The sequence below is a fragment of the Thermogemmatispora sp. genome (assembly GCF_042408735.1).
Taxonomy (GTDB): domain Bacteria; phylum Chloroflexota; class Ktedonobacteria; order Ktedonobacterales; family Ktedonobacteraceae; genus Thermogemmatispora.
The window spans coordinates 1-47,649 of record NZ_JBHOQV010000028.1 but is presented as its reverse complement, the minus strand read 5'-3'; the positions used below and the strand labels follow the sequence as shown (position 1 = coordinate 47,649).

The 47,649-nt window shown below is 61.7% G+C and carries 30 protein-coding genes and 2 tRNA genes; 18 read left to right on the top strand and 14 right to left on the bottom strand.

Annotated elements, in window-relative coordinates; translation table 11 throughout:
- Nucleotides 1-541: 541 nt before the first annotated feature.
- The 5 genes from ACFMO7_RS02140 to ACFMO7_RS02120 all read right to left on the bottom strand — a co-directional run bounded on the left by ACFMO7_RS02140 (nucleotide 542) and on the right by ACFMO7_RS02120 (nucleotide 5,131).
- A tRNA-Ala gene (locus ACFMO7_RS02140) sits at nucleotides 542-614 on the bottom strand.
- A gap of 358 nt (nucleotides 615-972) precedes the next feature.
- Nucleotides 973-1,045 (bottom strand) — tRNA-Ala (locus ACFMO7_RS02135).
- A 93-nt stretch (nucleotides 1,046-1,138) separates the two neighbouring features.
- Nucleotides 1,139-2,629, bottom strand: a complete 1,491-nt coding sequence (locus ACFMO7_RS02130) for a polysaccharide deacetylase family protein (protein ID WP_376793888.1) — start codon at nucleotides 2,627-2,629, stop codon at nucleotides 1,139-1,141.
- A gap of 401 nt (nucleotides 2,630-3,030) precedes the next feature.
- The gene (gene gnd / locus ACFMO7_RS02125; protein WP_069804312.1) at nucleotides 3,031-4,050 is read right to left on the bottom strand and encodes a phosphogluconate dehydrogenase (NAD(+)-dependent, decarboxylating); all 1,020 of its coding nucleotides are present in this window, start codon (nucleotides 4,048-4,050) and stop codon (nucleotides 3,031-3,033) included.
- Between the two features lie 586 nt (nucleotides 4,051-4,636).
- Entirely contained in the window at nucleotides 4,637-5,131 is a 495-nt protein-coding gene (locus ACFMO7_RS02120) for a hypothetical protein (protein WP_069804313.1), read from the bottom strand.
- Nucleotides 5,132-6,068: 937 nt separating this feature from the next.
- On the opposite strand from ACFMO7_RS02120, the gene ACFMO7_RS02115 reads away from it, so the two are divergent.
- Complete coding sequence (locus ACFMO7_RS02115) at nucleotides 6,069-7,751, top strand: NAD(P)/FAD-dependent oxidoreductase (RefSeq protein WP_376793887.1); 1,683 nt, start codon at nucleotides 6,069-6,071, stop codon at nucleotides 7,749-7,751.
- Nucleotides 7,752-8,015: 264 nt separating this feature from the next.
- The gene (locus ACFMO7_RS02110) at nucleotides 8,016-9,611 is read left to right on the top strand and encodes a protein kinase (RefSeq protein WP_084658622.1); all 1,596 of its coding nucleotides are present in this window, start codon (nucleotides 8,016-8,018) and stop codon (nucleotides 9,609-9,611) included.
- A 202-nt stretch (nucleotides 9,612-9,813) separates the two neighbouring features.
- Here ACFMO7_RS02110 and ACFMO7_RS02105 read toward each other — a convergent pair whose 3' ends face one another.
- On the bottom strand, nucleotides 9,814-13,968 hold the full coding sequence (locus ACFMO7_RS02105) for a DUF6788 family protein (protein ID WP_376793886.1): 4,155 nt from the start codon (nucleotides 13,966-13,968) through the stop codon (nucleotides 9,814-9,816).
- 248 nt (nucleotides 13,969-14,216) lie between these two features.
- Here ACFMO7_RS02105 and ACFMO7_RS02100 point away from each other — a divergent pair, with 248 nt between their 5' ends.
- Nucleotides 14,217-14,510 carry a hypothetical protein gene (locus ACFMO7_RS02100; RefSeq protein ID WP_069804317.1) on the top strand — a complete coding sequence of 98 codons (294 nt, stop codon included), beginning with the start codon at nucleotides 14,217-14,219 and terminating at the stop codon, nucleotides 14,508-14,510.
- A 1,098-nt stretch (nucleotides 14,511-15,608) separates the two neighbouring features.
- Here the strand turns inward: ACFMO7_RS02100 and ACFMO7_RS02095 are convergent.
- Both ACFMO7_RS02095 and ACFMO7_RS02090 read right to left on the bottom strand, forming a co-directional pair.
- Entirely contained in the window at nucleotides 15,609-15,767 is a 159-nt protein-coding gene (locus tag ACFMO7_RS02095) for a hypothetical protein (protein WP_376793885.1), read from the bottom strand.
- Between the two features lie 408 nt (nucleotides 15,768-16,175).
- Complete coding sequence (locus ACFMO7_RS02090) at nucleotides 16,176-20,318, bottom strand: DUF6788 family protein (protein WP_376793884.1); 4,143 nt, start codon at nucleotides 20,316-20,318, stop codon at nucleotides 16,176-16,178.
- An 862-nt stretch (nucleotides 20,319-21,180) separates the two neighbouring features.
- Between ACFMO7_RS02090 and ACFMO7_RS02085 the strand changes: the two genes are divergently transcribed.
- From ACFMO7_RS02085 to ACFMO7_RS02070, 4 genes are all read left to right on the top strand, one after another.
- Nucleotides 21,181-21,345 (top strand): hypothetical protein, encoded by a 165-nt coding sequence (locus tag ACFMO7_RS02085; RefSeq protein ID WP_376793883.1) that lies wholly within the window; start codon nucleotides 21,181-21,183, stop codon nucleotides 21,343-21,345.
- A gap of 39 nt (nucleotides 21,346-21,384) precedes the next feature.
- A complete protein-coding gene (locus ACFMO7_RS02080; protein ID WP_376793882.1) occupies nucleotides 21,385-22,308 on the top strand; it encodes a PP2C family protein-serine/threonine phosphatase in 924 nt (307 codons plus the stop codon).
- 81 nt (nucleotides 22,309-22,389) lie between these two features.
- A complete protein-coding gene (locus ACFMO7_RS02075; protein ID WP_376793881.1) occupies nucleotides 22,390-23,430 on the top strand; it encodes an RNA polymerase sigma factor RpoD/SigA in 1,041 nt (346 codons plus the stop codon).
- Nucleotides 23,431-23,878: 448 nt separating this feature from the next.
- The gene (locus ACFMO7_RS02070) at nucleotides 23,879-24,286 is read left to right on the top strand and encodes a response regulator (RefSeq protein ID WP_376793880.1); all 408 of its coding nucleotides are present in this window, start codon (nucleotides 23,879-23,881) and stop codon (nucleotides 24,284-24,286) included.
- 155 nt (nucleotides 24,287-24,441) lie between these two features.
- Here ACFMO7_RS02070 and ACFMO7_RS02065 read toward each other — a convergent pair whose 3' ends face one another.
- From ACFMO7_RS02065 to ACFMO7_RS02045, 5 genes are all read right to left on the bottom strand, one after another.
- Entirely contained in the window at nucleotides 24,442-25,701 is a 1,260-nt protein-coding gene (locus tag ACFMO7_RS02065) for a DegT/DnrJ/EryC1/StrS family aminotransferase (RefSeq protein ID WP_376793879.1), read from the bottom strand.
- A gap of 224 nt (nucleotides 25,702-25,925) precedes the next feature.
- Entirely contained in the window at nucleotides 25,926-28,016 is a 2,091-nt protein-coding gene (locus ACFMO7_RS02060) for a DUF2961 domain-containing protein (RefSeq protein WP_376793878.1), read from the bottom strand.
- Between the two features lie 461 nt (nucleotides 28,017-28,477).
- Entirely contained in the window at nucleotides 28,478-29,152 is a 675-nt protein-coding gene (locus tag ACFMO7_RS02055) for an SRPBCC family protein (RefSeq protein WP_376793877.1), read from the bottom strand.
- A 219-nt stretch (nucleotides 29,153-29,371) separates the two neighbouring features.
- Nucleotides 29,372-31,309, bottom strand: a complete 1,938-nt coding sequence (locus ACFMO7_RS02050; protein ID WP_376793876.1) for a baseplate J/gp47 family protein — start codon at nucleotides 31,307-31,309, stop codon at nucleotides 29,372-29,374.
- Nucleotides 31,310-31,395: 86 nt separating this feature from the next.
- Nucleotides 31,396-32,187 carry a 4'-phosphopantetheinyl transferase family protein gene (locus tag ACFMO7_RS02045; protein WP_376793875.1) on the bottom strand — a complete coding sequence of 264 codons (792 nt, stop codon included), beginning with the start codon at nucleotides 32,185-32,187 and terminating at the stop codon, nucleotides 31,396-31,398.
- 1,238 nt (nucleotides 32,188-33,425) lie between these two features.
- On the opposite strand from ACFMO7_RS02045, the gene lysW reads away from it, so the two are divergent.
- From lysW to ACFMO7_RS02000, 9 genes are all read left to right on the top strand, one after another.
- A complete protein-coding gene (lysW, locus tag ACFMO7_RS02040; RefSeq protein WP_376793874.1) occupies nucleotides 33,426-33,599 on the top strand; it encodes a lysine biosynthesis protein LysW in 174 nt (57 codons plus the stop codon).
- 3 nt (nucleotides 33,600-33,602) lie between these two features.
- A complete protein-coding gene (gene lysX, locus ACFMO7_RS02035) occupies nucleotides 33,603-34,466 on the top strand; it encodes a lysine biosynthesis protein LysX (protein ID WP_376793873.1) in 864 nt (287 codons plus the stop codon).
- Complete coding sequence (gene argC, locus ACFMO7_RS02030; RefSeq protein WP_376793872.1) at nucleotides 34,463-35,524, top strand: N-acetyl-gamma-glutamyl-phosphate reductase; 1,062 nt, start codon at nucleotides 34,463-34,465, stop codon at nucleotides 35,522-35,524. The genes lysX and argC overlap by 4 nt, the downstream gene beginning before the upstream one ends.
- Nucleotides 35,525-35,570: 46 nt before the next feature.
- On the top strand, nucleotides 35,571-36,443 hold the full coding sequence (locus ACFMO7_RS02025) for a [LysW]-aminoadipate kinase (protein WP_376793871.1): 873 nt from the start codon (nucleotides 35,571-35,573) through the stop codon (nucleotides 36,441-36,443).
- A complete protein-coding gene (locus tag ACFMO7_RS02020; protein WP_376793870.1) occupies nucleotides 36,440-38,815 on the top strand; it encodes a [LysW]-lysine hydrolase in 2,376 nt (791 codons plus the stop codon). Before ACFMO7_RS02025 ends, ACFMO7_RS02020 begins: the two co-directional genes overlap by 4 nt.
- The gene (locus tag ACFMO7_RS02015) at nucleotides 38,812-39,963 is read left to right on the top strand and encodes a LeuA family protein (RefSeq protein WP_376793869.1); all 1,152 of its coding nucleotides are present in this window, start codon (nucleotides 38,812-38,814) and stop codon (nucleotides 39,961-39,963) included. Before ACFMO7_RS02020 ends, ACFMO7_RS02015 begins: the two co-directional genes overlap by 4 nt.
- Nucleotides 39,951-41,204 carry a 3-isopropylmalate dehydratase large subunit gene (locus tag ACFMO7_RS02010; protein ID WP_376793868.1) on the top strand — a complete coding sequence of 418 codons (1,254 nt, stop codon included), beginning with the start codon at nucleotides 39,951-39,953 and terminating at the stop codon, nucleotides 41,202-41,204. Before ACFMO7_RS02015 ends, ACFMO7_RS02010 begins: the two co-directional genes overlap by 13 nt.
- A gap of 69 nt (nucleotides 41,205-41,273) precedes the next feature.
- Entirely contained in the window at nucleotides 41,274-41,762 is a 489-nt protein-coding gene (locus tag ACFMO7_RS02005) for a 3-isopropylmalate dehydratase small subunit (protein ID WP_376793867.1), read from the top strand.
- On the top strand, nucleotides 41,759-42,859 hold the full coding sequence (locus tag ACFMO7_RS02000; RefSeq protein WP_376793866.1) for an isocitrate/isopropylmalate family dehydrogenase: 1,101 nt from the start codon (nucleotides 41,759-41,761) through the stop codon (nucleotides 42,857-42,859). The genes ACFMO7_RS02005 and ACFMO7_RS02000 overlap by 4 nt, the downstream gene beginning before the upstream one ends.
- A 180-nt stretch (nucleotides 42,860-43,039) precedes the next feature.
- Here the strand turns inward: ACFMO7_RS02000 and ACFMO7_RS01995 are convergent, their stop codons facing one another.
- A complete protein-coding gene (locus tag ACFMO7_RS01995) occupies nucleotides 43,040-44,335 on the bottom strand; it encodes a phosphatidylserine/phosphatidylglycerophosphate/cardiolipin synthase family protein (RefSeq protein ID WP_376793865.1) in 1,296 nt (431 codons plus the stop codon).
- 585 nt (nucleotides 44,336-44,920) lie between these two features.
- Between ACFMO7_RS01995 and ACFMO7_RS01990 the strand changes: the two genes are divergently transcribed.
- Both ACFMO7_RS01990 and ACFMO7_RS01985 read left to right on the top strand, forming a co-directional pair.
- Nucleotides 44,921-46,720 carry a hypothetical protein gene (locus ACFMO7_RS01990; RefSeq protein ID WP_376793864.1) on the top strand — a complete coding sequence of 600 codons (1,800 nt, stop codon included), beginning with the start codon at nucleotides 44,921-44,923 and terminating at the stop codon, nucleotides 46,718-46,720.
- Complete coding sequence (locus ACFMO7_RS01985) at nucleotides 46,704-47,492, top strand: RAMP superfamily CRISPR-associated protein (protein WP_376793863.1); 789 nt, start codon at nucleotides 46,704-46,706, stop codon at nucleotides 47,490-47,492. Before ACFMO7_RS01990 ends, ACFMO7_RS01985 begins: the two co-directional genes overlap by 17 nt.
- Nucleotides 47,493-47,649 lie beyond the last annotated feature (157 nt).

Below are 47,649 nucleotides of genomic sequence, written 5' to 3'. Positions count from 1 at the left end.
AATCGTCCGGCGCGTGATAGATCTGCTCCTCCTCCCAGCGAGTCTGCCATTTTGGTTCAATTACCTTTGGATCATATTTTGTGCGCGTGATCATTGCAGGTGTCCCTCCCCTGATAATCGGTCGGACCTGATCAGGCACTGCGGCCAACAGCAGGAAAGCAGAGGCAAAGCGAACTGGCATCGTACATAGGCTTGCGAAGCCAGCCCGCGGCGCTCGCGCGAGAGCGGTGGCGCTTATTCTGCTGCTTCTCCTGGTCTGGCTGGCTGGCTGGCTCGTAGTGGTGGCCCTGCTTTGATAGCGGCGGTAGTCCAGGTGGAGCGGTAGCCGCCGAAAGACAAAGCAGGCTGCGGCGCAGACCAGGCGCAGGGCGAACGGCGCCGAGCCAGGAAGGCGACAGCGACAGGCCAGGAAATAAGCGACGGAGTAGGGAGCGAGCGTAGCAATAAAAAAACCTTTCATCCGCTCGGGACGAAAGGTTTTTCCGTGGTACCACCCTGTTTCCAATCACCATCGGCAGCTTACTGCGGAGTTGAAGAGAAGTGGACCTGAGGGGACTCGAACCCCTGACCTCCTCCATGCCATAGAGGCGCGCTACCAGCTGTGCTACAGGCCCAAGCAAGAATAGAGGCGACGCTTCAGAGCGCCGAACAAGCGAGCTATTCTTCACTCCGCAGGGCCGGGTGACTGGCACTCATTCACTGCTATAACGGGCATACCGACAGGTGCTACTGACTCCCGAGGCGTTCGCACCTGTTGCTCACAGGCGAGTTCGGTCGCTTTCCCGTGTAGCCTTGCACCAGCCGGCTACTCTCTGGACGGGCCTGGCGACCTACTACTCCTGCTCATCGCCAGAGCTGTTCTCTTTCCGCTGCCCTTTTACTATAGCACAAAGCTTTGCGGTTTGCAAGGGGGAAGGCCCTTTAGTCCTTGCTGCCCGTTGAGCTGTGCTCTACTGCTGAGCAGGCAGCGGGTGGAGATGAGGGGACTCGAACCCCTGACCTCGACAGTGCGATTGTCGCGCTCTACCGGCTGAGCTACATCCCCAAGCCTTTGTGTTGGCAGCTAGAATGATAGCACATTGAAGGGTGAATTGTAAAGACCCTTTTCGAGGAGATCTTGCAATTCACCCATTCCGTTTTATGGAGATGGCGGCAGGCTGGCGATAAATTCCGCCAGGTTTTCACGTCCGTCGACGCGGATGCGCAAGAGAGCGAAAGGCTGGGTGCTTTGCTGGAGCCAGCCGGTGGGGCCGGGGTCGGTTGTAGCGCCGACATAGCCGTCGGCGGCCAGCATGGTGGAGATGCGTGTCTGTTCGAGGGGGGTACCGTGGCGGAATGGCTCGCCGCTGGGGTAGCAGAACTGCTGGATAGGGATGCCGAGGTGCTGCTGCAGGGCAGCCTGTGAGGCCTGCAGCTCCTGCTGAGTGAGCTGGGGGTCGCCGATGATGATCCAGCCCAGGCTTGTATGGTGCACGGTATGTGAGCCGACCTGCATGCCCTGGGCGAGCAGACTACGGATCTCGTTCCAGCTCATATAGCCCGCGGCGCCCACGGCCCCGGTGATGATATAGAACATGCCGCTGAAGCCGTGGGCCTGTAGGAGGGGCACAGCGTAGCGATAGACGTCCTCGTACCCATCGTCAAAGGTAAGGATGATGGGATGCGGGGGCAGCGGTGCGTCGAAATAGAGGGCGTTGAAGAGCTGGTTGAAGGTGATGGTGTGGTAGCCGTGGCTTTTGAGATAGTCGAGCTGGGCGGCAAGGTTGCGCGGCGTGACCGTCAGGCTGAAATCGAGCAGGTTGTGGGTGGGGGCTGGTGAGACATGATGGTACATCAGGATGGGGACGGAGACGCTGCGGGCGGCTGGCTGCGGTGGGGGCAGGATGGGGGCTTCGGAGTCTGCCGGTCCGCCAGAAAGCACATACCAGTGTGGCTGTTCATTGCCCTGACCGGGGCTGCCCTGGACGATGAAGGGCAGGTTGTGGTAGACGCTCGCCGGGTGCTGGTCCTCGGGCGGTAAATTAGCTTCCTTGCTCAAGATGGCGTCGGGGGCCAGTTGCAGCGAGGCCGGGACGGTCAGGGTATCGCTGTAGCTCGTCATGGTCTCGGGGTCGACCCAGCGGCTGAGCCGGCTGGGCAGTCCCAGGCTGAAGCCCTGGAGGGTGTAATGGGCAAAGCGTGCCTGCCAGAAGTGCGCGAAGGCTTGCTCGTCGGGCCAGAGGGCGCGCCGGGCAGGTGCCAGGAGCGACCACATGGTGCTGTAGTCATGGTGCAGCAAAGCTGTCAGATAGCGCTGAGCGAGAACAAGCACTTGCTGCTCGTTGGCCGGCTCCTGCGGGTGCTCGGCGATGAAGGTAGCAGAAGAGTGACGCTGGGCCTGGTTGCCGCCCGTGCTACTGCCGCTCAGAAGCGCATAGAGGCCCCAGGCGAGAACGGCGGTGGCGATCAGAAGCAGGCTGAGGAGGCCAGTCAGCAGCAGTTGGATGGTCCGGGATGGGGTCGAGCGATGGCGGTTCCTGCTGGGAGAGAACAGGCTTGCCGGTCGGCTCGCTGCTCCCCCTGAGCGGGCTGATCCTGGCTCGCTCCGGGAGACCGACCCGTGCGGCTCGTGATTGGTGGTGTATCTCATGGCTGAGCACCTGTGCATGTTGTGTGTTCTTGCCTATAGCTGTACATGACCGCCCCCTCATTATACCAGAATTTAGGTAAAAATACCTATTCAAGAGCAGCAACTGGCGATCAGCTGTGATGAAACACGCTGATAAGTGATGAGGTGGAGAGAGTGGCTTGTGTCTCCTTAGAGGATAGGAGTGCTGGGAGAAGTTCTTCACCCAGGTTTGAGGAGAGGAGGGAGAGGAAAGGGCAGGAAGGCTGGCTCCGCGCAGTAGCGGGCCAGCCCATTCCGGAGCCGCGGGCAAACGTTATGTGGCGGTGGCTGCCCGGCGGTCGGCGGCCCCGGCGCGCATCTCGCGAGCGAGGCGGGTCGGCTGTACGAGGGGTTAGCCTTGACAGAGGTGGTAGTAGCCGGGGCTAGCCTTGCTTCTCATGGTGACCACCGAACTCGAAGCGCATAGCCGAGAGCAGCTTATCGGCAAAATCTGCCTCGCCGCGGGAAGCGAAGCGCTCGTAGAGGGCGGTGCTGAGCACGCCGGCGGGTACGGCCTCGTCAATAGCGGCTTTGATTGTCCAGCGCCCTTCACCGGAGTCGGAGACGCGCCCCGCAAACTGGCTCAGATCGGGATCTTGGAGCAGGGCGTGAGCGGTCAGATCGAGCAGCCAGGAGGCGATGACGCTGCCGCGGCGCCAGAGTTCGGCGATGTCGGCCAGGTTGAAGTCGTACTGATAGTACTCGGGGTTGCGCAGCGGCGTCGTCTCGGCGTCGATCTCTTCGGGATGCTTGCCGATGTTGGCGTGGCGCAAGATGTTGAAGCCCTCGGCGTAGGCGGCCATGATGCCGTACTCGATGCCGTTGTGTATCATTTTGACGAAGTGGCCGGCGCCGTGTGGGCCGCAATGCAGATAGCCGTGCTCGGCGGTACCACCGACCTGCTCGCGTCCGGGAGTACGTGAGACGGCCTGGAGGCCGGGGGCGAGGGCTTCGAAGAGCGGTTCGAGCCGCTGCACGATTTCTGCCTCTCCGCCGATCATCAGGCAGTAGCCGCGCTCAAGGCCCCAGACGCCGCCGCTGGTGCCGACGTCCAGGTAGTGGATGCCATGCTCTTTGAGTGTGGCGGCGCGGCGAATGTCGTCCTGATAGAAGGAGTTGCCACCATCGACAACGACGTCGTCGGGGGAGAGCAGCGGAATGAGCTGCTCCAGAGTGGCATCGACCGAGGCGGCGGGAATCATCAGCCAAACGGTGCGGGGCGGCTTCAGCTGCCCAACGAGTTCGGACAGGGAAGTAGCTCCTGCAGAGATGGCCCCCTCTTTCAAGCGTTTCTCCACGGTCTCGGCGTGGCGTGCATAGCCAATGCATCTGTGGCCGGCCCGTTGGAGCCGCAGCGCCATATTGGCTCCCATGCGTCCAAGCCCGATAAGACCAAGTTCCATATAGCGATCCTTTCTTTTTTCTTTCTTCTCTAGCTAGCGAAGTTGGTGTTCTCCGGGGTACGGATGGAGAGGCGGGCGCGGCATGCTCTGGTCTGCCTGATGGGAGGGAGTCCCTTCTGACGGCAGACGGCTGGATGCTGGGCGAAAGGAAGAGCAACGCAGCGCTGCCTGTCCATCGCTAAGTGTACCATACTGGTGCAGGGAAGTGAAAAGAGAAGGGCTGACTGGTCGGAGTGGGGGCGCTGGGGGAAGGTCTGCCAGGCTCTCACCAGAGGGGAGGGCCGACGCCAGCGAGGGGGATCTAGAACCTGGAAAGGGCTGCTCCCTGGCAATCTATCTGCCAGGGAGCAAAGCAAGGGCAAGGGAGGTTGCTGCTGTTGAGCTGTAGCGTAGCCTGAGAGGCGATAGACGTACCTCATCGGCACTACAGCGAGGCGGCGCTTTCCAGGCTTTCCAGGCGATCTCAGCTCATCAGATCGTGTGAGCAACTGGCTGAGCGGTTTGACTTCCTCTGCCAGGTCTGGCGAGAGCAGGCGCTGGCTATCAGGATCAGAGAGGGACAGCCCCGGGGCTGTCCCTTACGCGCTTAGCTGCTGGTGCGCTGGCGTGTTCGACGCATCAGTACATAGCCCGTTTCCAGGATGGAGAAGATATCGATGCCGAAGGCGTACAACTTCATGCGCGTGCGCGAGAGAACGTTGCGCACCGGGCGCATCTCCTGATCCCAGACGCCTTCGGCCTGGGCCAGGCTCAGGCGCCGCCGACAACGCTCTACTTCGGCCTCGGTGATCTGGCCATTGGTGAAGCTGGCAAGAAGGACTTCGTAGGGGCAGTAGTGGGGATAGGCTTCGAGCAGGGGGAGCAGCACACAGATTTCACTGTTGGTAAATTGCTGCTCGGCGATGAGACGGGGCAGACCTTCCTCACAGGCGAGCTGGGCCAGGGTGCCCAGGGTCAGGTTGAGGGCCAGGAGATGGTGGGAAGGGAGCAAATCGCGCAAGGCAAAATGGCGAATCTCTGCAGGTTCTTCTTGCACGGGACGTGGGGACGCTTTGGTCATACGCAGAGAGGTCTTCTGCATGGCACGCTCCTTCTGGCTGGCTAAGATAGCTGCTGACGGACGGACCAACTTGCCGAACGAAGCCCGCGCCGAGCCGGGGGCCGGTGGTGGCTTTGTGCCGCCTGTTTGCTGCTGGAGCGCCCGGGACGTCCCCCCTCTTTCCGCGTCAAGGCCAGCGCAGTTCGTCGCCGGGCCGCGGACCCCTCTTCCGCTGGCGCTCGCTTGTTGCTGGCTGGCGAAACGGCTGCTACTCAGGAGAGGAGCAGCAGGCCCTGCACTGCGAGAGCACTATAATAGCTGCACGAAAATAACGCTCCTTTCCTCATACTGCTTCTCCACAAGCGCATCTTGCTCCTTGAATGCTGCTCTCTACAGAGGACGAACGAGCGGCGCGTTGATCAAATTACGTCTGGGGATCGCGCTCGCTGTCGCTGAGCCGGCGCTTCGGCGCGCTGGCCGTTGCCGTGGGAAGCATGGACTGCTTCAATAGGTGCTGTACAAAGAAACGCAATGATATTCAATGTCTGGTATATTTTGTTCCTTCCATATTTTACAGTACCAGATAATCGCCCAAAAATCAATACCTGAATTGGCTTTTTTGCTTCTCTTGCCAGAAAGGGCAGTGCCATCCCTCTGGTGGGGGGGGGCGAGCGCTGCGTATGGGACATTCTGGCTATTTTCCCGCGCTGTGCCCGCAAATTGGGCGATTCTGTTCCATACTGCCTTTCGGTATCAGCTTTTCGGTATCGGAATGCAGCTGATCGTTCAAGGGTTAGCCCTCTCTCTCAGTACCTCTCTATCTCATTCCTGTTCTTCCATCTTGGCTACTTCGGATCATCTCGATTCCACAGGTGCATGCTGGAAGAGCTGCCTTGCTTCTGAGATATGGGGTAAGAGAGACGGTTGTCCTTGAAAGGATAATACAGATGTAATTCAACAGGAAAGGTGCGCTTCAACCATGCAGAAGACCGCCCTGCCGGCCTGGTTCGGCGATTCGCGAATAGAGGCCAGCGCGGATGTCGTGATTGTGGGGAATGGGATCGCCGGCCTGACTGCTGCGATCGAGGCTCGCCGTTTTGCGCCTGATGCCACGATTCTAGTCCTGACGGAGCAGTGCTATCCGACGATTCACACGCCGGCGCTGCGTCAAGTCCTCTCTGGTAAGGTGAGCCGGAGCCAATTGCTGGCCTATCCCGAGGGGACGGAGCAGGCGCGTGGGATCAAGGTGGGGGTAGCGCGGGTTGAGATGATCGATGCGGTCGAGCGGAGGCTGCTGGTAGCGGGTGGGGGGGTAGTCCACTATGGAGTACTCCTCTTGGCGACAGGTAGTGTTGCCCGTGGGTTGCCGAAGGATCTGCCTGGTGCTGCGCTGGATGGCGTTCTGACGTTGCATCGTCTGCCTGACTATCTTGATGTCAGGCGCCGGCTGCGGGAGGTGCGAGAGGTGGCGGTGATTGGTGGTGGGGTGCATGGAGCTGAGACCGTCATGAGCCTTTTGCACGTAGGTAAGCGTGTTCACTGGTTCATTCGCGGTTCCTACTGCCTGCCGCGCTTGCTCAATCGAGTGGCGGCTGAGCTTGTTTTGCGGCACGTGGAGCAGGCGGGGGCGCTGGTTCATCTGGAAAGCGAGGTGATAGGCTTTGTGGGCAGGGTAGGGGAGTTAGCGGGTGTTGCCACGGCTGACGGGCGTCTTGTTCCTGCGCAGCTGGCGCTGATTTGCACAGGGACCCGTCCCGCGCTCGACCTGGCGACTCGTTCCACCCTGCCTCTTGTCTACGAGGAGCAGCAGGGCATTCTTGTCGATGAGCGGCTCTGCACCAGTGTCCCGGGAATTCTGGCCGCGGGCGATGTGGCGGCCTGGCGGCATCCTCTGAGCGCATCCTATCGCTCGCGGCCATCCTGGCATGCTGCTGTCCTTCAGGGACGAGTGGCTGCAGCGACCATGATGGGGCGGGTGGTGACCCAGGTCAGCGAGGTGATTGGTGCTTCCTGGCAGGCCACACGGCTGGGTTCGCTCTCCATCCTGGCGGTCGGCGATCCCTTGGCGGAAGCAGCGGAGGTGAAGGTCCTGACGCGGCATGGGAAGCAGAGCTACCATCGCCTGGCGCTGGTGGATGATCGTCTGGTTGGCTATCTCGCTCTGGGAAGGGCGCAGCCTGATGCCCTGGCGATCAAGCGCCTCATCGATGAGGCGTTGCCTGTGGCGGCCATTCAGGATGCTCTGCTCCGAGGCGATTTTGATGCACGTGCCTACTTTGCGCGGCTTCGCTCGTCTAAGCTCTATACCTTAACGGCGCCCGGGCGGCTGGCGGAGCGTACATTGGCGACCTCCCGGTGTGCGCCTCCTCTGTCTCCTCCGCTGGGCACGACGGCTGCAGTGGCGGGATGGCAGGCGCCGCCCCAGGGCGGTGAACCCTTCCTGCAGGGAAGCGTGTCAAGAAGGAGGCCCCAAACTGAGCCACTACGGAGATTGATCCCTGCGCAGCATGGTGCCGATGTAGCCAATGCCGCGGGTTCTGGAGCACTTGCTGATCCCGATTCTTGGACTGGGGGGCTGGAGCCTGAGCCGCTGCCGCGACGGCTCTCGCTACCGGCCTCTCTCTCCCAGTCGAACCCGCGTCCGCTGCGGTATTGTCGCTAGCCAGGCAGCGAGGCCTGGCATGAACTTGCTCCTTTCTCAAGCGATGCAATCCTTCTTACTGACTGGGAGGCGCCAGGGTGGTTGGTTGCGGGCGTCAGATGGCTGACTCTCTGGCATCTGGCTGCTCTCTACTGGTGTTGCTTGGTGGTTTTGGGCTGACCATCCATCCTGGTGGTGTCCTGGTGATAATGGTCCACCGCGTGCTGGCCGGTAAGCAGGGAGGCCGGTCACTCAAGCATCCATACATCAGGGGAGGATGATTTTATGCTGTGTCCACGTTGTCACGCTCAGTGGGATGGGGAGAGGCGAGCCTGTCTGCGCTGTGGCTTCGTGTTACCTGTGGCCAGCGGAGACGCGGTGGCTCGCCCGGGAGATCGGGAGCGGCCCCATTGGTCAACCGGCGCTGGTGGAAGGCAGCCGCACTTGCATGTTCCGCGGGTGACTCCTGTTGCCGGGCGGCATGCTGGTGGGCAACAGCCGCCCGTTCCACCGGTGCTGGTGAGCGAGGCGCCGCGTTACCAGTCGCCAGCGGAGCAGCTGCGTCAGCATCGGCCCTGGCAGACTGCTGGTGCTGGTGCTGGTGGGCGTCAGGAGCCGACGACTCTGGATGATCAACGCCGCACAGAGGAGCAGGTGCGCGAGCGGGAGCGCCGGGGAGTAGGGCGCTCTTCTGGGGCGCAGCCTTCGACTGCGGCTGAGGGGCTGCGGTCCCTGCAGGCGGGCGAGCTGCTCCAGGGGGGGCGCTATCGTCTGGCTGAGCGTCAGGGGCGTCATGAGTGGTTGGCGGAAGCTTACGAGACCTTCTGGCTGGCGCATGATGCTCGCCGTGGGGGGGCGCCAGTTCGCATTTGTGAGTTTGTGCTGCCGCGTGAAGATGGTCGCCTGCGGGGGGCGCTTGTTCGCTCTGCTGCTTCTTCCCTCCATGCGGCGGGACGTCACACGCAGATCCCTACCTTGCTCGATGTTTTTTCGGAGGCGGAGCGCGATTTCTTCGTCTTCGAGCATGTTGAGGGGGAGTCGTTGTTGCTCCGTTTGCGTCGGCGCGGGCGTCCTCTTGGTGAGCAGGAGGTGGTCGAGTGCTGTCTGCAAATGGTGGATGTCCTGGAGTTTCTGGCCAGTCAGACCCCTCCTATTGTTCACGGTTTGATCCGGCCAGACTATATTATTGCCGGTCGCACGCGCTCTCACTATGTGCTGACGGGCTTTTCGGTGATGCTGGCCTCGGGGGCAACGCAGTTTGTGACCGGTATGGCTCGCGCGCAGCTCTCGCCTTATACGGCCCCCGAGCTGACTCATGGGGTGATCGATAGCCGTGTTGATCTCTATGCTTTGTTGGCCACGGCCTACCATCTGGCGACCGGTTGTCCGCCGGCCAGAAGCCAGGGCCGTATCCCTCCGGCTCGTCAGTTGAATCCGGCGCTCAGTCCTGGTTTCGAGGCTATTTTAGCGAAGGGTCTCTATTCAGGACAGGGGCTACGGCCCGATCTCTCGCAGCGCTATCAGCATCCTGCCCAGTTGCGTCAGGCGCTCACCGAACGGACGACGCAGCGGGAGGCGCCGCTCCAGGTTGTTGAGCCTCCTGCTGGACTTTCCCAATCTGTGTCTGTGGTCTCTGAGCCGCGTCCGCCTGCGACCGAGCCACTGCCTGATGCGTCTGAGGACCCGCTGCAGGGTCATCCGCTCTTGCAATCGTTGGCTCCTCCCTCGGATCTTTCGCAGCACGAGGAGTCACTGCTGCCCGCTCCCGAGGAGCTGCCCCCCTTGCCAGATGGCAATGATTATCAGCGGGTGCTGCTGTGGGGGATCACGCTCTTTCTCTCGCTCGTCTTGACCATCGCTCTCGCGCGTGGCTGGTTCTGATCAGGCTCGACGAGTGGGTGATGGCCGAGGTGACCAACGGGCGGGGAGAGGCGCTGCGTTGAGTGCAGCCGCCGGGCTGAGCATGCCAGTCGCTCCAGCTAGCCGGCGAGGGAATAAGTAGGGGGAGACTGCCCGGCTCGCAACCTGGAGCCGGGCTTTTGTTCTGCTGTGCGAGCTGCCTCGTCTGGCGGCTGGTGTCTGCTCAGGAGGAGGGTTCTGCTGCTTGAAGTTGCAGCAGGTCGAGCATGGCTCCACACTCGCGGAGGATGCCCGTGGCCTCGCGTTGATAGTTGAGGGCCTCGCTCTGGCGTCTGGGGCTGTCTTGTAAGAGCAGCTGGGCATAGCTGATCAGGGTGCGGGCGTAGTGCAGTCGCATGCCGCGTTCCTGGAAGATGCGCAGGGCCTCCTCAAGGTGGTGCTCTGCCTGGAGATGGGTCTCACGGGTTCCTGCCTGGGCAGAGATACGGCCTAGCAACGCCAGGGCCTCCCCCTGGATGATCGTCATGTTGGTGCGGCGCGCCTGTTCGAGAATGGCCTCGGCCTGGGACTGCGCGTGGCCTGGTTCTCCAAGTAGGAGGTTGACCTCGGCCAGGGTCAGTTTTCCCTGGGCTTCGACGTCTGCGGTGATCCCTGATTGGGCTGAGGCCAGCCGCAGCGCGGCCCGGGCTCGTTGAAGCAGTCGCTGTTGAAGTTGCTGGCCCTGCGCGCGTTGCTCGGTCTCGGCGGTGATTTCTCGGGAGAGGCTGGCCTGTAGCAGGCGCGCCTGGCCAAGGCGTAGACGGGCCAGGGCGACCAGGGCCGAGCTGATGCAGGGGCTGCTTTTAATGGTGCGTCCGATGGTCAGCGCTTGATAGAGGGCCTGGCCGGCCTCGCTCAGCTGACCGCGGGCTTGCAGGACACCAGCCAGATAGCCGTTCCAGTAGCTGAGGTAGACCTGGTCTTTCCCTTGCTCGCCCTGGGCGATAGCTTGCCTGAGATAGCGCTCGGCATCGTTAAGGTCACCTGTGCGTTCGGCGAGGATGCCCAGGTTGCTGAAGACGACGGCCATCAATGGCAGATCGCCTACCTCGTCCGCCAGCTCTAGCGAGCGACGACAGTAGGCCAGGGCTTCGGCATGGTTCGCGCGGTAAAGAAGAACATGTCCAATATTACAACAAATGTGGGCAATTTCTCGCTTATGGCCGAGTTCTTCGGCAAGCTGGAGGGCGACTTGCAGGTGATGCAGGGCCTGCTCGTGGCGACCGGTGTTGATCTCCAGGGTACTTAAAAAGCGGTGGGTGCGGGCGAGACCGATGGGGTCGCCGCTGATCAGGGGGGTAGCGGGCCGTGTTTCTTGGTGAGCCAGCCTCTCCTCGGCGTTGGCTGGGGTTGAGATGGGGGCGCCGCCGGCGCGTGTCTGGAAGCTGTGCGTGTAGAGGGCTTCAAAGAGGCGCAGAGCCTCCTGCCCCTCCTGGCGCGCTTCGGCGTAGCGGCCTTCGTCATTGTAGATGTAGCCTCGCAGGTAGCGCAGGGTGGCCCAGGCCATCCCTCCTTCGATGCCTGCTGCGCGCAATCTGGTGGCGGCCCGGTCGCAGTAGTCGTGGGCGCGGGCGAAGTCGCTCATATAGAACCAGGTGCGGCCAATCTCGGTGAGCAGGCGCGCTTCAAGTTGCGTTTGATAGGGCGGATCGCTCGGGCCGTATGTCCGGCCTTCCTGTGCAACATCAAAGGCACGCTGATAGAGCTGGCAAGCCTCGGCGTAATGTCCCTGGATGCGGATGCACTCGGCCAGTCTCCCCAGGAGATAGGCGCGGCGGTCATAAGGGAGAACCTGGGGGCTCCTGGTGGGCGTAGTGGGGTCGCTGATCTGTGGGAAATGTTCGACGGCGATCCGATAGAGGCGGGCCGCCTCGGTATAAGCCGAAAGGGCGTAGGCGGCCTCTGCTGCCAGCGAGGCGTAGCGGATAATCTGCTCGGGAGGGCCGCCGCCGGCGACCAGGTGGTAGGTGATCATGGCGGCGCCCTTCTCTTCGTGGCCACTATAGAGCTGGCGCAGGGTTTCGGCGGCGCGCCGATGCAGCAGGACGCGCTTCATTCCAGACATGCTCTCGTAGAGGTGGCTCGCCAGTAAAGGATGCCAGAAGTGGTAGCTGATATGGCTGCCGCTGCTGGTCTCGCTCAGGACGCCGGCCTGCAGGGCCTCGTCTAACAGATCGAGGACGCGCTCCTCGTCGAAAGGCTGGGGATCGGCGGCTTCCAGGGCGCAGAGGGCCTCGAACTCGAAGGAGCCGCCGAGAATGGAGGCGTCGCTGAGCAGGCGGCGGCAGTGGCGACTGAGCCGGGTGAGGCGCATATCGAGCACGGCGGTGATGGTCTCGGGCAGGTGCTGCAGGCTTGCCTGAAAGCTGCTCTCGGTAGGGGAAAGCAGTTGCATTTCAATGCTGCGGGCCAGTTCCTCAGCAAAGAAGGGATTGCCAGCGGCGTGCGACTGGATGAAGCGCAGGGCTGCCGGGGGCATATGGCTGACGATCTGGGCAATCTGTTCATCGGTGAGCGGCGGCAAGTCCAGGGTGATGACGCCGTGTTCGCGCTGCAGGTGGGCGATGAGCGTCTGGAGGACGGTATTGGCGGCCAGATCGCTGTCGCGGCAGGTGCCGATGAAGAGCACCGGGTGGCCGGCGAGACGGCGCACCAGGTAGCCGAGTAGCTCACAGCTGCTGGCGTCGGCCCAGTGCAGGTCGTCCAGCACGAGCAGGAGGGGAACCTGTTTGCTGATGCGCGTCAGCAGTTCTTGCAAAGCCTCTTTGAGGCGCTGCTGTTCCTGCTCTGGGGGTAGTGGTGGTGGGGGTGGCAGGATCTCGTAGAGTTCGGGCAGGATAGCCCCGAGGGGGGCATAAAGTTCGGGATGTTGTCGAATCTCCTGGGTAAACCAGAAGTCTTGCTCGGTAATGCTCCGCAGTGGTTCAATCCAGAGGCGGTACGGGATGGCGCTTTCTTGCTCGTAGACGCGGCTCCAGATGACCGTCCACTGGCGTTGCAGGGCCTCGCGGCTGAGTTCTTCGGCCAGACGAGTTTTGCCAAGGCCGGGGGCTGCGACCAGGACGGCGTACTGAGGTTGGCGTTGGGTTGCCAGGGGCAAGGTGGCAGTGGCCCCGTTGCGGGCCGAGCCGGTCCCGCTGGCTGCGGGAGTCAGCCGCTCCAGGGTAGTTGTAGCGAGCTGCTCAGTGGTGATGAGGAGTTGCCGTAAGCGTGTCAGCTCCTGATCACGCCCGACCAGAGGGCTGCGGTGGGTGCGCCCGATCTGAGGGGAAGAAGAGGCGGAGACACTCTCTCGGGAGGTGGCTGGCTGGCTCGGTTGAGGAGCGGGCGCAGGCCGGGGGCGAGAGAGAGGATGGTTGGCGCAGATAGCCTGGTAGAGGGTCTGAAGCGCCTCTGAGGGGGTCCCTTCATGTGAAGAAAGGAACTGCTGGTAAAGGCGGATGGCCTCGCTGCGGCGACGTAGGGCTGCCAGGCAGTACATCGTCAAGGAGAGAGCTTCGTCATCGCTGGGGTTGTAGGCTAAGAGGCGTTCGAGCAGCGGCAATGCGCCAGTGAGGTTATCTCGGGCGAGGCGTAGATCGACCAGGGTTAGCAGGGCCTGGCGCCAGCTCCTGCGTAGGGTTTCGCGTCTTCTGGCGAGCTGGGCGGGATAAGGCGGGACAGTCCAGCCAGCGAGCAGGTCCCCTTTGTAGAGGCGCAGAGCCTCATCGAGCAGGCTCTCGCGGAGCGGCTCGTCGCTGCAGCGCGAGGCCTGGTTGAGCAGCTCTTCGAAGGCGTCGGCGTCGATCCACAGGGTTTGCTGGCCGGCAAGGCTGAGCGCCTCCTCGCTTTCTTGAAGCAGTATGGAAGCTGAGGCTAAGGCGCTGGCACTGGTGAGCCAATAGCGCAGGTTGGAGACGGCGCGTTCGAGGCGGCGGATGGCCTCGGACGGCTCCAGGCCAGGCCAGAGGGTGATCATGGCTTGCTGACGCGAGAGCTGACGCTCTGGACTGGAGGTCAGCAGAGCCAGGAGGGCGCGCCCGGCGAGTTGGAGAGTGGGGCGTCCGCCACGTCGGGTGGTTCGCTGTTCTTCGATGGAACGTTCCAGACGTAGGCTGCCAAGCAGGTAGAGGCGTCGCTGCGAGGGCTGCGCTGGCTGACCGGCCACGATCTCTTGTTGTTCGATCTGGGTCAGCGCCTCTGGTGGCAGGGTGCGGCCAATATAGGTGCGTGTGGTCTGGCCGCCCTCGCTGCGATAAGCGTACCAGTAAGGTCCGTGCCCGCGCCCTGCGCGACATTTTTTACACTGTGGTTTGCCACAAAAGCTGTACTGACGATAGTAGGTGACCTTACTGTTCATCGCGCGCACTCCTTGCCGCTACGCAGGCTTGCTGCTGGGGAGCTGATCGCAGAGGCTACCAGGAAGGGTCTGGCCTGCGTGCGTCGCACTGGTCTTGCTGGTGCGTCTAGGGGCCACTGGGCGGCCCACAGGCTCTTTCTCCTGGCGAGGGCAAGACGGTGGCTGCGTGGCTGCGCTGGTCCCAACTGGGTCTGGGGGGCCGCTCCTGCCCCGGAAAGCCCTGACACTTCTGGCAGAGGGAGACGGTGATGGTTGACGACGTGGGGCGACTGCTGGAGCTGGCTGCTTACTGGCAAAGCAGGACCATCCCCGGCCTGCGCTGCTCTGGCATGGGAGCGCGCTCTCTTTCCGTGCTCCAGTGCGGGTCTGGTGAACTGGGCAGGAGAGCACCGGAGTGCTGCAGGCATCGCAAAGCTGTGGCGCTGGTTCTTGAACGGGTCTTCTGGCGCCATCGTTACTACACGCATGCGCTCTGCTGCTCCCTCGTGAACTGGCCTGGCTTACGTGGCATCGGGCACCCTGTGAGGCCATCGCAGGTGTGAAGCGGAGCCTCTGTCTGATCCCTGGCCAGGACGGCCTGATCTCATTCGTCTTAGCTCGCTGAGTCTGCTCGCTAATCTTTAGCAGGACTGCTGCATTCTCTTGGCTGCCATAGGACGAAGGCTTAGAAAGAGGCCTGCGCCTACCGGGCCTCTTTCTCTCCTCCGAATCCCAAGAAGGCCGCACTGTGAAATGTCGGTAGGAAGTAAGTAGTCACAGCTAAGATTACCCGATAAATATCGGTGCTTCAACCTGACCGCCAAATGCGACCGCTGGCGAGCGGCGCGGGAGGTCGAACTGTTCATGCGAGCGACCGGCGTTTCTTATTATAGCTTATGAGATGTGATCTGTCAGGTAATGCTCGCTCTATGGTGGCAAGAAGCGCCTGCCAGGGATTGCGGCCCGGTTCTGGTTGAGGTTCAGGGCCGTGGAGAGGTGCAGTAATCGAGAGAAGGGGAATGGGAGACAAAAAGGTGGGTCGGTCAGCGCTGCGGCTTCGAGGGGTTCAGACCGGGGGAGGCTGACCGACCCGTTGTATCGACAGGCGGGCCAGGCAGGTGCGGCTGGTGTGTCAGTGGGCCGGGATGGTGCTACGGGAGGTGGCCGTAGCCCGTGGCTCACTGGCTGTGGCACCCTGCCGGGGGCCTGAGCTAGCTCGCCATGTCTGCAATCACGACGAAGGGTGCGCTGATTAGTCGAAGTGAGACATCAGGCGCTTCCTTTCTCAGGGACGTTACTCTGAGAGGGACGAGGGCGATCCGATCGGTTGAGTGATCTTGACCTGGTCGCATCCTCGCCCGCTCAGGCAAGGGTTATGTCGTTTGCCCATGTGGGCTATGGGTAGCTCTGGCCGATGCGGCCCGTGGAAGGCGACTCTGCCAGGACGGCTGGAGCGACGGGCGCTGTTGCAGCCTCTGAGTGGCTGGGTGGTACCACGTGGCGCTCTGCGTCGCTCGCCGTCACTGCCACATCCCCCAGGACCACTGCCAGCAGCAGGACCAGCAAGCCTCAAGCACGGCAGCCTTTCAACGATGGTGACATTGTACGATCGCTGGCGGCTTGGTCAGGTGGCTCTCCTGGGTCAGAGAGCCGTCAGGCGATTAGGGGCTGCCGTACCACTGGTAGTGAGGTGTGACACTCAAGATATGGGCGAGGGCCTGGTGCTCGATCAGCGCTACGGCGCTCAGGGCAGCGGCCACAAGGAGCGCCAGCAGGACGATCAGGGTTACCAGTTGCTTCTTGCTGAGAGCGATATGCATTGCATTCCTCCTCGGCGGCGTGCAGGTTGACCGAAAAACAGGATGACTGATCTTAGTGTCTGAATAAGAAAGGCTGAAGCTGACTCTGTACTCTAAGGTTTTGGTCTGGGCTGGCTCACCTCCGACTTCGAGCAGCGGAGCGGGCGCTTTGGATAGACCTTGCCGCTGGCTACCACTATCTTGTCTCTTACAGAGCACTCTCACTTTTGTTATCTGTATCGTACCCTATCTTGGGGAGATGATGCCTGGAGTTTTTACCTGCGTGGAGAGGCAAATAACATAGCGGATGGAAGAGGGACATATCAGAACTACTGGATGTACAAGAGACGCTCTGCTGCTCTATAGCCGGATGCAGGCAGACAGCCAGGCGCATGACGCTCACAGGTGAATTGACCCAGGGTTGCAGGGTTAACTGCGGCGCTCTCCGCCACGGAACGATTCCAGCAGGTGATGGGTGGCTTCGTAAGCAAGCTTATCCTGGCAATCTCTGAAGAGGGCCAGGGCATCTCTAAGCTGGGGAAGGAATTTGGCCTTTGATAACCTGACATTTTTAGATGAAACAAGTAGAGATAGAAAGTATATCGAATGGCTGTACTCTATTTTTAGGCCCTTATTGTGCAGAGTACTTAGAGCCTGGTTGATCTGACGTTCTGCCTGCGCTCCTGCCCCTTGCGCTAGAAGGAGAGTCCCTTGTAAAAACTGAGCCTTTGTAAACTCCAGGACTCGCTCATGGGCGTTCAGCGTCGCCAGCAACTCGCTCGTGAGCTTATGGGCCTGTTCTAACTCGTTGAGCAGAAGGAGGACCTGAGCCAGAGCCAGCTTCCCCTCTATGAGGGTTTCGGATTCCAATTGTTCCAAAGCCAGAGCGCGCTCGAGAATCTGGCGAGCGCGCTTCAGACAATGCCTCGCCCTCCCAGCCGGGCTTTCACGACCAGGGGGCTGAAGGGCCTCTACTGGCCTGCGCGCCAGCTCGTACATGGCCTGGGTCAGACGCATAGTGCCCAGGGCGACGAGCGCGAAGCCAAGGCAAGGCTGCAGATTAAGGAAGATGGCTGCAGAGAGAGCCTTTCTCATGCTCTGGGCTGCCTCCTGGCTCTTCATTTGCCGCTGCAAGGTCGCGGCTAGAAAGGCGTTCCAGAAGCAGAGGTATATCCTGTCACTGGCCTTCTCGGCCATTCGCAAGCTTCTCTTAAACTCTCTCTCGGCCAGGTCGAGGCCCCCCAGCCTGGCGGCTAAAATGCCCAGGTTGCTGATAATCACAGCCTGCAGCAAGGTATCCCCCAGTCTTTCCGCCAGCATCAAAGCCCGGCGGAAAGCCGCCTGGGCCGCTGGCAGTTGGGCTATGCTCAGATGGGCGTGGCCGATGTTGCAACAGGCCGCAGCTATATCCCTATAGCGATTATATTGCTCAAATATCGTGAGAGCCATTTTTAGATGATAGAGGGCCTCTCTCGTCTGCCCAACGCTATTTAAGATTGAACCAAGCAGGCGATGGGTAAGAGCGACGTCGACTTGGTCTCCCATCAGGCTCGTGTTAATATTGGTCTGCCTGAGTGGTTTGTCTAAAGGAAGCCTGATAGATGCCCGCTCCAGGTTCTGCTCGAACAGCTGCAGGGCGCGATTGGCCTCCCGCAGAGCTAGCTGGTAATCACCAACTTGCCACGCGATATAACCGCGTTCGCGGTAAATGCTGGCCCAGGCGGGGCTTTTCTCGATCTGGAACTGTTGAAGGATCTGCGCGCTGCGCTCGCAGCAGTCGAGTGCCCGAGCGTTGTCGTTGGCATCGTACCAGGTCCAGCCGATCTCGACCCAGATCATCGCCTGATACTGAGCCTCGTAGAGGGCCTCCTCTGGAGACGCCGGCTGGCGCTGATAATTGCGCACCTCCAGCAGGCGCTCATAGAAATGGCGGGCCTCCTCTGGTCGGCTTTGCACCCGCAAAGAATAGGCCAGCAACTCATAGAGATCTGCCAGATGCAGGCGCTCCTCCTGGCTCCAGAGAGCCAGAGGACGCCCCTGCGAAGCCTGCAGATACTGAATCGCCAGGCGATAATAGTACTCCGCCTCGCCATAGGACGATAGGGCGTAGGCGTGGTCGCCCGCCAGCTCCGCATAGCGGCTAATCGCTGCCGCCTCGCCGCCGCCCTTCACCAGATGCTGCGTGATCGTCGCTGCCCCCTCCGCCTCGCGTCCCGCGTACTTGCGCTCCAAGACCAGGGCCGCTCGCCGATGCAGGCTGGCCCGACGCGCCCCCGACAACCGCTGGTAGAGATGCAGACCGAGCAATGGATGCCAGAAATGGTAGCTGATGCGCGTACCAGCCCCCTCCTCGACAAGCACACCCTCGTGCAGCGCCTCTTCCAGAAGATCGAGCAAGGTCGGCTCATCGATGTTGCTGCCCCCCAATTGCTCCAGTTGCAGTATCTCCCCAAACTCGAAAGCCCCCTCCAGTACTGAAGCATTGCTCAGCAAGCGCTGACAGGCCGAACTCAGGCGGCGCAAGCGTAGATCAAGCACCGCTGCAATCGTCTCCGGCAGCGGCAGCGTCCGCCCAAGCTCCTGCTGGGGCCTGCCGCCTCCCATTTCGGCCAGCAACTGTTCAACCAGCTCGGGGCTGGCGCCAGCCAGCGTGCGCGCCAGCTCCTCCGCAAAGAACGGGTTCCCGCCCGCCTGCTTCTGGATGTAATGCACCAGCGGCTCCGGCAGATGGGCCACCAGCGAGGCGATCTGCTCCTCGCTCAGCGGCTCAATCTCTAACCGCAGAGCCACCTGCTCCCGCTGCAAGTGAGGCAGCAACGTCCGCAGCGGATGCTCCTCCGGCAGCTCAGTATCGCGATAGGTAGCGATTACCATAATAGCCCGCTGCTGAAGATGGCGCACCAGATAAGCCAATAGCTCACAGCTGCTCGGATCGGCCCAATGCATATCGTCCAACACGACCAGCAGAGGCGTACGCTCACTAATCATCGTCAGCAGATCCAGGGTGGCCTCCCACAGGCGGCGCTGCTCATCCTCGGGCGAAAGGGGACTGGCAAACTCAACATGGGGCAAGGCATTCAACTCGGGAAGAAGAACACTCAGGGGTTGATAAAGCAAGGGGCGACGACTGATCTCCTGAACCTGCCAGAAGCCGCGGCTCTCGGCGTTGCGCAGCACCTCCGTCCAGGGCCGATAAGGAACATTACTTTCCTGGGCATAGACACGGCTCCAGGCGATCGCCCACCCCCGCTGCTGAGCTTCCCGTCCCACCTCCTCGGCCAGGCGCGTCTTGCCAATGCCCGCCTCGCCGGCCAGCAAAACACACTGAGCCTGACGCGGCTGATCGAAGGGAGAAATCAAAGCCCGCCGGCGGTTGCCCAGACGAACGCGGCGCTGCTGCTCGCACAGATGCATCACCGTGCGCAGCCTCTCCAACTCCTCTTCACGACCCACCAGCGGACTCTGATGCTGGCGGCCAACTTGCACCTGCGAACGCCCATCGCGTCCCTCCTGGCTGCGTCCCTCCACACCCAACAAGGCTGTCAGCGGCACCGGCGGCAGCCCCTTCACGCCGATCGAGCCGCGGCGCACCTCCTCATAGAGCCGACGGGTCTCCGCCAGCGGCTCTATATCATGCGCGCGCCGCAGAGCCTCGACCAGGCGGTGATAGACGCGCATCGCCTCGGCTCGCCGGCCCAGGGCTGTCAACGCGATAATCAGACGCTGGACCGCGGCCTCGTTCGTATCATCAGCCGCCAGCAAGCGGTCCATCGGCTCAATCACCGCGGCGTAGGCCTCGCGAGCCAGGCGCAGATCGGCCAGCTCCAGCAAAGCCCCCATCCAGTGGCGACGCAGCATATCGCGGCGCGTCACCACCCAGGCCACATCCGGCATCTCAGGCAACAGATCATTAGCGTAGAGGGCCACCGCCTCCTCAAGCAAATGCTCCCGCTCCGAAAGCGAGCGTTGCTCCTCGTGGGCCTGCGTCAACAACAGCTCGAAGGCATCGCTATCCGTCCAGATCTCATGCTGATCGGCCAGCGCCAGCCCCTCGTGTTCAGTGCGCAGCAGATGCGAGATCGAGGCCCGTGGAAGCGAAGGCTCCAAAATGCGGCGCAGCGAATAAACCGTCCGATCCAGGCGGGCTGCCGCCGTCTCAGGATCAAGTCCCGGCCAGAGCGCTTCCATAATCTGCTCGCGGCCGAGCTTGCGTCCCGGGCTCAGAAGCAGCAGAGCAAAGAGAGAGCGCTGACGGTGATGGTTCCAGCGCGCATCTTCGACAACCTGCCAGTTACGTCCCACGCGGCGCTCAAGCTCAAAGCGACCGAGCATCGAGACTCGGAGCACGGCGGGATCATCGTCCTGGGCGGGCCGCCCGGCGATCCACGTCTGGATCTGCTCAGGCTGAACATCGGGCGGCAGCGTCTTTCCAACGTAGCTGCGAGTGGTACGGCCATTCACCGTCTTGTAAGCGTACCAATAGGGACCGTGCCCGATGCCCGTATTACATTTACGGCAGCGTGGCTTGCCGCAGAAACTGATTTGTTGATGGTAGGTCACTTTTGTGCTCATGTGATGATCCCCTAGCGGCGGTTCCTACCGCCCTCTGAACTGCACCTTGCGGGAAAAAGGGATAGGCTGAGCTGCGAAAGGGAGCCTACCGGGACGCTTCAATCAACTCCCTCATTATACCTTATACCCCATTCTGCGCAAGCTGGCAGCAGGAGCGGGTCAAAAGGATAGCGCAGCTTCCTCGCCCACTTCGCCTGGCAACGCTGGCGCCCACCATGCCTGCACAGCAGAAGCCAGACCTCCAGGGCGCGTACGAGGCTCCATCAGACCAGGCCCATCCCAGACCACAAAACCCGGCGTCCTGGCGATGGAGCCACTGACCCGAGCCTGGCCCCTGGCCAGGCTGATCTCAACCGCCGATAACTCCGACCAGCCGGAGTCTCCCGCTCGCTTTACATAAGACTGGTATAAGACAGGACAGCTCTTTGTCTTCGGCTGAAGCCTGTTCCAGAGTCATCTGGAGTCCAGAGAGGCAGTCATCCGGGAACAGAAGCCTGGGACCTTGATCAAGCCCTTCAGGGGTCTCTATCATCCAAATGCGAGGCAAACATCTTGCGATTCTGAGACGCCAGTCAGAGCAAATCGTGCCCTATATTACGCCGTCCGGGGACCTGGGACACTCCTCAGCGGGCTTCTCCTTCCTCAAAGGCACCGGGCAGCAGCAGGCGCCTTATCTTACCAGGAAGCGATTGGGGAGGTTAGAAAAACCTCCAATCGGTATACTGCCCAGTGTCAGTGAGATCCTCGTCTGTCCATCTGTTCTTCTGCGCCCTGGGCGCAGTCAACAAAGGGGGGAAGACGACCCATGTGCGAGAGCGAGGTTGCACGGCTGCGATCGCAGATCGAGAAAGAACTGGAGGCTATGCAGAACGGTCTTTACGGGCTGGCTCTGGGCAGCGCCCGACATGAATTCATCCGGCGGCGCATGGACTGCCTTGGGGGCTATCAACAGCGCCTGGCGGGCCAGCTTGGCGAAGAGCAGGCCATGCAACTCATGTATGCCCTTTACGTCCAGGTAGTGGGCTAGCAGGAGTGATCGCTCGCGCGAGGAGGCGTGGACGCTGACATGAAAGAGCAGCTGCAGTCGAAAAACGAGGCGTCTCTACTTGCACACCTGCAGGCGTTCCCCGCGCTGGTAAGACAACTCACCGGGCCGGAGCGCCGATCTCCCCCGCGCCGCTGGCAGCGCGACCTGCCGCTGCGCCTGGAAGTAGGTACGGCCTGGCACCTGGGCGAAGGACGTCGTCCCGGCCCCAATGGGGATAGGCTGGTGGCCCTCCAGGGAACCTGTGTCTGCAACGAGCGCCTGCTCCCCTTCGGCCTCTTCATCGTAGCCGATGGGTTGGGCCTTGGCAATCGCGCCGACGACCTGAAAGCCAGCGCTCTGGCCGTCCAGGCCCTGCTCCATTTCGTCCTGCTGGGCCTGGCAGGCTACCGTCAGCTCAACGAGGAGCAGCTACCGAAGCTGCTTGTCGAAGGCATCAGGCGCGCGAACCAGACCGTCTATCTGCGCAGCATAGAAGAATGCACATATATGGTGACCGCATTGACAGTAGGGCTGATCGTTGAACTGACGGCCTATATCGCCAACGTAGGCAACAGCCGGGCCTATCGCTACCGAGAGCGTGAGGGCCTGGTGCAGATCACCCGTGACCACTCCCTGGCAGCGCGCATGGTCGAGACCAGCGTACTCACCCCGCAAGAGGCCCAGCGGCATCCCGAGCGTCGGCAGCTCTATCGCGGCCTTGGCAGCAAAGCCACTGTCGACGTCGAGTGCTTTAAGCTGAATCTGCAGGTCGACGATCGCCTCCTGTTCTGCTCTGACGGACTGTGGGAGGTTATCCACGATGCTCAGCTTCAAGAACTCCTCTGTCTGCCTGGCCTCTCCTCGGCTGAAATCTGCAACCAATTGGTGGGTCTGGCGCTCGACAGCGGGGGGCTTGACAACATCAGCGCCATCGTCGTGCAGGTGGCTCCCATAACCGCATGATCGCTGATGCATAGGACTACAACCTATTCCTGGTTCCTGAAAACCTATTTCTTGAGACAGAGCAAAGAGAGGAGTCTGTATATGGTCAGTGTGTTGCCTAAAACCGCATCCGCGTGCGTTGTCATTGGCACTGGACCGGCTGACGATGAGGAATTGCGCCTACAACCGCGCTTTGTGGAGCGAGCCTTTCTTGACATCAAGGATGACAAGACATCCTGGCAGCAGGAGCAAGACATCCTCTGTCTGCGCGATTCCCGTCAGATGTACAAGCGCGAGATCGGGCGCACCCGGCAGCTTAGTCCTGAGGAAGTGACAGCCCTGGCCCGGCAGATGGAGCGTGCGCGTGAGGAGCGCAGGAAGGCCCATCCTGACCCATACATTCTTGCCCAAGGAGAGGAGGCCAAGCGGCAACTCATCGAATCCAATCTGCGTCTGGTTGTCAGCATTGCGCGCCGATACGTGGGTCTGGGGATGGACCTCATGGACCTGGTCCAGGAAGGCAACATTGGCCTGATCCACGCCATTGAAAAATTCGACTATCGCCGGGGCTACAAATTCAGCACCTATGCCACATGGTGGATCAAGCGAGCCATGTCACATGCCCTGGCCAAGCAGGCCCATACCATTCGCGTGCCCCTCTACAAGCGCGAAGAACTCAAGCGGCTTACGCAAGCCCGTCAGCGCTTGCAACAAGACCTGGAGCGTGATCCCACGACCGAGGACCTGGCGGAGGAGCTGGATCTCTCGGAGCGGCAGGTCCTTGCTCTGCTGCAGGCCAGCGAGGAGACCCTCAGCCTTGACTCCCCAGCCACCAGCTCAGATGACGAGATCCCCTTCAGGGACACCATTGAAGACGACATCGCCTATTCTCCCGAGCAGGTCGTCATCAGCCAGATGCTTGAAACGCACATCAAGGAGGTCCTGCAGAGCCTTAGCCCCAACGAGCGGCGGATTATCTGCCTGCGCTATGGTCTCCAGGGGGCCCGCGAGCACTCTCTCAAGGAAGTTGGGCGCAAGCTGGGAGTCACGCACGAAGCCATCAGGCAAGCCGAGGCCAAAGCCCTGCGCAAACTGGCCGAGCCTTGTCGCAAGCGCATGCTCGAAGAATTTCTGGTTCCCTGACGGAGTAGCCCATGGCCGGTTGCTGGCGCTCTGAGCTGGGCCAGGAGACAGGACAGGCCACCTGAGCACTCTGTTAGACCTCTCTCCTGGCCCGGCTGACCCGTCCTGCCACCCTTGTTGAGAGAAGAGCAGCGAGGAGAGGGCCAGATAGAGGACGACCTCGACTCGCACCGAGGCCGGGCCCAGTCTTCACAGGGCAGGCCCGCGGCCAGCCTTTCCGCTGCAGCGTCCGTTGGATCCACTACAAGACGTCCACTCCGCTCTGAGCCAGACAGGCGATCGCCTTCAAAAGATCAGGAGGCAGCTTCTGGAAGGCCGCCGGCGAGAGCAAGATAGGAGAGCAGCCTTCCGCCAGGACGATTGACCGGTAAGGGCCAGATCGCTCGGCTCCAGGCCAGCCTGCCGGCGATTAGACCCTGTTGCCAGTTCGAGGAAAGGGCAGGCCACAATGGGCAAGCTTGTCATGGTGATCGACGACTCATTGCCGGTGCGCAAGATCGTCGAAGTATGTTTGCGACGCCAGGGCATCGATTGCCTGACCTATGCGGATGGCATAGAGGCCATCAGAACGCTAGCCAAGCAGCGTGATCTTTCCCCCGATCTTGTGCTCCTCGACATCGCTTTACCCCGTCTGAGCGGCTATCGTATTGCGCAGATCCTCAAGGCCCGTCGCTCGCGACGCCCAGTCATCATCATCCTCTCGGGCTACGATGGCGTGCTAGATCGCCTCAAGGGACGGCTGGCGGGGGCCACCGCCTATCTGACCAAGCCCTTTCGGACCGAAGAGCTGCTGGCCGTCATCAAGACCCACCTGGGTGAGGCCGAGGTTCCTTCTCAACAGGCCCATCCTGAGTAAGTCAGCAGGGGAAAAAAGGAGAGGGGCAGCGCCGGGGCAAGAGAGACGGCGGGAGAGGCAGAGAACAACCTTGCCCCGGCGCTCTAACTGCCCATCCTCTGGTGAGGGGGCCTGGCAGCCAGACAGACGGGCAGACAGACAGACAATTGTTTCGCTTATGGGCAGTGGCTCAGCACCTCCTCGATGCGGGCAACCTCGTCCTCGCTAAGCTCGGGATAGCAGGGAATGGCCACCAGTAAGCGAGCGATCTCGCGCGCTTGCTCGCTGGCGACGAGGCGGCAGGGAAGCAGACCCTGGCGATAGAGTGGCTGATCCGGGACGACGCTGTAAGTATCGGCAACCTGGATACTCGCCGCCCGCAGGCGCGACTCCAGCAGGTGGCGAGCCTCCAGCGTGGGCGCTTTGACCATGTAGTTGAAGAAGGCGTGGCCGCGGCCAGGTGCAACGTAGGGGGGCGTGAAGGAGGTGCCGGCCAGTGCGGCGTTATAGCGGGCGGCAATCTGCCGTCGACGGGCTACCCAGCTATCAAGATAGCGCAGCTGAGCCAGGCACTCGGCGGCAGAATACTCGTCCATGCGGGCCCGGATGCCCCAGGTCTGATGCTCGTAGCGCTGCCGTCCCAGGCGACCCGTATTGCGCCAGGCACGAGCCTCGCTCGCAAGCGATGGCAGGCGGGAGCCGAGGCGTGTGGTCAGCGTCAACAGGCCCGCGTCGCCGCCCATTGAGCCGATATTTTTCACGTCACTGAGCGAAAAACAGCCGCAGTCGCCCATGCTCCCCGCGGGGTAAATATGCTGCGTCCGGGGATCACTATAGGTCGCGCCGTGAGCCTGGGCGGCATCCTCGATGACGAACAGGCCCCGCTCGTCGGCCAGGTCCAGCAGAGGGCGCATATCGGCCATCTGTCCAAGCATGTGAACGGCAATGATGGCCCCTGTACGCTCGCTCAGAGCGGCTCTGACGCAGGCCGGATCGATAGTATAGGTTTGGGGATCGATATCCACAAAGACGGGAATTAGACCGCCCTTGGCCAGCGCTCCGCTCTGGGGATCGATGGCGAAGGCATCGTTGACCGCATAAGCGGTCATAACGAACGTATAGGAAGGAACGATGACTTCCGTTCCCGGAGGCAGATGCAGGAGTTCGCAGGCGGCGCGCAAAGCGGAGCTACCGCTATTGACAGCGATTGCATCCGCCACCTGAAGATAGGCCCTAAAAGCCTCCTCCAGGCTCTGGACGCGAGGTCCATTGGTGTGGCTGCCGCTCTCGACTGCCTCTTCCACGATCTCGGCCACCTCCTGCTGAAGGGCGCTCAGTCGCTGCAGTAGGCGGCGCCCGTTACCCTGAGCTGGAATCACTGGTCGGGCCTCGCTCGAGGTAGCGGCTGCTGGAGCGTAAGAAACTGACTGGCTCATAATCCTGCCTCCTTGCGGCGCGGCCTACCATGTAGGCCGCGGTGGACGCAATGGTGGTTGTGCTCAAGATAAGCGCTTCCGTCGTAACGATAGCCTACCATGATCTGCCATCCAATGCCTGTGATTTCTACCCGGGTTATGGTGAAAGGATGTCGGTATTACTGGATGCAAGGCGCATGTGGGGGGCACAGATGTTTGAGCCGCCGCAGGCAGAGGGGACGAACCTAGGGCAGGAAGCTATATGCCTGATAGCGGAAGGCCGTCCAGACTAATGAGGGTGCCTGGCTCACGGAGACAGGGACAAGGCGCACATTGATGAGGCGTTTGCCCGCCGTCAACTGGGCCGGCAGCGGATAGTCTTCCTCGCGCCAGCAGTGGCGAAGAGAGCCAGGAGGGCCGTGGTTGGCAACTCCCGGGCTGTACCAGATCCCGGCGAAGGCCCCGTCGACGTAGACAGCGGCGCTCTGATTGGGCGAGCAGTAATCGAACAGACGGCGCAGGAAGGCACCGACATTGTTGGCTGCCAGATGGAAGCTGAAGGAGAGTGTCCCGCCGGCGGCGCTGACGGTACCGCTGGCGGCAGTTGCTCCTGGTTGATAGATCGCAGCCGCCTGCAGCTGATAGAAATGCTCATCCTCAGCCTGGTAGCCATGCTGGAAACGGCTGGCCGCCTGTGCTGGAAAGAGCGTATCGCTGAGGAAGGCCGTCGGACGAGGGGTCCCATACCAGAGCAGAAGGGCGCGGTAGGGATAGGGGCTCTGGTTGTGGCTGCCATGTCCCAGGCGAAAGACCAGGCGACGGTTGAACGGAATGCTGTCAGCCACCAGGAAGCGATAAAGGGCGGCCCCATCGTGCTCACTGCCGGGCGGATTATTCTCGCCGGAAGGGAAACCGCCCAGAGGCAGGCTGGTCTGATGACCGCCATGCCAATAGTCGCCGCCCAGGCCCCACTCCTCGGTGCCGGTGACCTCGATCTGAGGAGTCAGGCTATCGTCGAGAGTAATCTCTGGATTCCCCTCCAGGGTCCCGTCGGGACGCCAAAAATTGATGACCGTGCCCACGAGTTTCCCGCTGCCACGGACGTCCAGCAAGGTCAAAGCCTGGCCCTGTGGCGGATGGCTGACGCTGGTGTAGGTGGCATGGAAGGTTCCCCACCAGGCTCGAGGATCAGGAAAAGGCTCCAGGGAGACGCTCCAGTCCACGGCAGTCAGGCGTTGGGGGGCCTGCAGCACAAAGCGAGCGCTGCTGGCAAAGGGCATCGGCCAGAAGAGGCTGAAGGTCATCATTGGCCGATTTGCCGGGCCCTGGCTCTGGATCGTCGCCAGCCAGCCGGCCACCAGGGGACGGCCTGCCGGCTGGTAGAGGCCAGCGCCATCGCCTGCCAGGAACTTCAGCGGGGCAGCTACCGCGGGCAGCCGCTCACCATCCCAGAAGATCGACAGCCAGCTCTTCCCGAAGGCGACCGCCTCGCTCAGTGGCACGCGAAACCTCAGTTCACGGACCTGGGCCGGTCCTTGCAACCTGAGAAAGGTCACGTCCTTTCTAGCGGGCAGTTCTAGCCTGCCGCTCTGCTGCTGCAGTGAGGTGCTGGCCGACAGCGTTGCGGCCTGAGAGCTGGCAAGCATAGCGGCCAGACTGCCTATACGGCTGCCTGAGCAGTCTGCGAGAGCGGTCCCCCAGGGAAGGCGCCGGTAGAGAGCATAAAAATTGCCATTAGGGCGCGTTGTGCTGAGGGTCAGGCGTTGAGCGAAAGGCAGTGGCAGCGCAACAATGCTGCTTCCCTCATCCTCGCTCGGGTTGAGAGAAAGCGGGTAAGGAAAGCGGCTGGCCACCCCAGACGCGGGTTGGCGCTGCCCTAAATCGCTGGCTGAGAACCTTAGCCCCTCGCCGTCGCGATAGAGCAGCCAGGGAGAGCCAAACGTCTCCTGCATACGGGCGAACGTCAGAAGACCCGGACCGAGAGCATCGAAGAGTACACGTCCACCCCCAGGGAGCGTACGCAGGTAGTGGGAAGCGTCGGCGTTCCTGCCAAAGAGATCGGCAGTGGACAGGCCCAAAGTGCGATCGCCAATCTCCAGGTAGGCCAGCTTATCGACAAAGCGATAGGCGGCCAGACCCAGGTAGAGGGGAGGAGTGCGCCCAGGGGAGAGAGAGAGGGCCGTACAGTTGCCTGCCGTGGAGGGGAGACCCGTGGCTGAGCTGCCGACGAGGGTGATCAGGAGCAGCGTCAGCAACAGGAGCAGCAGTATAGGCGCCAGCCTGCGACCGCTCCTGAACTCTCGATCCCCGTACTCACCAGGCGGCTGCACTCTCATCGCAGAAGCTTTCCTTCTGTATCGTCTCTTTTTCCCCAAGCGGGGAAAGAACTCGTTTTTTTCTCTTACCGCAGCAGTTGGCAATCCAACCAGCAGTCTGGCCGCTACCAGCGCAAGGCCTCTTCCCTTTGCCGGAGCAGCCACAGGCACCGCAGGCCGGGATAGGTTCCTGCGCGCCGTCCAGTGTGATGCGAGAAGCGCTGCTCAAAGCAAGCGAGCTTTTGTCTCGTCTGGCGACGCGGCATGGTCTTTATTGAAAACTGAGCCTGTTTATCCTTTTTCGCGCCTATCCTGTTCTTGAGGATAACGATTTCGGCAAAGCTTGTCAAGCGGCGAGCGGTGAAAGAGAGGAAGCAGAGAGCAAAAAGAGGCGCCGACCATCTCTGAGGTGGCGCCTCTGGTCTGTAGTCTCTTGGTTCGCCATGGGCAGGCAAAGTGGAGCGAGCAGTCCTTAAAACGGCTCAGGCGCGCAGTGAGCGCAGGCGAGGCAAAGCCCGGACTGCTTGCTGGCGAATCTCGCGCGCCCGAGCGCGGGCCTCGTGCAAGCGACTCGCGGGCACGATGCGCGCTACGGGTGTTGAACGCTGGCGGCGTTGCTGAATGAGGCGAATGACCAGCGGTACCGCGATGATCAAGGCCAGCAGCGGGAGAACGAGCAGCGGACCCGGTGCGCGGCGCTCCTCGGGGGGACGCCCTTCGGCCACAGCCGCCAGCGAAGCCAGGGTCTGATCGTAGATCCGTCGCAGGCCGAGGGGGGCGAAGAGGCGCTCAAAGAAACCCCTGAGGCCACTGCCTCCCTCCCACATCGTCGCGATCCGTACCTGAGCCCGTTGCCCGTCGTCTAGCGGCACCACTGTCCAGGTCGTGACCAGCGAAGAATTAAGGTCGCTCTCCGTCAAGGTCTGGCCCCGTACCGGTTCACTGACGCGCATGCGGTAGAGGCGTTCCCGTCCCCCAGCGCGCAGGCGGAAGCTGACTACCGTGCCCTCGCCCTGGGCTCCCTGCTCGACACGATAGTCTTGAAAATTAGCCGGTAGAATCTGAGGGTGGCGCCCTTTGTAGTCCGCTAAAATCGCGTAGATATCCTCGGGCTTGCCAGGAATGACCTTTTCACTTTGAACAATAATCCGGCTCACAGAACTCTACTCCTTTCCTGGTCCAGCTCTACACCGTCGTCCTAACGAGCATATATGCTGATCCGTCACTTTCCTCTCTGCTCTCAGTATGGACACGCCCCACGACAGACCAATGTATATATAGCGATATACCTGGAGAGAAAGAGACAACCAAAGACAGACTCCGCAATACCCCTGCCAGAGAGGCGGAATGCTCCGAGAGGGGGCTGTGATCGTCCGTCAGGGAAGAGTCGGCGTGGCCGGGGCTGGCAAAGCCGTGGACGAAGGAGAGGGCGTCGCTGGGGGAGTACTGGTACTGCTACTGATGGGCTGGGCCGGCTCGGGCACCACCGACGGCTGGGCGGTGCCTGCAACAGAAGAGACCGTTGGCAGCGGCGATGCCTGCAAGCCACTGACCGTGGCCACGCGAACGGTGATTGAGTTGGCGTCGTCAGGTAGGCGGCTGCCGCTGCCGCTGAGCGCGATCGAGGCGCTCTTGATACCCGGTTGCTGCCTGAGCAGAGCCAGGGCCTCATCTCTCGTCTTCCCCTTGATCAGACTCGCCAGACGTTGCCGCTCCAGGCTATCGAGACGGTAGACCCATATCCCTTCGGCCTGCACGCGGAGACTGATCAGACCCTGCTGCTGCCCATCCAGGGAGACCGACACGATGCTTGTGGCGATCTGGCCCGCCAGGCTATAGCGTGGTCCTGGATGACGCAAGGCGTCATTGGCAAGCAGACTGGCAGCCAAAACGCGAGCTTCCACCTGGTCGTAGACCTCGCCGCTGCAGATGACGCTGACCGTCACTGTCACCGCGGGCACGCGATCGCCCGCCTGGTGATCGGTGCTGGTCAAAGTCGGACACCGGGTTTGACCTGCAAAGCGCTCGTTGGCTGCAGCCCGAGACTGGAGATCTCGCTGGGCCGCTGCGATCAGGCTGGCCTGAAGCGCCATGCTGGCTTGATCGATGTCGCTTTGTTGAACGTACGTATAGGGCTGGGGATCGCTCCCTCCGCTGAAGGCCAGAGGATTTTGCACGGTGATACCATTGCCGCAGCAGGCAACGGCCCGGAAGTCGAAAGCTGGAATATTACCCTGGCTGCCCGGCTGGATAGCATGGGCCGGAACGCTGGCGCTAGCCTCCATAGGAGGCATGGCTGCCGCCAACTGGGCCGTCTCATCGGTCATCACCTCGACCCCACTTTGATCGCTCAGGACAGTCCCTTTCGGCACGCTTTGGGGCACGGGCAGGGCATTGTAGAAAGTAAGAACGCCCTCGGCCCGTGAAGCGGGCCTGACGCCATGCCCACTGGCTGGCACCTGGCGGCTCTGACGCAATTCGGCAGAGGCCAACAGTCGGGCGCTGATCTGGTGACGGGCAGGATTGGCCGGGAGACCAGGTTGTCCGCTCAGCGTATAGAGCTGCTTGAGAGGGCGCGCCTCCGGAACAAGGGTGACACTGGCAGCGGTGGCCGCCCCGCCAAAGAGCTGGGTCAGCGGGATCACGACCAGACTGGCCAGCAGGAGCAGCCCAATGGCTATGCCAGAGAGTAACCAGCCTCGTCGACTGGCCAGGGGACCCCAGCGGGCCTGGTTCCCGCGTGTGAACAGAGGAGGTAGACGACGACTGACTGCCGGTAGGAGGGAAGGCAAGGCTCCTCGTGGGCCAGAGGGGACCGCTGGTTGTTCAGCTCCTGGGATAGCTGGAGCTGGGCCGGCTGACGTCTCAAGGTCCGCCGGTGGCTCTGCCTCCCTGGCGGAGGCTGGCTTGGGGAGCGACTGGGGCTGCTCGCCGGGAGGCTGGCTCTCAGCTTCAGCCAGCGCGGGCTGTTGCAGGCGGACTGCCGCAGCATAGTCTCCTAGCGAGGGGTAGAGCGGAAAGCGCTGCTGGCGTGCGTAACTGGCTACTTTCGAGCCGGGCTGGACAACAATGATGATCTGGCTCTGCAGCTCGCGCTGCAGCTCCCGCAGCCCTTCAAAATCGACCTTGCGGTAGAAAGACTTGTTCTCGGCTGGCAGAAGCAGAACGATGTGCCCGCGTCCCAGCTTCTCCTGGGTCAGAATGGCGGTGAGCACGCTCTGGCGCGTATCGTCTGGTCGCACCTCGATAATGCCGATCGTCTGGCTGCGCAGGATCTCTGGCTGGGGCTGCTCAGCGCTGTTGTACTCTTTCATCGCTCATGCCTCCTTGCTCTCTGCCAAGCCCAGCGCAGGCTCGTAGTAGCTTGCTGCCTGGATTATGGACTTGAACGCTTGCTTTGTCAAGTAGCAAAAGGAGAAAACTCGTGACTGTTCCAGCGTAAATACTCTACATGATCAATATGACCCTCGACTGCCAGCGCGGCAGTGTAGGACGGGGACGGCTCGAGAGACAGCAAAGACCAGCGCTGGGGAGCCTGAGGATCTTCGGAGCTGGCCAGCAATCTAGGGGGAGAGTCGGAGGTCAGCGAGACCTCGAAGGCGGAGAGCGAGAGCGAGAGGCCCTGACCGCGGGCCTTGACATAGGCCTCTTTGCGCGTCCAGCAGCGGAAAAAGGCCGCTCGCTTCTCTTCATGGGCCAGGTTGAGGAACGTGCGATACTCTGAGGGCGCGAAGTAGCGGGCGGCAAGCTGCTCCAGCTCGTCCTCTGGGAGCGGGCGCAGAAATTCAAGGTCAACCCCAATAGCGCGCTCGCACGTCAGCGCATAGAGGGCAAGCCCCTCGGAGTGCGACAGATTGAAAGTCAGGGCTGGTCGAGAGCTAGCTGGCGCGGGTTCCAGCTCTGGCTTCCCCCAGGGATTGGTGCGCAGGCGCAGCTCCTGGGGCCCAAGCCCAAGGTAGCGGCTCAGGATGAGGCGCAGGATCGCCCGCGCCGCCACAAACTCTCGGCGGCTCTCCGCTGAGAGAAAACCAGCAGCACGTTGCTGCTCGTCGGGGGCCAGCACTGCAGCCAGGCGCGCCACCGTGGCTGATGGGAGGGCCAGCGAGGTGCACCAGAGGTGGACCTCGCCAGGTGCAAGATAAAAATCAGTTGGTCTCGTCGGCCAATCCTGCCAGGTAAGAACGCTGCTCATCCAGAGGTCCCTTCCTTCTCCGGCGCCAGGTAAGAAGTGGGGCGTCGCAGGCTCGCGGCCAGCCTCTCATTGGAAGCTGGCGGGCGCCTTGCCAGGGCTTGCTTGTCTTGGTTTACTCCCCACTCATTACAGACGCGGCGGCGGGGCTAGCTGTTGCAGGGCTTGCCTCGACTGAACAGGAGAAAGCAGATGCGAGGCATGCTTCCCATTGCTGCCAGCCGGCTAGAGAGCTGGCTGTACTACGAAAGTCTTTTTCTGGACTTGACAGCAGCGGCAAAACATGGTATAAATCCCAAAAAAGCAACCCATCCTAAGCGCGAAAGGCGTCGCGGGATGAGTAGCGGCCCGGCCGCATCCAGAGAGCGAACGGCTGGTGAGAAGTTCGTATGCCGGTGGGTCGTGAAGAAGGTCCCGAAGCCGCGAGAAGAAATCGTCCGCGCGTTCGTTGCCTGGGCGGCGGACGAGAGTAGACCTCTGCCGGAAGCCCCCGTTAACGGGCAGGAGTGCAGTCTCGCTCACATGGACTCAGAGTCTCGATGAGGAGTCGGTGAGCCAGAACGTTGCACTTGCCGAGGTCGCTACCGCGAGGTAGCGGCGAATGAAGGTGGTACCACGAGAGCCACATCTCACTTGTGCTCTTCGTCCTTTCGGGGATGAAGAGTTTTTTTGTTGCCAGGCTCCTCTGGCGGCGGATGGGCCATCTGGCCTGGTCTGGCCGTCCCCGCCGCGGGCGGAGGAGCGCGCGACGAAAAGGAAGGCAGCAGGATCCTGACGGCGGGAGCCTGCACGGTAGTTCAGAGACCGCGCTGTTTGCTGGTGTCGGTCATTGCTCAACAACTCACATAGGAGAGGGCGCTGAAGGGGACAGGTAGCGGTTCCTCCGATAGCCAGAGAGCGAGCGGCTGGTGGAAAGCTCGTCTGTCGTGAACCGCGAGAAAGACCCTGGAGCTGCGAGAAGAAATCGTCCGCGCGTTCGTTGCCTGGGCGGCGGACGAGAGTAGACCTCTGCCGGAGGCCCCCGTTAACGGGCAAGAGCACGCTGAGGTGCTCGCTGAGGCCGGTGCGCAGGAGTGCCGGCGAATGAAGGTGGTACCGCGAGAGCTATCGACTGCAATCAGTGACGCTCTTCGTCCTTCAAGCTGAGAAGGGGCGAAGAGCGTTTTTGTTTAGATATCGTTGACGGTCATCTCTGAAAAGGAGAGCTGAATTAAGAAGGCAGCCAGTCAGGAGGAGAGAAGATGAGTCAGTTGATCGCGCTCTGTCCAGAATGTGAGGCAGAAATTGATCTGCAGAACAGGCTTGTAGGCGAGATCGTCTATTGTCCCGATTGCAATGCCGAGCTGGAGGTCACCGACCTGGACCAGCCGGCGGTGGCGCTGGCGCCGCGTGTTGAAGAGGATTGGGGTGAATAGACCATGAGGCTGGCAATTCTGACCTCGCGCATTCGGGTTGAGGAGAAGCTGCTGATCGAGGCAATGCGCCAGCGCGGCATTGCCTTCGACCTGCTCAACGATGGCGAGCTGCTGCTCGATCTGGCGCGGCCCGATGAGCGCTGGCGCTCCTACGATGCCGTACTCTGTCGCAGCGTAAGCCAGTCCCACGGCCTGGCCGTGGCCCAGGTCCTGGAGAGCTGGGGACTGCGCGTCTTCAATCGCCCGGCCACAACGGCTATCTGTAACGATAAGCTTCAGACCACGCTGGCCTTGCTGCGCGCGGGCATCCCCACGCCGCGCACGCTCCTGGCCTGCAGCGCCGAGAGCGCTCTGCGGGGGATCGAGGCATTGGGCTATCCGGCGGTCATCAAGCCAACTACTGGCTCCTGGGGGCGCCTCCTGGCCCGTGTCAACGATCGCGACGCCGCTGAGGCCGTGCTGGAGCATCGCGAGACGCTCGGCTCCTATCAGCATCACCTCCACTACATCCAGGAGTACGTGCCTAAGCCGCAGCGCGATATCCGGGCCTTTGTCGTAGGAGAGCGCACGATTTGCGCCATCTATCGCACAAGCGAGCACTGGATCACTAATACAGCCCGCGGTGCGCAGGCCAGCAATTGCCCAGTCTCCCCCGAGCTTGATGCCCTCTGCGTGCGGGCCGCCCAGGCGGTCGGCGGTGGGATTTTGGCCATCGATCTCTTAGAGGATGAAGAGCGTGGCCTGCTGGTTAACGAGATCAACGCGACGATGGAATTTCGCAATAGCATTGCCCCTACGGGGGTCGATATTCCCGGCGCGATGCTGGACTATATCGAGCAGTACGTGATGCAAGGAGCGGAGCGATGAGTCAGGTGCGTGTGGCGATCGTGGGCGGCTCGGGCTATACGGCGGGTGAGTTGTTGCGCCTGCTGCTCTTCCATCCCCGGGTGGAGATTGCCCAGGTAGCTTCGGAGAGCCATGCTGGCCAATACGTTCATAGCCGGCATCCCAATCTGCGCAAGCTCTGCGGCCTTCGCTTCTGTCATTCTGATGACCTATCGACCTGCGACGTCCTCTTTCTCTGCCTGCCGCATGGAGCGGCGATGCAGGCTATTGAGCGCTATCGCGCGCTGGCGCCAGTGGTGATCGACCTCTCGGCGGATTTTCGCCTCCGCTCACCCGAGCTTTATGCGCGCTGGTATGGGAAGGAGCATCCGCAGCCGGAGCTACTAGCTCAGGCCGTCTATGGCCTGCCCGAGCTGCATCGGCAGGAGTTGCGCGAGGCCACGCTCATCAGCGGCACAGGCTGCACGGCCACCGCTGCCATTCTTGGGCTTGCCCCGCTCTACCGGGCGGGCCTTGTTGAGCCGAGACTGCCCCTGGTGGTCGAGGCAAAGGTTGGTTCCTCGGCGGCAGGTGCCACCCCAGGTCCGGGTAGTCACCATCCCGACCGCAGCGGGGCGGTGCGCTCCTTTCAGCCGACTGGTCACCGCCACAGCGCCGAGCTGATCCAGGAGCTGGGGGCGTTGGCTGGTGGTTCCTGGCAGCAGACCTTAGCCTTTTCGGCGACCGCGGTCGAGCTGGTGCGCGGCGTGCTGATCACTGCCCACGTCTTTTTGACTGGCGATCTGGATGAGCGGGCTATCTGGCGTCTCTATCGGGAGGCTTACCGCGATGAGCCATTCATTCGCCTCGTGAAGGAGCGCAGTGGCGTCTACCGCTATCCTGAGCCGAAGATTCTGGCTGGTAGCAACTACTGCGACATTGGCTTTGAACTCGATGCTGCCCAGCGCCGCCTGGTGGTTATGGCCGCGCTGGACAACCTGGTGAAGGGAGCCGCCGGCAACGCCGTGCAGGCGCTCAATTGTCGCTTTGGCTGGGATGAGACCCTGGGGTTGACGTTCCCGGGGCTGCATCCGATCTGATCTGAGGTCCGTTCGCTCATCAGAAGAGAACGAAGGAGGCACGGGCATGACTCTCGTTGTGAAGATTGGCGGCGGTGCCGGTATTGACGCGACGCCGGTTGTTGAAGAGATCGCGCACCTGGTTGCTGAGGGAGAGCGGGTAGTGCTGGTGCACGGTGGCTCGCAGCTTACCAATGAGTTGAGCGAGCGACTGGGCCATCCGCTACAGGTGCTCACGGCTCCCAATGGTATGACCAGCCGCTATACCGATGCCGAGACCCTACGTATTTATGCCATGGCGGTGGCTGGCCAGATCAATACCGAGCTTGTGGCGCTTTTGCAGCGGCGTGGGGTCAACGCGCTGGGTCTAGCCGGAGTCGATGGGCGCCTGCTGCTTGCACGGCGTAAGACGGCCCTACGGGCGGTCATGCCGGATGGGCGCGTGCGGGTGGTGCGCGATGACTACAGCGGGCAAATCGAGAGGGTAAATGCTTCGTTGCTAGAGCTGCTGCTGGGGGCGGGCTATACGCCGGTGGTGGCGCCGCTGGCCTTGGGACTGGAGGGAGAGCGCTTGAACGTTGATGGCGATCGCGTGGCGGCTGCGATCGCGGCGGCTCTGGGAGCGGAGACGCTGGCGATTCTGACCAATGTGCCGGGGCTGCTGCGTGATCTGGCCGATCCGGGCAGCGTTGTGCCTCTGATCGCCTCCCATGAGCTGGAGCGCTATCTGCCTTATGCCCAGGGGCGCATGCGGAAAAAGCTGCTCGGCGCTCAGGAGGCCCTGGCCGGTGGCGTGCGCCGCGTCTACATCGGCTCCGGCTCGCTGGCAACCCTACTGGCGGGTCAGGGAACGCTCATCAGTGCCTCCCCGGCTCTGGGCGAGGCCGAAGCTGTTTCTTCCTCCTGCCTTCCGGCCCTATCAGCGGAGGTGCGGCGATGAGCACCCTTAGCGAGCCGGTCACTGCTTCCGAGACGCTCATGGAGCTGGAGCGCGCCTATAGCAGCGGCGTCTACAACAAGCGTCCGGTGGAGATCGTGCGTGGTGCGGGGGCACTGCTCTGGGATGCCAATGGGCGCTGTTATATCGACTGCGCCTCCGGTCATGGGGTGGCCAACATTGGACACGGGCGAACGGAGATCGCGGCGGCGCTGGCTGCTCAGGCCCAGCGCCTGATCACCTGTCCCGAGAGCCTCTACAACGACGTGCGCGCCGCCCTGCTGGAGCGTCTGGCTGGCGTGATGCCCTCTGGCTTGAGGCGCTTCTTCCTCTGTAACAGCGGGGCCGAGGCCGTCGAAGGAGCCATCAAGTTTGCCCGTCTGGCAACCGGACGACCGGGCATCATTGCGACGCTGCGCGGCTTCCACGGGCGTACCTTTGGGGCGCTCTCGGCCACCTGGGAGCGTAGCTATCGCGAGCCGTTTGCGCCGCTCGTACCTGGTATCACGCATGTACGCTATAACGATCTGGCGGCGGTAGAGCGTGCGCTTGACGAGCAGACGGCGGCAGTGCTGATTGAGCTGGTTCAGGGAGAAGGCGGCGTTCATGTGGCCGACCCGAGCTACGTAGGCGAGCTGGCCAGGCTCTGTCGGGAGCGGGGAGTCCTGCTGATCGTCGATGAGGTGCAGACCGGCTGTGGGCGCACGGGGCGGTTCCTGGCCTGCGAGCATTATGGGCTGCAGCCAGATCTGCTCTGCCTGGCCAAGGGGATTGCTGGCGGGCTACCAATGGGAGTAGTTGCGCTGGGCGAGCGCGTGGTCGCCAGCGGGCGTCTCGTTCCGGGTGTCCACGGAAGCACCTTCGGCGGCAACCCGCTCGTCTGCGCGGCGGCCCTGGAGACGCTCAACATCCTGGAACGCGAGGGACTGGCCGCAAGAGCGGCGCGCCTGGGCCAGCATGCTCTGGAGCGGCTGCGGGCTCTCGAATCGCCGCTGATCCGTGAAGTACGGGGTCTAGGTCTCTTGCTCGGCATCGAGCTGCGCACGCGCGTCCAGCCCTATCTGGAAGCCCTGCTGGAGCGCGGGGTACTGGCCCTGCCGGCGGGTCCCAATGTCATCCGCCTGCTGCCGCCTCTGGTTATTAGCCAGGAGCAGCTTGATCAGGCCCTGGACCGCCTGGCGGAAGTCTTGCAAGCCGGGCAGCCGGTGGCTGCGGCGGCTCCGTCCACTGTGGAAGCTGCGGCCCGCGCTGACGCTGCTCCCGCGGAATTGGCGCCGGAGGTTGAGCTGCTCTATCGCATGGTAAGCATTCCAAGTCTCTCGGGCCAGGAACGTTCCCTGGCGACCTGGTTAGCCGGCTACCTGCCGCGTCTGGGCCTGCGGGCCACCCTGGATGAGGCGGGCAATCTGATTGCCACGGTTCCCGTGGCTGCCGGGTTCGCCCAGCGGGAGCCGCTGCTCTTGCTCGGTCACATGGATACGGTCCCTGGTGCTATTCCGGTCACCTTGCGCGAGGGGAAACTCTACGGGCGTGGCTCCGTTGATGCCAAAGGCCCTCTGGCGGCCTTTCTGGCTGCGGCGGCCCGTCTGGCGAGACGCCGCGATCTGCGGCGCCCAATTGTGGTCATCGGGGCCGTCGAGGAAGAGGCGGCAACCTCCCGAGGAGCGCGCGCCGTTGTTGACCGCTATCGTCCCTACGCCTGTATCATCGGTGAGCCGAGCGGCAGCCGGGCGGTGACACTCGGCTACAAAGGGCGGTTGCTCGTCGAGGGGCACGTCGTGCGTCCCTGTGGTCATAGCGCCGGGCCACGCCAGACGGCGGCGGAAGAGGCAGTGGCCTTCTGGGAGCGGGTCAAGCTGCATGCGGAGGAATGGAACCGCCTTCATGGTGGCGGCTCTCCTTTTGCGGCGTTACAGCCGGTGCTGCGTAGCATCGAGAGCGACCAGGATGGTCTGCATGAATGGGCAAGGCTGCGAATCGGCTATCGCCTGCCGCTGGCCTGTTCAGCAGGGGAGCTGCGTGAGGAACTGCGGCGTTGGGCGATGGAGGCCGGGCTAGAAGTCGACTTCAGCGGCGAGGAAGCTGCCTTCCAGGCACCGCGCACGACCAGGCTGGTGCGCGCCTTTGTGCAGGCCATGAGGGCAATGGGTATCCAGCCTGCCTTTAAGGTTAAGACCGGCACCTCCGACATGAACGTAGTTGGGCCGGTCTGGGGACCGGAAATTGTGGCTTATGGTCCCGGTGATGCGCGCCTGGATCATACGCCCGAGGAACACCTTGCTGTGGAGGAATATATGGAGGCCATTGCCGTACTGGAGCGCGTGCTCACGAGCCTGGCCCAGGACATGGCTGGAGGGAAGGAGGGAGAGCAGTGAGACGACCGCTGTCTATTTTGGATACGACCCTGAGAGAGGGAGAGCAGTTTGCCGGCGCCTTTTTCAATCTGGAACAGCAGATCACCATCGCGCGCATGCTCGATGCCTTTGGCGTTGACTTTATAGAGGTGCCCTCGCCGATCGCCTCGCCTCGCATTCGCGAGGCGATCGAGCAGCTCTGTGCCCTGGGACTGCGCGCGCGCATTGTGACTCATGTGCGTTGCGTCGAGGCCGATGTTGAGGCGGCTCTGGCGACGCCGGTAGCTGGCATCAATCTTTTCTACGGTACCTCACCCGAACTGCGCTCCTATAGCCACGGCAGGCGCATCGAGCGGATCATCGCCGATGCCGTGCCTCTCATTCAGCGCATTCGGGCGGCGGGACGCTACGTCCGCTTCTCTGCTGAGGATGCCTTCCGCAGTGATCTGGTCGACCTGTTGACCGTCTTTGATGCCGTGGTAGAGGCTGGAGTGGAGCGTATCGGACTGCCGGACTCGGTCGGCATTGCCACGCCGCGCCAGGTGGAGCGCATCATTCATCTCTGTGCCGAGCGCTATCCTCACGCAGGCATTGAATTTCACGGCCACAACGATAGTGGCTGCGCCATTGCCAACACCGTGGCCGCCTATGAGGCCGGAGCCGACTGCCTGGATGTGACCGTCCTGGGGATCGGTGAGCGCAACGGCATCGCCTCCCTCAGCGGCCTGGTGGCCCAGCTCTACCTCCATTATCCCGAGGCCCTGCAGGGACGCGATTTGAGACAACTGGCGCCTCTCGATGACTATGTTGCTCGCTGTCTTCATCTGCCTATTCCATTCAATAACCCAATTACGGCGCCATATGCTTTTACCCATCGGGCTGGTGTCCATACGCGGGCCATTCTCAACAACCCTCGGGCCTATGAGATCCTCAATCCGGAGGACTTCGGCCTGGAGCGGCGAGTAGACCTTGGTTCGCGCTTCACGGGCAGCCATGCTATCGCTCATCGGGCGGCGGAGCTGGGGCTGCAGCTCAGCGATGAGGAGGTGCGTGAGTTGACCTGGTCGCTGAAGACTCGCGCTGAGGAGGGACCGCTTTCGCCAGAGGCGGTCGATGCCTTTATTCAATCCTGGTATGAAGAGCAGAGGAGTACCGCATGGGAACGCTAACGGAAGAGATCTTTAGCCATAAACTGGGCCGGCCTGTGAGTGCCGGTGAGATCGTTATCGTCGACGTCGACCATGTCATGAGCCACGACACGACCTCGCCGCTGGCCATTCAAGCTTTTCGCAAGCTCACGGGCGAGCGTGGGGGACGGGTCTTTGATCCGGCTCGGGCCCACATCGTCTTCGATCACATTGTGCCAGCGGCCACGGTGGCTGCGGCCACCTTGCAGCGTGACATTCGTGTCTTTGCCCGTGAGCAGGGTATCCAGATCCTACAAGAGGGCATCTGTCATCAGGTGATGCCGGAGCGCGGCTTTGTGGCTCCGGGTGAGATTATCGTTGGAGCCGACAGCCATACCTGCACCTACGGCGCGCTTGGGGCCTTTGCTACGGGCATGGGGTCCACCGATATTGGCGTTGCCTATGCCACGGGGAGAAGCTGGTTCCGCGTGCCGGAGACCATCAATGTGCGGCTGACAGGTCGTCTGCAACCCGGCGTCTACGCCAAAGATGTCACCCTGGAGCTGGTGCGCCGCATTGGGGTGGATGGCGCTAACTATCGAGCCCTCGAGTACAGTGGTCCCCTGGTTGAGGCTATGTCGATCAGTGAGCGTTTCACGCTCTGTAACATGGCGATCGAGATGGGGGCCAAGACCGGCCTGGTGGCGCCCGATGCCACGACCGAGGCCTGGTTACGCGGACGCGTTGATCGCAGCTATCCGATGTTGCGGCCCCAGAATCCGCGCTATGAGCGCGTAGTCGAGGTTGACGTTTCGGAGCTGTCGCCGCTGGTGGCCTGCCCGCCCGACGTCAACAACGTGGTGCCGGTTGAGCAGGTCGAGCATATTCAGATCGATCAGGTGTTTCTGGGAACCTGCACCAATGGCAGGCTGGACGACTTGGCGATCGCTGCCTCGATTCTGCGCGGTCGCAAGATTCATCCTAACACGCGCATGGTGGTCATACCGGCCTCGCGCGAGGTCTATCTGGAGGCTCTGCGTCTGGGCTACATCGAAATCTTTATCCAGGCGGGGGCCTCGGTTGGAACGCCCGGCTGCGGGCCTTGCATCGGTCGCCACTTTGGCGTACTCGGGCCTGGTGAGCGGGCTTTGACGACGATGAATCGCAATTTTACTGGGCGCATGGGTGACCCCACGGCAGAGATCTATCTTGGGAGTCCGGCGACAGTGGCGGCCACGGCCATCACCGGGCATATTACTGATCCGCGTCCGTTTCTGGCCTGAGCCTGATCCACTGCGGACACTCTCGCGAGCGCAGGAGCAGGCGAGTAGCTGAAGGAAGGAGTAGCGAGCATGGGACGTATCTGGAAGCTCGGCGATAATATCAATACCGATGTCATTATTCCTGGACGGTACAATGTGACGACCGATCGGGCACAACTGGCAAAGTACTGTCTTTGTGAGATTCTTCCCGAATTTGCGACGCAGGTGCGCCAGGGCGACATTATCATGGGAGGACATAATTTTGGCTGTGGCTCCTCGCGCGAGCATGCGCCGGCGGCTATTCAGGCCAGCGGGGTCAAGGCCGTGGTGGCACGCAGCTTTGCGCGCATTTTCTATCGCAATGCCATCAACATTGGCCTGCCGGTGCTCATCTGTGAGGAGGCGGTTCTGAACAGCGAAGACGGGCAGGAGGCCGATGTTGACCTGGAGCGTGGGCTGATCACCAACCTGACAACCGGTCAGCAGTTTCAGGCTCAGCCGTTGCCGCCCTTTATTGCGAAGATCGTGGAGGCCGGCGGCATCATTGAGTATATCCGCCGCGAGGGGACGCTGCGATGAGGGCCGCTATCTTCCGTCGCCAGCTTGCTGATGGGGAACAGCCCTTGATTTGTGTGGTAGCGGGCGATGATGCGGCGCCAGAGGTTGTCTGGCCCACGGTTGAGATATTGCGTCGGCTGGTGCCGGAGCTACGCTTTGTTGAGGGAAGCAGCGGGCGCGAGGCTCAGGAGCGCTACGGGAGCGCTTTCCCGCAGGAGACGCGGGAGCTGATTGACCGCGCTGTCTGTACGCTCTTTGGGGCCAGTGGGGGACCAAGCCGGCCCGTGCTCTGGTATTTGCGCTGGGGCAAGGAGACGCGGGTCAACATTCGTCCCGTACGCTGGCAGCCAGGCTATCGCAGTCCGCTGCGTGAGCCGGAGCGCGTCGACTACGTTATTGTGCGCGACAATCTGGAGGGGATGTATCCGCCGCGCGAAGGGGATCTGTCTGAGCTGGCCGCCTTGCCGAGCAGCAGAACCTGGTGGCTGCCACCCCCGGTCGATCGGCAGGGGGCCTATGCGCTGCGTATCTGCACCGATGAGCAGATGGCCTATGTGGCGCAGGCTGCCTGCGAGCTGGCGCTCTGGCGTAAGGCTCAGGGCTATCGTGGTCGGGTGACCCTGGGGGCCAAGTATTCGATTCAGCCGCGCACCGATGGACGCTTTCGCGAGATTGTGCGCGAGACGGTGCGTCGCTGTGGGGAGTTGGAGTATCAGGAGTTCCTGATCGATGATCTGGCGCGGCGCATGGTGGCTGAGCCTGAGAGCCTGGATGTAGTTGTGCTCTCGAATGAGCATGGCGATATTCTGGCGGATATGGCCGCCGGCTGCATTGGGGGCCTTGGTTTGGCACCAAGCGGTTGTTATGGTCCCGCTTATGCCTATTTTGAGCCGGTGCATGGCTCGGCTCCGGATCTGGCGGGTAAGGGGGTGATCAACCCCACGGCCATGCTGCTTTCGGGCGCTATGTTGCTGGATTATCTTGGCTATGAGGAGCAGGCTCAGCGTCTTGCCGGGGCGGTCGCCGAGGTCTATCGGCGAGGACAGGCGCTACCTCCCGACCAGGGAGGCACGGCTACAACGGCTGAATTCGTGGAAGCGGTGAGGCAGGTTCTTTAAGGTCAAGTTAAGTTAAGTAGAGTAGAGAAGAAGGGGAGCGCGCTCTGCCGAGTCCGGCTGGTATTCCAGGGTGTCGAGAACTCGGGAGCGCGCTCTTTTTGGTCGGTTGGTTGGAGAGCCGCGAAGCGCAGAGCGATTCGCCAACCAGCCAGCCGGACCGGGGATGATGAACCGCGCTGGTCAGGTGAGGAAGCGTAGAGGGGCCAGGATCCATTCGCTGAGGCGCACGTACCAGGGGCGCTCTTCCCAGTCCTCGAGGCTTAGCTCGAAGGCGTTGGTCTTGTCGTATTTGAAGAGAACCTCCATCTGGCGGGCCAGATCGCCGTTGTAGATCTCGACGTTGATCTCGTAGTTGCCTATCGAGCTGAGGCGGTCGAGATTGGCGGTGCCGATGGTTGACCATTCGCCGTCGATGGTGCAGGTTTTGGCGTGGAGCATGTGGCGATAGCCGAAGATGCGGATGCCGGCCTTGAGGCATTCGCTGAAGTGGCTGCGCGAGAGCCAGTCGGCGATGATGTGGTTGGACATCCAGGGGACGAGAATCTCGACGTCGACGCCACGCCGGGCGGCAGCCTTGAGGGCGTCGAGCAGAATGGAATCGGGAACAAAGTAGGCGTTAGTGAGGTAAATAAACTTCTGGGCGCGGTCGATGGCCTCGATGTACATGTCACGGATGGGGAACATGAGGCGCATGGCGCTGGTGCCGCGCACGTTGATGAGCGGGTTGAAGCAGCGCGGGTGGCGCCTGGTGATGCGTTCATAGGCGGGTACGTGCTGGTTCCAGAAGTCGACGAAGGACTGGGCCAGGTCGGCGGCGGCTGGCCCGCGGATGCGCAGGTGGGTGTCGCGCCAGCTGGTGGCGTAGGTTTCGCCGATGTTGTAGCCACCGATGAAGCCGATTTTGCCGTCGACGACGAGTAGTTTGCGATGGTCGAGAGCATAGCGTCGCGGATCGAAAAGATGCCAGGGGTAGCGGAACGCCTGGTACTGGAGCACATGAATGGTGGGAGGGAAGATTTTGAATTTGCGCGGGACGACCAGGTTGGCGAACCAGTCGAAGATGACGTAGACGGCAACGCCTTCTTCGGCTTTGCGAATGAGGTGTTCTTTAAAGGCGCGGCCAACGCTGTCGTCTTTCCAGATATATGATTCCAGATAAATGGTTTCTTGAGCGGAGTCGATGGCGGCGAGCATATCGTCGTAGAGGTCGCGCCCGTAGTCGTAGAGCTGCAGGTGGTCCTGTCCGATGGTGACCTCGGCAAAGCGCGTGTGTGGGAAGCCGCCCTGGGGAAGGTAGCGCTTGCGCTGACGCGAGATAACTTGCAGGATGATCAGGGTGATGGCCTGGGCGCTGAGGATGGCCCCCACGGTGCGTAGGAGCAGGCGCTTAAGGGAGAAGTGGCGTGCGAGGGAGATGAGCAAGGCCATCGCTATGCTTGTTGGGCTGCTGCGCTCTCGATGCTCTCTATGCCTCATGTGGTTTTCTCCGTTCGTACTGTCTGTGAGGATGGCTGTTGTGTGTTCTCTCTGGCTGGTTCATAGGCTCTCGGTCCGGCCCAGTCCGGCCCGGCTGGTCCTGCTAGTGCCGATGGCGGCTGGCTGAGGTACCCCCGTTGTCCTCTGCTGTTCCCGGCTGCCTTGATATGATAGCGTACTTTGCCCCCTCGGGGAAGGTGAGAATGGAGCAGGGGTGAAATTCTCCGGCTCGTTACTGCCCTTATGAGAGAGGACACCTTTTACTCTCTAGCCATAACTCGCTCATGCTTCCGCATAGGTATTGCTGGTCACTTGTGTAACGATAGATTGCCAGATTTTCATATGTAAGGTATATTTACACGTCGTAGGGGTTGAAAAAGTGGCGAGATTTTTTAGTAAAAAATAGTGATCCTATTCAGGGTAACGTAGTTGGTTGATAGGTGTATTAGTGAAATTCATAAAAATTTGTGAAGAAAATCATATACCCCTTTGAAGTGGGAGGGCTATAACTATGCTATACTCCTATTGCTTGCCGGGTAGGGCAGCTAGAGAGCGCTGTAGACATCAGAAGGAGGTAGTGCAGCTGTGGCCTATGCGCTGGTAGCGCTCGACACCGATCGTATCAAAAACTACGTCTTCAGCACCGATCGTCTGAGAGAGATCCGGGGTGCCAGCTCTATCCTCGACCGACTCAACCGTGAGATCATGGGAGCCATCGCCAGGGATCTCGATCCCAACGCGCGGGTGGTCTATGCCAATGGCGGCTCGGGCCTCTTCTTGCTGGCTGAGGACAAATCAGAAGAATTCGTGAGACGAGTCCAGGCCAGATACCGCGAAGAAACCCAGGGTGGGGCTACTGTCACGGGCGCTGTGCAGCGGCTGCCAGCGGAGTTGGCTGAGCCTGATCTCTGGCAGGCTAACCTGCTCCAGCAGCTTGACCTGCTGCGCTACAAGCTGCGCCGCGCCAAGGATTGCCCACCGGCCATCGTGGCCTTGCCGTCTCATCCGCTGCTCCAGCTCTGCGACTCCTGCGGCCTTGCATATGCTGCCGGGCAAAGCCCCTGGAGAGAGCCTCGGGGGGAAGAGCAGCGTTACTGCCCTGTCTGCCTTCAGAAGAGAAGAGAGGATGCTCAGATCAAGAAAAGTATTGACGGCTTGGTGGATGCCAAATTGAGTGGCAAGGCGCTGGACTCTGCTCATGGCGCAAAGCAAGCGGTGCTTTGGAAGAAGCTGATCGAGTTGCTGCCGCTTGATTACTTCCAGGAAGCTGGCCAGCCGTGCAAACCGGAGCGCCCACGTGATATCGATACCTTGCGCGCCGTTGCCAGCAGTGGTCGAGGTAGTGGTAGTGTCAGAGACTATCTCGGCCTGATCTACGCCGATGGCAACGGTATGGGCAGCAGGATTGAAAAGCTCTCGACCCTCAAACAAATCGAAGAATTCGCCAGCGATATCGACGATGCCATCTACGAGGCCCTGGCGAGCGCAGTCGCCGAACACCTCAAGCCGGTCCCCGTGAAGGGCCTGTTGGATGAGGAGGACAACGAGGAGGAGAATGGTCAGGCAAGACAAGAAGCTCAGCCAAAGGGCGACTATTTCTTTCCCTTCGATGTGCTCTTGCTTGGCGGCGACGACCTGATGCTGCTGACCAGCGGTGATCGTGCCCTTAACGTGGCGCTGGAGGTGGCCCGTGTCTTCCGTGAAAAGGCAGGTAAGCAGCAGGGCACACTCTCAGTGGGGGTAGTTTTTGCCCCATTGAAGTATCCTTTCGGCCTGATGCACGATCTGGCGGAGAATGCGCTCAGGTTCGCTAAGAAGCAGGCCCGGGTGGACCAGTGGCGTGACGCCGGAGATGGCAACGACACGCGCATCAATTTCCTGGTTGTAGCTGGTGCCGGCACTCACGAATTTGACTATCTCTACAAGACCGTCTACTGCAAGCGTGAGGCCGACACTGAATTCCGTGCCACGCTGCGCCCCTATTGGCTCCCCGCGCTGGAGAATCTGCTACAAGCCATTCGCGAGGCGAAGCGCCTGGGTTTCCCGCGCTCCAAGTTGCATCAGCTACGCGAGGCCGTGCTCAAAATGAACCGGACCAGCACCGTTCTCGAGGCTCTGGCGTCCCTGCAGGGCTGCCGCGACAGAGAGCGCGAGTTTCTGCTGAAACGGCTCTATGACTTCAGTCAGCGCTATCTCCTGCGCGGGGACCAGTCGATAGAAAACGCTAGTCTCTTCCAGGGTTTCCCGCGTGTCATTTTCCCCTGGTCGCGGCTTCAAGACCAGGGTCAGTCGGGGCGAGAGATCTACCTGACGCCGCTGCTCGACCTGGTCGAACTCTACGATTTTGTGGCAGCAGAGGAGGGCGAGCGTGAAAGCGAGGACTGACCGTCTGTCGATCGATTACAGACTAACCTTCCTTACCCCTTTCCACTTCGGGACCGGCTTCCGTCAGGGGTTGGTCGATCGCACGATCGCGCGCGATCGGCAGGGCTGGCTCTACGTGCCCGGCGCCACCTTCAAAGGGGTCGTCCGTGAGTGCTGCGAACAGCTGGCCCGCACCTATGAGGAGCTGGCAGAAATGTACCATCTCATGGCTACCCCGCACGATGATGAGCTGGCCCTGCGTGGCCTGGGGGCACGTGTGAGTATGATCACGCGCATCTTCGGCTCGCAGATGTTGCCCGGTACGCTCTTCTTCGACAATGCTCGCCTCTTGACGACCGCGGAGACGGCTCCGACTGCAGGGACAGCATCCACGGCGGAAGGACTGCAAGAGTCTCCCGAAGCCCTGGTAACCCCCTATACGCAGGTGCGCCTGCGGCGCCTTACGCGCACGGCGGTCCCTGGTGCCCTCTACACCAGCGAGTTTGGTCGGCGCCATCTAACTTTCTCCGGCACCATTCGCGGCTGGCTGACCTGCCTGCCTCTTGATGAGGAGCCGCGTAGCCCGACTTACTCGCTGCTGCTCTTGCTCGCGGGCCTGCATCTGGTCGAGCAGCTCGGAGCCAACAAGTCAACGGGAAAGGGGCGTTGTCACTGCGACGTGCTGCGTCTGGAAATCAATGGTGAGGAGTATCCTCCCGAAGAATGGCGCGGCTGGCTGGCGCGTCTCGACGAGCTGATGTACTATTCGACGGCGCAGGAGGATGAAGAATGAAAGCTTTCGCCCTGCTGCTGCAAGCCCGCGCACCGCTGGCCATTCGCGCTGATCATGCCCCCTCTGGCTTTGGTTGCCTGGACTACCTGCCTGGCACGAGCCTGGCTGGTAGCCTGGCTGGTCTGCACCGTCTGCTCTATCCGACCCAGCGTGACGA

Coding starts and splice junctions, on each gene's coding strand:
- ACFMO7_RS02065 (WP_376793879.1), bottom strand. CDS start 25,701: ATGAGCCAGTCAGTTTCTTACGCTCCAGCAGCCGCTACCTCGAGCGAG.
- ACFMO7_RS02120 (WP_069804313.1), bottom strand. CDS start 5,131: ATGCAGAAGACCTCTCTGCGTATGACCAAAGCGTCCCCACGTCCCGTG.
- ACFMO7_RS02010 (WP_376793868.1), top strand. CDS start 39,951: ATGGGAACGCTAACGGAAGAGATCTTTAGCCATAAACTGGGCCGGCCT.
- lysW (WP_376793874.1), top strand. CDS start 33,426: ATGAGTCAGTTGATCGCGCTCTGTCCAGAATGTGAGGCAGAAATTGAT.
- argC (WP_376793872.1), top strand. CDS start 34,463: ATGAGTCAGGTGCGTGTGGCGATCGTGGGCGGCTCGGGCTATACGGCG.
- ACFMO7_RS02080 (WP_376793882.1), top strand. CDS start 21,385: ATGAAAGAGCAGCTGCAGTCGAAAAACGAGGCGTCTCTACTTGCACAC.
- ACFMO7_RS02020 (WP_376793870.1), top strand. CDS start 36,440: ATGAGCACCCTTAGCGAGCCGGTCACTGCTTCCGAGACGCTCATGGAG.
- gnd (WP_069804312.1), bottom strand. CDS start 4,050: ATGGAACTTGGTCTTATCGGGCTTGGACGCATGGGAGCCAATATGGCG.
- ACFMO7_RS01995 (WP_376793865.1), bottom strand. CDS start 44,335: ATGAGGCATAGAGAGCATCGAGAGCGCAGCAGCCCAACAAGCATAGCG.
- ACFMO7_RS02130 (WP_376793888.1), bottom strand. CDS start 2,629: ATGAGATACACCACCAATCACGAGCCGCACGGGTCGGTCTCCCGGAGC.
- ACFMO7_RS02045 (WP_376793875.1), bottom strand. CDS start 32,187: ATGAGCAGCGTTCTTACCTGGCAGGATTGGCCGACGAGACCAACTGAT.
- ACFMO7_RS02060 (WP_376793878.1), bottom strand. CDS start 28,016: ATGAGAGTGCAGCCGCCTGGTGAGTACGGGGATCGAGAGTTCAGGAGC.
- ACFMO7_RS02095 (WP_376793885.1), bottom strand. CDS start 15,767: ATGCATATCGCTCTCAGCAAGAAGCAACTGGTAACCCTGATCGTCCTG.
- ACFMO7_RS02070 (WP_376793880.1), top strand. CDS start 23,879: ATGGGCAAGCTTGTCATGGTGATCGACGACTCATTGCCGGTGCGCAAG.
- ACFMO7_RS02085 (WP_376793883.1), top strand. CDS start 21,181: ATGCAGAACGGTCTTTACGGGCTGGCTCTGGGCAGCGCCCGACATGAA.
- ACFMO7_RS02005 (WP_376793867.1), top strand. CDS start 41,274: ATGGGACGTATCTGGAAGCTCGGCGATAATATCAATACCGATGTCATT.
- ACFMO7_RS02110 (WP_084658622.1), top strand. CDS start 8,016: ATGCTGTGTCCACGTTGTCACGCTCAGTGGGATGGGGAGAGGCGAGCC.
- ACFMO7_RS02115 (WP_376793887.1), top strand. CDS start 6,069: ATGCAGAAGACCGCCCTGCCGGCCTGGTTCGGCGATTCGCGAATAGAG.
- ACFMO7_RS02090 (WP_376793884.1), bottom strand. CDS start 20,318: ATGAGCACAAAAGTGACCTACCATCAACAAATCAGTTTCTGCGGCAAG.
- ACFMO7_RS02000 (WP_376793866.1), top strand. CDS start 41,759: ATGAGGGCCGCTATCTTCCGTCGCCAGCTTGCTGATGGGGAACAGCCC.
- ACFMO7_RS02105 (WP_376793886.1), bottom strand. CDS start 13,968: ATGAACAGTAAGGTCACCTACTATCGTCAGTACAGCTTTTGTGGCAAA.
- lysX (WP_376793873.1), top strand. CDS start 33,603: ATGAGGCTGGCAATTCTGACCTCGCGCATTCGGGTTGAGGAGAAGCTG.
- ACFMO7_RS02025 (WP_376793871.1), top strand. CDS start 35,571: ATGACTCTCGTTGTGAAGATTGGCGGCGGTGCCGGTATTGACGCGACG.
- ACFMO7_RS02100 (WP_069804317.1), top strand. CDS start 14,217: ATGGTTGACGACGTGGGGCGACTGCTGGAGCTGGCTGCTTACTGGCAA.
- ACFMO7_RS02075 (WP_376793881.1), top strand. CDS start 22,390: ATGGTCAGTGTGTTGCCTAAAACCGCATCCGCGTGCGTTGTCATTGGC.
- ACFMO7_RS02050 (WP_376793876.1), bottom strand. CDS start 31,309: ATGAAAGAGTACAACAGCGCTGAGCAGCCCCAGCCAGAGATCCTGCGC.